The organism is Caballeronia sp. LZ029, assembly GCF_031451275.1.
Classification (GTDB): Bacteria; Pseudomonadota; Gammaproteobacteria; order Burkholderiales; family Burkholderiaceae; genus Caballeronia; species Caballeronia jiangsuensis.
This window is the reverse complement of record NZ_JARUXO010000001.1, coordinates 3,022,665-3,080,335: the sequence shown is the minus strand read 5'-3', so window position 1 is coordinate 3,080,335 and position 57,671 is coordinate 3,022,665. Positions and strand designations below refer to the sequence as shown.

General features: G+C 62.2%; 49 protein-coding genes and 1 pseudogene. 41 read left to right on the top strand and 9 right to left on the bottom strand.

The features are described 5' to 3' along the window. The first annotated feature begins 202 nt into the window (after nucleotides 1–202). The 7 genes from QCE73_RS14505 to QCE73_RS14475 all read left to right on the top strand — a co-directional run bounded on the left by QCE73_RS14505 (nucleotide 203) and on the right by QCE73_RS14475 (nucleotide 7,067). Nucleotides 203–457 carry a hypothetical protein gene (locus tag QCE73_RS14505; RefSeq protein ID WP_035499404.1) on the top strand — a complete coding sequence of 85 codons (255 nt, stop codon included), beginning with the start codon at nucleotides 203–205 and terminating at the stop codon, nucleotides 455–457. Nucleotides 458–608: 151 nt separating this feature from the next. After that, nucleotides 609–1,811, top strand: a complete 1,203-nt coding sequence (locus QCE73_RS14500) for a cation:proton antiporter (protein ID WP_035499403.1) — start codon at nucleotides 609–611, stop codon at nucleotides 1,809–1,811. Nucleotides 1,812–1,853: 42 nt separating this feature from the next. Continuing rightward, a complete protein-coding gene (locus QCE73_RS14495; RefSeq protein WP_035499402.1) occupies nucleotides 1,854–2,966 on the top strand; it encodes a YbdK family carboxylate-amine ligase in 1,113 nt (370 codons plus the stop codon). A gap of 730 nt (nucleotides 2,967–3,696) precedes the next feature. After that, on the top strand, nucleotides 3,697–4,341 hold the full coding sequence (locus QCE73_RS14490; protein ID WP_035499399.1) for a MarR family winged helix-turn-helix transcriptional regulator: 645 nt from the start codon (nucleotides 3,697–3,699) through the stop codon (nucleotides 4,339–4,341). A 132-nt stretch (nucleotides 4,342–4,473) separates the two neighbouring features. Beyond that, nucleotides 4,474–5,199: a glutamine amidotransferase gene (locus tag QCE73_RS14485; protein ID WP_035499559.1), complete on the top strand. Its 726-nt coding sequence runs from the start codon at nucleotides 4,474–4,476 to the stop codon at nucleotides 5,197–5,199. A 110-nt stretch (nucleotides 5,200–5,309) separates the two neighbouring features. Continuing rightward, complete coding sequence (locus QCE73_RS14480) at nucleotides 5,310–6,422, top strand: NADH:flavin oxidoreductase/NADH oxidase (protein WP_250482794.1); 1,113 nt, start codon at nucleotides 5,310–5,312, stop codon at nucleotides 6,420–6,422. A gap of 180 nt (nucleotides 6,423–6,602) precedes the next feature. Beyond that, complete coding sequence (locus tag QCE73_RS14475) at nucleotides 6,603–7,067, top strand: SET domain-containing protein (protein WP_035499394.1); 465 nt, start codon at nucleotides 6,603–6,605, stop codon at nucleotides 7,065–7,067. Nucleotides 7,068–7,121: 54 nt separating this feature from the next. Here the strand turns inward: QCE73_RS14475 and QCE73_RS14470 are convergent, their stop codons facing one another. Next, entirely contained in the window at nucleotides 7,122–8,576 is a 1,455-nt protein-coding gene (locus QCE73_RS14470) for a sensor histidine kinase N-terminal domain-containing protein (RefSeq protein WP_309882019.1), read from the bottom strand. Between the two features lie 80 nt (nucleotides 8,577–8,656). Continuing rightward, the gene (locus tag QCE73_RS14465) at nucleotides 8,657–9,343 is read right to left on the bottom strand and encodes a response regulator transcription factor (RefSeq protein WP_035499390.1); all 687 of its coding nucleotides are present in this window, start codon (nucleotides 9,341–9,343) and stop codon (nucleotides 8,657–8,659) included. A 179-nt stretch (nucleotides 9,344–9,522) separates the two neighbouring features. On the opposite strand from QCE73_RS14465, the gene QCE73_RS14460 reads away from it, so the two are divergent. Together QCE73_RS14460 and QCE73_RS14455 are read left to right on the top strand one after the other, a co-directional pair. After that, nucleotides 9,523–9,753, top strand: coding sequence for a DUF3717 domain-containing protein (locus tag QCE73_RS14460; RefSeq protein ID WP_187608229.1), 231 nt, complete (start codon nucleotides 9,523–9,525; stop codon nucleotides 9,751–9,753). 249 nt (nucleotides 9,754–10,002) lie between these two features. After that, nucleotides 10,003–10,506 (top strand): Lrp/AsnC family transcriptional regulator, encoded by a 504-nt coding sequence (locus QCE73_RS14455; protein ID WP_187608104.1) that lies wholly within the window; start codon nucleotides 10,003–10,005, stop codon nucleotides 10,504–10,506. On the opposite strand, the gene QCE73_RS14450 is transcribed toward QCE73_RS14455, so the two are convergent. Further along, a complete protein-coding gene (locus QCE73_RS14450) occupies nucleotides 10,464–10,994 on the bottom strand; it encodes a class IV adenylate cyclase (RefSeq protein ID WP_309881778.1) in 531 nt (176 codons plus the stop codon). The genes QCE73_RS14455 and QCE73_RS14450 overlap by 43 nt on opposite strands. 116 nt (nucleotides 10,995–11,110) lie before the next feature. Further along, the gene (locus tag QCE73_RS14445; RefSeq protein WP_309881777.1) at nucleotides 11,111–12,013 is read right to left on the bottom strand and encodes a LysR family transcriptional regulator; all 903 of its coding nucleotides are present in this window, start codon (nucleotides 12,011–12,013) and stop codon (nucleotides 11,111–11,113) included. Nucleotides 12,014–12,118: 105 nt separating this feature from the next. On the opposite strand from QCE73_RS14445, the gene QCE73_RS14440 reads away from it, so the two are divergent. The 7 genes from QCE73_RS14440 (at nucleotide 12,119) to QCE73_RS14410 (ending at nucleotide 20,521) form a co-directional block, all read left to right on the top strand. Beyond that, nucleotides 12,119–13,642: a CoA-acylating methylmalonate-semialdehyde dehydrogenase gene (locus tag QCE73_RS14440; RefSeq protein WP_309881775.1), complete on the top strand. Its 1,524-nt coding sequence runs from the start codon at nucleotides 12,119–12,121 to the stop codon at nucleotides 13,640–13,642. A gap of 46 nt (nucleotides 13,643–13,688) precedes the next feature. Next, entirely contained in the window at nucleotides 13,689–15,365 is a 1,677-nt protein-coding gene (locus tag QCE73_RS14435) for a GMC family oxidoreductase N-terminal domain-containing protein (protein WP_309881774.1), read from the top strand. A gap of 373 nt (nucleotides 15,366–15,738) precedes the next feature. Continuing rightward, nucleotides 15,739–16,518: an ABC transporter ATP-binding protein gene (locus tag QCE73_RS14430; protein WP_035499379.1), complete on the top strand. Its 780-nt coding sequence runs from the start codon at nucleotides 15,739–15,741 to the stop codon at nucleotides 16,516–16,518. Further along, nucleotides 16,515–17,276, top strand: coding sequence for an ABC transporter ATP-binding protein (locus QCE73_RS14425; RefSeq protein ID WP_035499377.1), 762 nt, complete (start codon nucleotides 16,515–16,517; stop codon nucleotides 17,274–17,276). The genes QCE73_RS14430 and QCE73_RS14425 overlap by 4 nt, the downstream gene beginning before the upstream one ends. A 75-nt stretch (nucleotides 17,277–17,351) precedes the next feature. Continuing rightward, nucleotides 17,352–18,572, top strand: coding sequence for an ABC transporter substrate-binding protein (locus tag QCE73_RS14420; RefSeq protein ID WP_035499375.1), 1,221 nt, complete (start codon nucleotides 17,352–17,354; stop codon nucleotides 18,570–18,572). Between the two features lie 93 nt (nucleotides 18,573–18,665). Continuing rightward, nucleotides 18,666–19,550 (top strand): branched-chain amino acid ABC transporter permease, encoded by an 885-nt coding sequence (locus QCE73_RS14415; RefSeq protein ID WP_035499373.1) that lies wholly within the window; start codon nucleotides 18,666–18,668, stop codon nucleotides 19,548–19,550. Then, nucleotides 19,550–20,521: a branched-chain amino acid ABC transporter permease gene (locus QCE73_RS14410; RefSeq protein ID WP_035499555.1), complete on the top strand. Its 972-nt coding sequence runs from the start codon at nucleotides 19,550–19,552 to the stop codon at nucleotides 20,519–20,521. Before QCE73_RS14415 ends, QCE73_RS14410 begins: the two co-directional genes overlap by 1 nt. Nucleotides 20,522–20,921: 400 nt before the next feature. Here the strand turns inward: QCE73_RS14410 and QCE73_RS14405 are convergent, their stop codons facing one another. Next, complete coding sequence (locus tag QCE73_RS14405; RefSeq protein WP_309882024.1) at nucleotides 20,922–21,209, bottom strand: hypothetical protein; 288 nt, start codon at nucleotides 21,207–21,209, stop codon at nucleotides 20,922–20,924. Here QCE73_RS14405 and QCE73_RS14400 point away from each other — a divergent pair. The 21 genes from QCE73_RS14400 (at nucleotide 21,094) to QCE73_RS14300 (ending at nucleotide 44,471) form a co-directional block, all read left to right on the top strand. Next, a complete protein-coding gene (locus QCE73_RS14400) occupies nucleotides 21,094–22,176 on the top strand; it encodes an ABC transporter substrate-binding protein (protein WP_309882017.1) in 1,083 nt (360 codons plus the stop codon). The two genes, QCE73_RS14405 and QCE73_RS14400, sit on opposite strands and share 116 nt — an antisense overlap. Before the next feature lie 278 nt (nucleotides 22,177–22,454). Next, nucleotides 22,455–23,627, top strand: a complete 1,173-nt coding sequence (locus tag QCE73_RS14395) for an ABC transporter substrate-binding protein (protein ID WP_309881772.1) — start codon at nucleotides 22,455–22,457, stop codon at nucleotides 23,625–23,627. Between the two features lie 146 nt (nucleotides 23,628–23,773). Next, nucleotides 23,774–24,829: a branched-chain amino acid ABC transporter permease gene (locus QCE73_RS14390; RefSeq protein WP_035499368.1), complete on the top strand. Its 1,056-nt coding sequence runs from the start codon at nucleotides 23,774–23,776 to the stop codon at nucleotides 24,827–24,829. A 4-nt stretch (nucleotides 24,830–24,833) separates the two neighbouring features. Beyond that, nucleotides 24,834–26,606: an ABC transporter permease subunit gene (locus tag QCE73_RS14385; RefSeq protein WP_404989753.1), complete on the top strand. Its 1,773-nt coding sequence runs from the start codon at nucleotides 24,834–24,836 to the stop codon at nucleotides 26,604–26,606. Beyond that, nucleotides 26,606–27,373 (top strand): ABC transporter ATP-binding protein, encoded by a 768-nt coding sequence (locus QCE73_RS14380; protein WP_309881770.1) that lies wholly within the window; start codon nucleotides 26,606–26,608, stop codon nucleotides 27,371–27,373. Before QCE73_RS14385 ends, QCE73_RS14380 begins: the two co-directional genes overlap by 1 nt. 157 nt (nucleotides 27,374–27,530) lie before the next feature. Then, entirely contained in the window at nucleotides 27,531–29,495 is a 1,965-nt protein-coding gene (gene mnmG / locus QCE73_RS14375) for a tRNA uridine-5-carboxymethylaminomethyl(34) synthesis enzyme MnmG (protein ID WP_309881769.1), read from the top strand. After that, on the top strand, nucleotides 29,492–30,157 hold the full coding sequence (gene rsmG / locus QCE73_RS14370; protein ID WP_309881768.1) for a 16S rRNA (guanine(527)-N(7))-methyltransferase RsmG: 666 nt from the start codon (nucleotides 29,492–29,494) through the stop codon (nucleotides 30,155–30,157). Before mnmG ends, rsmG begins: the two co-directional genes overlap by 4 nt. Before the next feature lie 80 nt (nucleotides 30,158–30,237). Next, on the top strand, nucleotides 30,238–31,017 hold the full coding sequence (locus tag QCE73_RS14365) for a ParA family protein (protein ID WP_238209372.1): 780 nt from the start codon (nucleotides 30,238–30,240) through the stop codon (nucleotides 31,015–31,017). Between the two features lie 46 nt (nucleotides 31,018–31,063). Beyond that, a complete protein-coding gene (locus QCE73_RS14360; protein ID WP_035499361.1) occupies nucleotides 31,064–31,966 on the top strand; it encodes a ParB/RepB/Spo0J family partition protein in 903 nt (300 codons plus the stop codon). 11 nt (nucleotides 31,967–31,977) lie between these two features. After that, the gene (locus tag QCE73_RS14355; RefSeq protein ID WP_309881765.1) at nucleotides 31,978–33,114 is read left to right on the top strand and encodes an SLC13 family permease; all 1,137 of its coding nucleotides are present in this window, start codon (nucleotides 31,978–31,980) and stop codon (nucleotides 33,112–33,114) included. Between the two features lie 210 nt (nucleotides 33,115–33,324). Then, nucleotides 33,325–33,870, top strand: a complete 546-nt coding sequence (locus QCE73_RS14350; RefSeq protein WP_029672587.1) for an ATP synthase subunit I — start codon at nucleotides 33,325–33,327, stop codon at nucleotides 33,868–33,870. 177 nt (nucleotides 33,871–34,047) lie between these two features. After that, on the top strand, nucleotides 34,048–34,899 hold the full coding sequence (gene atpB / locus QCE73_RS14345; RefSeq protein ID WP_035499356.1) for a F0F1 ATP synthase subunit A: 852 nt from the start codon (nucleotides 34,048–34,050) through the stop codon (nucleotides 34,897–34,899). A gap of 89 nt (nucleotides 34,900–34,988) precedes the next feature. Then, nucleotides 34,989–35,258, top strand: coding sequence for a F0F1 ATP synthase subunit C (gene atpE, locus QCE73_RS14340; RefSeq protein ID WP_007180033.1), 270 nt, complete (start codon nucleotides 34,989–34,991; stop codon nucleotides 35,256–35,258). Nucleotides 35,259–35,391: 133 nt separating this feature from the next. Further along, entirely contained in the window at nucleotides 35,392–35,862 is a 471-nt protein-coding gene (locus tag QCE73_RS14335; RefSeq protein ID WP_035499354.1) for a F0F1 ATP synthase subunit B, read from the top strand. Between the two features lie 2 nt (nucleotides 35,863–35,864). Further along, nucleotides 35,865–36,407 (top strand): F0F1 ATP synthase subunit delta, encoded by a 543-nt coding sequence (locus QCE73_RS14330; RefSeq protein WP_035499352.1) that lies wholly within the window; start codon nucleotides 35,865–35,867, stop codon nucleotides 36,405–36,407. A 57-nt stretch (nucleotides 36,408–36,464) separates the two neighbouring features. Beyond that, entirely contained in the window at nucleotides 36,465–38,006 is a 1,542-nt protein-coding gene (gene atpA, locus QCE73_RS14325) for a F0F1 ATP synthase subunit alpha (protein WP_035499351.1), read from the top strand. Nucleotides 38,007–38,070: 64 nt separating this feature from the next. After that, nucleotides 38,071–38,955, top strand: coding sequence for a F0F1 ATP synthase subunit gamma (gene atpG, locus QCE73_RS14320; RefSeq protein WP_309881763.1), 885 nt, complete (start codon nucleotides 38,071–38,073; stop codon nucleotides 38,953–38,955). 44 nt (nucleotides 38,956–38,999) lie between these two features. Next, nucleotides 39,000–40,394 (top strand): F0F1 ATP synthase subunit beta, encoded by a 1,395-nt coding sequence (gene atpD / locus QCE73_RS14315; protein WP_309881761.1) that lies wholly within the window; start codon nucleotides 39,000–39,002, stop codon nucleotides 40,392–40,394. Between the two features lie 75 nt (nucleotides 40,395–40,469). Then, nucleotides 40,470–40,895, top strand: a complete 426-nt coding sequence (locus tag QCE73_RS14310; RefSeq protein ID WP_029672474.1) for a F0F1 ATP synthase subunit epsilon — start codon at nucleotides 40,470–40,472, stop codon at nucleotides 40,893–40,895. Nucleotides 40,896–41,172: 277 nt separating this feature from the next. Beyond that, the gene (locus tag QCE73_RS14305) at nucleotides 41,173–42,903 is read left to right on the top strand and encodes an AMP-binding protein (RefSeq protein WP_309881759.1); all 1,731 of its coding nucleotides are present in this window, start codon (nucleotides 41,173–41,175) and stop codon (nucleotides 42,901–42,903) included. A 620-nt stretch (nucleotides 42,904–43,523) separates the two neighbouring features. Continuing rightward, the gene (locus QCE73_RS14300) at nucleotides 43,524–44,471 is read left to right on the top strand and encodes an alpha/beta hydrolase (protein WP_309881758.1); all 948 of its coding nucleotides are present in this window, start codon (nucleotides 43,524–43,526) and stop codon (nucleotides 44,469–44,471) included. Nucleotides 44,472–44,474: 3 nt separating this feature from the next. Here QCE73_RS14300 and QCE73_RS14295 read toward each other — a convergent pair whose 3' ends face one another. Then, nucleotides 44,475–45,314 carry a transporter substrate-binding domain-containing protein gene (locus tag QCE73_RS14295; protein ID WP_309881756.1) on the bottom strand — a complete coding sequence of 280 codons (840 nt, stop codon included), beginning with the start codon at nucleotides 45,312–45,314 and terminating at the stop codon, nucleotides 44,475–44,477. Nucleotides 45,315–45,497: 183 nt separating this feature from the next. Here QCE73_RS14295 and hemE point away from each other — a divergent pair, with 183 nt between their 5' ends. The 4 genes and pseudogenes from hemE to QCE73_RS14275 all read left to right on the top strand — a co-directional run bounded on the left by hemE (nucleotide 45,498) and on the right by QCE73_RS14275 (nucleotide 54,958). After that, the gene (gene hemE / locus QCE73_RS14290) at nucleotides 45,498–46,595 is read left to right on the top strand and encodes a uroporphyrinogen decarboxylase (protein ID WP_309881754.1); all 1,098 of its coding nucleotides are present in this window, start codon (nucleotides 45,498–45,500) and stop codon (nucleotides 46,593–46,595) included. Between the two features lie 461 nt (nucleotides 46,596–47,056). Next, nucleotides 47,057–49,303 carry a primosomal protein N' gene (locus tag QCE73_RS14285; protein ID WP_309881751.1) on the top strand — a complete coding sequence of 749 codons (2,247 nt, stop codon included), beginning with the start codon at nucleotides 47,057–47,059 and terminating at the stop codon, nucleotides 49,301–49,303. 473 nt (nucleotides 49,304–49,776) lie between these two features. Next, nucleotides 49,777–53,709 (top strand): annotated as a pseudogene (gene putA / locus QCE73_RS14280) (trifunctional transcriptional regulator/proline dehydrogenase/L-glutamate gamma-semialdehyde dehydrogenase). Between the two features lie 100 nt (nucleotides 53,710–53,809). Beyond that, nucleotides 53,810–54,958, top strand: a complete 1,149-nt coding sequence (locus QCE73_RS14275; RefSeq protein WP_035499331.1) for a branched-chain amino acid ABC transporter substrate-binding protein — start codon at nucleotides 53,810–53,812, stop codon at nucleotides 54,956–54,958. 39 nt (nucleotides 54,959–54,997) lie between these two features. Here QCE73_RS14275 and QCE73_RS14270 read toward each other — a convergent pair whose 3' ends face one another. The 3 genes from QCE73_RS14270 to QCE73_RS14260 form a co-directional block, all read right to left on the bottom strand. Continuing rightward, nucleotides 54,998–55,519, bottom strand: coding sequence for a cytochrome b/b6 domain-containing protein (locus tag QCE73_RS14270; protein WP_309882015.1), 522 nt, complete (start codon nucleotides 55,517–55,519; stop codon nucleotides 54,998–55,000). A 20-nt stretch (nucleotides 55,520–55,539) separates the two neighbouring features. Further along, nucleotides 55,540–55,803 (bottom strand): PepSY domain-containing protein, encoded by a 264-nt coding sequence (locus QCE73_RS14265; RefSeq protein ID WP_035499328.1) that lies wholly within the window; start codon nucleotides 55,801–55,803, stop codon nucleotides 55,540–55,542. 78 nt (nucleotides 55,804–55,881) lie between these two features. Then, nucleotides 55,882–57,588, bottom strand: coding sequence for a thiamine pyrophosphate-binding protein (locus QCE73_RS14260; RefSeq protein WP_309881750.1), 1,707 nt, complete (start codon nucleotides 57,586–57,588; stop codon nucleotides 55,882–55,884). Nucleotides 57,589–57,671: the final 83 nt, after the last annotated feature.

Here is a 57,671-nt window from a genome sequence, read left to right as displayed (position 1 = left end):
AGCCTCTTGTTAACTACTACTACGTTTATATACAGTAAACCTGTAAACACCTGACGGCGAGGCCATCGGTCGGGCGTAAACGAAAAGCCCGAACGTCATGACAGCAGCAACCGGTCAGCCTTTCCAGCCGGGACGAGAACAGGCAGTCGCTTTTACTTCATAAGAATCATGAGCTTGGACTTTCTGTCAGGGGAACCGAGGTATGGCACAATCGCGCTTCTTCCTGCGTCGCGCCGTTCGGACGGCGACCGCTTCAATGGAACGATGGTTGCGCGCCAAGAATCTGATCAACGAAGCCGCGCCGTCGTTTGCTGTGTTCGGCCCGGCATTCGAGCAGGCGCCGCATGTGTTGCCCGTGTCACACGGATCCGAGATCTCCGGTGCGACATTGGGAGCGTGCAAGGCGCATCGCAGCCAGCCGAACGCGTCGTCTAATCCGTGCACGGCCCGACCGTGACGCCGTGTTCGTTCGCATTTCGTTTCGCCTGAATGAACCAACGCTCGCATAGCCGGGCGGATGCGCCTCGCCCGCGAGCGCGCGCCGTCGATGCGAGTCACGCAACGGAACGTGCACGCTCTGCTGCAGCTACGAAGGAGAAGCCAATACGATGAATTCGGCATTTTCATTTTTGCCCGTCTGGCCGCTCGAACCCGATGCCATTTTCTGGGCCGGTCTCGCGCTCATTACGGCGGGACTCGCCGGAGAGCTTTTATGGCGTGCGTGGCGCCTGCCGCGCATCACCGGTTTCGCGGTGATCGGGCTGATCGCCGGCAACGCGGGCCTCGGCGTGATCGACTCGAGCGCGGGCGGCCTGTCGCGGCCGCTGCTCGATGTCGCGCTCGGGCTGCTGCTCTTCGAACTGGGCGGCCGGCTTGATCTGCGCTGGATCCGCCGCAATCCGTATCTGATTCTGTCGAGCATCGCCGAGTCGACGCTCACGTTCGGCCTCGTGCTGATCGCGCTGACGCTCCTCAACGTGCCGACGATGCCATCGGTCGTGGTCGCGGCCATCGCGATGGCCACGTCGCCCGCGATGGTCATTCAGCTCAAAACCGAACTGCGCGCCGAAGGCCAGGTCACGCAACGTCTCTTGACGCTGACCGCGCTGAACAGCATGTACGCGGTGATCGTGGAAAAGCTCGCGGCCGGCGTGCTGCATCAGGAGATCTACGGCAATGCGCTCGCGACGATCCTGCAGCCGCTCTATCTTCTGATCGGCTCGCTGGTGCTCGCGTTCCTGCTCGCGCGTGCCTGCAATATGCTGGTGCGGCGTCTGCCCGCGAACGACGAGCATTCGTTCGTTGCGCTCTTCGGGCTCGTGCTGCTGGCGATCGCGGTCGCGCACATCTTCAAGCTATCGACGATTCTCGCGCTGCTCGCCGCAGGCATCATCGTGAAGAATGCCGACGAGCGGCCGCAACTCTGGCCGTCGCATTTCGGCTCCGCCGGATGGCTGCTGACCGTCATTCTTTTTGCGCTGACGCTGACGTCGTTTCACTGGCGCGATATCGCGCTCGGCGGTGTCGCGGCGCTCGGGCTGATCGTCGCGCGTTTCGTCGGCAAGCTCGTCGGCGTGCTGATTTTCGCGAAGCCGAGCGGACTCGACTGGAAGCAAGGCGCGGCGCTCGGCGTCGCGCTGACGCCGATGTCGGCGCTCGCGTACGTGCTCGTCGACGACATGTACGTGCTCTATCCGGACTACGATCCGACGCTGCGGGCGATCATCATGTGCTCGATCGTCGTGCTGCAGATCGTCTCGCCTTTCGTGGTGTACCGTAGCCTGTCGGCAGTCGGCGAGCGGCGCGAGTGATCGCGCCCGCCCTGCCCAGGCATTGATCATTCAAGAGGCGTCATGGCACTCGAACCTTTCATCAACTCCGAGCCGTTCACGTTCGGCGTCGAGCTGGAAATCCAGGTCGTCAACACGCACGACTATGATCTGACGCGCGCCGCGTCGGACCTCATGCGTCTCATCAAGGACGAAAAGATTCCGGGCAACATCACGCCGGAAATCACCGAAAGCATGATCGAGCTTTCGACCGGCATCTGCACGACGCACGAGCAGGCCGTCACGGACCTCCGCAAGATCCGCGATACGCTCGTCGCCGCAGCGGATCAACTGAACGTCGGGCTCGCGGGCGGCGGCACGCACGCATTCCAGCAATGGAGCGATCGCCAGATCTACGACGCGCCGCGCTTCCAGTACATCTCCGAACTGTACGGATACCTCGCCAAGCAGTTCACGGTGTTCGGTCAGCACGTGCACATCGGTTGTCCCGATCCGAACAGCGCCCTCTTCCTGCTGCATTCGATGTCGCGCTATATCCCGCATTTCATCGCGCTTTCAGCGTCGTCGCCGTACATTCAGGGCGTCGATACGGGGTTCCATTCGGCGCGACTGAATTCGGTATTCGCTTTTCCGCTGTCGGGGCGCGCGCCCTTCGTGCTGACCTGGGACGGCTTCGAGGAATACTTCTCGAAGATGGTCAATACGGGCGTCGTCAACAGCATGAAGGATTTCTACTGGGATATCCGGCCGAAGCCCGGCTTCGGAACGATCGAAGTACGCGTGATGGACACGCCGCTTTCCGTCGACAAAGCCGCCGCGATCGCCTGCTACATCCAGACGCTGTCGCGTTATCTGCTGCTCGACAAGCCGCTCACGCCGCGCGAGGACGATTATCTCGTCTACACGTTCAACCGCTTCGAGGCGTGCCGCTTCGGGCTGGAAGGCACGTGCATCCATCCGCAGACGGGCGAACGGCGGACCATCGGCGAAGACATTCTCGCGACGCTCGATGTGCTCGCGCCGCATGCGGAAGCGCTCGGTTCGCAAGCCGCGCTCGCGGAGGTGGCCGATATCGCGCGCGGCGTCAATGACGCGACCTGGCTGCGAGGCGTGTTCGACAAGGAAAAATCTCTACACGAGGCCGTCAGGCAGCAATGTTTGCAATGGCGTCGATAACACCACGCTTACGCTGACACCTGCCAGCGAATGATCACGAAAGGCCGCTTCGCGAAACACCGCGAGGCGGCCTTTAACTTTGGTCCGTATGAAACATGTGCTTGACGAGCAAGGGGAATAAAGCGCTCGCGGCAACGTTTGAAGAAGAACCGATTCGACGTCCCTAAGGATTTCTTCGAGAAATCCGTATACAGACGTAATAGAAGTTAACAAGTCTTGCGCGACGCTGTGGAAAACGTCAAAAAGAGGTGCAGAGTCAACGCGCTAGCGCGATGATAACCACGCGGTATGCGCAGACGTCGCGACAGGGAATTCCGGACAACGGAAAGGTGCTCGACTTGACGCGCAGTGTTATCAAGAATACGCACACATAAAAGAAGACGCTTTTCCACGGGTTATCCACAGTTCTGCGTGGATAATTAAGGTGTACGTTTGTTCTATGTCGCTTAGAATGGCGACTTTGCTGGCATAGCGTTATAGTCGGCAGGAAAACAGCGCCACGAGCAGGACCATAAGACGGCGCATAGGAAGAGGGTTGCAAATGTCCCCATTCAGGCACCGCTAATTGGCTTGGCACGCCTGAATTTTGAGACGGCGGGGACCGAGAACGAAGCGTAGTTCGCAAGGTGTTCGGAGTATTTTCTGCGGGCGGCGTTTCGAACGAGGTGTTCGCGGCGGTTGGCGCGAACGTGCCGTCAGAACACATAAGCGGAACAACAAGCGAAAGACTATGAGTGAAGGCGTTTACGGAGAGCAGGCGACGGGGCGGGTGACCCACGGCCTGCTGAGGCTGAGCACCGCGATGCGCAGCCAGGCATGGGAATGGGCGGAAGGCGCGGGGCTGACGCCGACCCAGGGTGAAATTCTCGTTCTGCTGATGCAGCGCAAGGGGCCGATGCGCCTCGGCGAGATCGCGCGTGAAACGGCGTTGACCGCCGCCACGACGAGCGATGCGGTGAGCACGCTCGAAGGCAAGGGTCTCGTCGAGAAGCGACGCGCGATCGACGACGGCCGCGCGCTCGCGGTCCGGCTGACCGCGCGTGGCCGCACGGCTGCGAAGAAGGCGCTGCAATGGCCGGACTTCCTCGCGAAGGCGGTCGGCACGCTGCGCGAGGACGAGCAGGTGGCGTTCTATCGCACGTTGCTCAAGACCATCCGTCAGCTCGAATCGCAGCAGCAGATTCCGGCGCACCGCATGTGTCTCTCCTGCTCGCATTTCGAGGCGAGCAAAAATCCGAAGAAGGCGCCGCATCACTGCGCGCTTCTGCAGATCGACATGGCGGACACGGATCTGCGTCTCGACTGTTCGGTATACGAAGAAGCCGACGTCGCTACGCAGAAGAAAAGCTGGAAGGTCTTCGCCCAGATCGCCTGATTCGGGCCGACCGGGTAAAAGCCATCTGGCGTCATCCTGCGCTGTGAGGCCGCGGCGAGTCGGTTAGACTGTGCCCGTCGCGCCTCGCCGCGAGGCGCGGCTCGTCACTACTCCGTCCCGAGAATGCCGCCGATGAAACATGAAGTCCTGGCGATTCGCCACGTCTATTTCGAAGATCTGGGCAGCCTCGAACACGTGCTCGGCGATCGCGGCCATCTCGTGCGCTATCTGGACGTCGGGCGCGGCCGCATCGACGCGCCCAATCCGCTCGATCCTTCCTTGCTCGTCGTGCTCGGCGGCCCGATCGGCGCCTATGAGGACGCGCATTATCCGCATCTCGCGCCGCTGCTCTCGATGCTCGAAAAACGCATCGCCGCGGGCTTGCCGACAATCGGCATCTGTCTCGGCTCGCAACTGATCGCGCGGGCGCTCGGTGCGCGCGTGTATTCGTCGGGCACGCTCGAACTCGGCTGGTCGCCGCTCGAACTGACCGACGCGGGACGCGCGTCCGCGCTGCGGCATCTCGAAGCCGATGGCGCGCCTGTGCCGGTCTTCCACTGGCACGGCGATACCTTCGATCTCCCCACGGACGCGACCCTGCTCGCATCCACCGATTCCTGCGCGCATCAGGCATTCTCCTGGGGCGAGCACGTCCTCGCGCTGCAATGTCATCCGGAAGTGCTGGTCGAGCGCTTCGAGAGCTGGCTCGTCACGTATCCGGGCGATATCGCGAGGAGCGGCACGACGGTCGCCGCGCTGCGCGAGGACACGGCGCGTCATGGCGCGACACTCGAACGCGCTGCCCGCGCGATGTTCGGCGAATGGCTCGATCGCTTCGCCGTGGTGGACGCGCGCTGAACGTGTGATGGTATGAACCATCGCGTCGCATCCGGCGCGGTGCGCGTCCCTGCACGAAAGAAATCGCGGTGCTATTCTCGATCGCTCCTTTCTAGCGACGAGTCACCGCCATGAGCGCGCTGTTCACTCCCACGACCCTCCGCAGCCTCCAGCTCCCCAACCGCATCTTCGTGTCGCCGATGTGCCAGTACTCCGCCGAGCGCGGCGAGGCGACGGCATGGCACATGATCCATCTAGGCCATCTCGCGCTGTCGGGCGCGGCCATGCTGTTCATCGAGGCGACCTCCGTCGAGCCGGACGGCCGCATCACGCCGGGCGATCTCGGTCTCTGGGACGACGCCACCGAAGCCGCGCTGCGTCCGGTGCTCGCCGCGATACGCCAGTATTCGAAGATCGCGGTGACGATGCAGTTGTCGCACGCGGGCCGCAAGGCATCGAGCCGCAAGCCGTGGGAAGGCGGGCAGTTGATCTCCGTCGCCGACGGCGGCTGGATGACCTACGCGCCATCGGCCATCCCGCATAAGCCGGAAGAAACGCCGCCGCTCGCGCTCGACGCCGCCGGTCTGATCCGCGTGAAGGAAGCGTTCGTCGCATCGGCGAAACGTGCGGCGCGGCTCGGTATCGATGGCATCGAAGTGCACTGCGCGCATGGCTATCTGCTGCATCAGTTCCTGTCGCCGATCGCCAATCAGCGCACCGACGAATACGGCGGCTCGCGCGAGAATCGCATGCGTTATCCGCTCGAAATCTTCGATGCCGTGCGCGCCGCGTTTCCCGCCGACAAGCCGGTCGGCGTGCGCGTTTCCGCCACCGATTGGGTCGAAGGCGGATGGGGCATCGAGGATACGATCGCGTTCGCGGCGGAGCTGAAGAAGCGCGGCGTCGACTGGATCGATGTGTCGTCGGGCGGCGTCTCGCCGTTGCAGAAGATTCCGTTGTCGTCGGGCTATCAGGTGCCGTTCGCGAAAGCCGTGAAGGAAGCGACGGGCGTGAACACCGTCGCTGTCGGGCTGATCACCGAGGCGAAGGAAGCGGAAGAGATCGTGGCGAGCGGCCAGGCCGATTACGTCGCGATGGCGCGCGCGATGCTCTACGATCCGCGCTGGCCGTGGCACGCCGCCGCCGAGCTCGGCGCGACCGTCGATGCGCCTCCCCAGTACTGGCGCTCGCAGCCGCGCGAACAGAAGAATCTCTTCGGCGAGATCACCATCGGGCAACGTTGAAAACGCTCGAACATCATCCGGACGGTTGAGCATTCGCGCGCCGGGAGTGTAGGATACCGGTGTGTTGAGCGCGTGCGTTCAACCGAGTGAACGCGGCGCCTTCGAGGCCACCGCGTTTTTTTTCATCCCGATGTTCATCCCGATCGCGCGGGAGCGAAGCGTTATTTAAGGATTCGTTCGATGAGTTCACGCAGGGTCACCGTTCGCCGCTCCGGCGTACATGGCAAGGGCGTGTTTGCCGTGAAGCGGATTGCCGCGGGCGAGCAGGTGATGGAATACAAAGGCGAGCGCATTTCATGGAAGGAAGCGCTGCGCCGCCATCCGCACAACCCCGAAGAGCCGAACCACACGTTCTACTTCGCACTCGACGACGGCCGCGTGATCGACGGCAAGATCGAAGGGAACAGCGCGAAGTACATCAACCATTCGTGCGCGCCGAATTGCGAGGCCGAGGAAGTCGAAGGGCGCGTGTTCATTCACGCGTTGCGCGATATCGAGCCGGAAGAGGAGCTGAATTACGACTACGGGCTCGTTATCGAAGGCCGCATTACGAAGAAGCTCAAGAAGGAATACGAGTGCCGATGCGGCGCGAGGAAATGCCGTGGCACGATGCTCGCGGTGAAGAAGGAGAAGAAGAAAAAGTAGGCCGCGCCTGCTTCGTCGATTCGAAAGAGCCACGCGAGCGAGCGTGGCTCTTTTTCATTCCGCGACGGGTTTCTCTTCCTTGAGCGGCATCCGCACGATGAAGCGCGCGCCGCCTTCGGGCGCGTCCTCGTAGTGCACGGTGCCGCCGTGCAGCACCATGATGTCGTGAACGATCGCGAGCCCGAGTCCCGCGCCGCCTTCGACGCTCTGCCCGTCGCCGCGGAAGAAGCGCTTGAAGAGATCGGGCTGCTGATCCGGCGGCACGCCCGGGCCGTTGTCCTCCACGACGACTTCGCCGAAGCGGCGGCCGCTCGCGTCGCTCCATTCCGTGACCGTCATCGTGATGCGCGCGCCCTCGACGCGGAACGGCGGAATGTACTTGAGCGCGTTGTCGATCAGATTCGCGAGCACTTCGCGGCAAAGCACGACATTGCCGCGCACGATCAGCGGATGCTCGTTCTCGGGATCGTCGAGACGCTGGAAGCCGAGATCGACCTGGGCGGCGAGTGCACGCGGCACCCATTCCGCGCCGGTTTCGAAGGCGAGCGCGGCGAGGTCGAAATCGGCGAAACGCGCCGCCTGTTCGCCCGGCTCGGCGCGCGCGAGCGAAAGGAGCTGATTCGAAAGACGCACCGCGCGATCCGCCGACGCGCGCAACTCCTTCACCGCCTCGATGGCTTTGTTCGGATCACGCGAACTGAGCGCCTGCTCCGCGTGAAGCTTGACCGCGGTCAGCGGCGTGCGCAGTTGATGCGCGGCATCGGCGATGAACTTGCGTTGCGCATCGAGCGCGGTCTGCAGGCGCACGAGCAACGCGTTCATCGCGCTCGTGAGCGGACGGATTTCGCCGGGAACGAAAGTCTCGTCGACGGGTTCGAGCGAGATGTGCGTTTGCTGGTTGAGCGCGTCGGCGAGATCGGTGAGCGGATTCAATTGCTGATTCACGACGCGCCACACGATCACCCAGCCGGCGAGCAGCAGCAGCGCGAGCGGCATCATGATCGCGATCAGAAACTCCACCGCGATCCGATACCGCGATCCGACGCGCTGCGCCACTTCGACGACGATCGGATTGCCGGTAGGCTGCGGCACGCGCACCTGCGCCGCGCGCACGGAGACGCCCTGAAAGTGCGTCTCGAACACATACGCATAGTGGATGCGCCGCACGTTGGTGCCGGTGAGCGGCAGATCGGGTTCGCCGGCGATTTCGTCGTCGCCCGTGCTGATACGGTAGATGAGTTGCTCGACGGGGTCCGAGAACATCGCCTGCGCGAGCGGCGGAACGGTGACGGGCGCATCGACGCCCGCGAGCTGAATCTGCTTGGAGATGGCGGTGGCGAGATCCGCGAGAGAGCGATCGACGACGTGCTGCGTGTACTGCCAGGCGAGCCAGTACGCCATGAGGCCGCTCATCAGCGCGAGCAGGGACAGCGGCGCGGCGAGTCGGCGCAGCAGGGTGCGCCGCAGACTCGGGGGCGCCGGCGTCTCGGTGGCTTTCGATCGCGCCAGATCGAGCCAGTCTTCGCGGGCGAAACGCTGATCGCCCGCGCGGCGGGTGGGAAGTCGCAAGGCGGTCTACGGCAGGAGCGTCAAGCCGCTTGCCGGATCTCCTGAAGCAGATAGCCGAAGCCCCGCACCGTCACGATCTCGACGCGCGTGTTTTCGAGTTTCTTGCGCACCCGATGCACATACACTTCGATGGCCGTATCGCCGAGATCGCCGCCGAAGTGCGTCAGGTGATCCTGCAACTGCGCCTTGCTCACGACGCGGCCGTGTCGCAGCAGCAGCATTTCGAGCACGGCGAATTCACGCGGCGAGAGTTCGAGCGGACGTTCGTCGTTGAAGATGCGGCGATCGACGCCCGACAGACGCAGGCCGCCCAGCGTCACTTCGGGGCGCGGCACGTCGCCGTGCGGGCCGCTGCGGCGCATCACCGCACGGATGCGCGCTTCGAGTTCCTGCGGCTCGAAGGGCTTCAGCATGTAGTCGTCGGCGCCGCTGTTCAGGCCTTGCACGCGGTCGTGCAGCTCGTCGCGCGCGGTGAGGATGATCACCGGCGTATGGCGGTTGCTCTGGCGAAAACGCGAGAGCAGCGTCATGCCGTCGATGCCGGGCAAGCCCAGATCGAGAATGACGAGTTCATGGCGGTTCTGCGCGAGCGCCTGCTCGGCGAAGATGCCGTCGTGCACCATGTCGACCGTGAAGCCGGATTGTTCGAGGCTGCTTTGAATGCCGCGCGCGATGGGGCGGTCGTCTTCGATCAGAAGGATTCGCATGGAGTCGCTCAAGTACAATGGGTTGAGCTCAAGCGGGCGGGGCGGTCGGTGACATGCTCACATGCACGACGGGGCTGCGCGGGCTCGAGCCGGTTCAAAACTCATATCTCATGCGGCGTTGCGCGACCGTATCCCGGAAGCCGCGAGCAGCCGTACACCGAATGTATTTCCGCCCGGACATGGCTGTCATCTCGATCAACGAACTCGAAGCCGCGATCAACTACTGGCGCGGCCGCTCCCCGTCTAGCGGCGACGAGCTCAGCCTCTGCAAGGAGGCGAGCGCGCTGTCCAGGCCCTATGCGCTGCTGATTGTACAGCGTCAGTCCAGCGTGCTACCCGAGCAACTGGACGTCGACGCGCGCGCCGCGTGGGAAGCTTACGAGCGCTTCAGGAATGGTAGCCGAGACTGAAAGCTACCTGACATTCAAGCTTTCTTTTTCCTGTTCGAATGCTTCCATTTATCCCGTTTTCGCGGAATGACGCGCAGTTTTCGCCTTTCGCGGTGTCATGATTGGTAACACGCGCGTTACCTTGTTTGCTGCCGTAAGCAATTCGTCATAATGCGCGTGAAACGGCCTTTTTGCGCAAGGGGTTTGTGAGCAACGCGGCGTCGATGCGATAAAGTCGCATTTATCATCGCTCCCGCGCACATCCGCCTCATGCTCGAACTCGACCATTTCGATCTCGCCCTGCTCGACGTGCTGCAACGGTTCGGGCGCGCCACGCATCAGCAACTGGGCGAGCAGGTGCCGCTGTCGCCGTCGCAGATCGGGCGGCGTCTGCAGCGGCTGGAAGCGACGGGCGTAATCGAAGGGTATCGCGTGGTCTTGCGGCCGGAGAAGCTCGGCCTGGGGGTGACGGCGTTCACGAGCCTGAAGTTGAAGCATCACGGCGATTCGATCATCGAGCAGTTTCAGCAGCAGATCGAGATGCTGCCCGAAGTGCTCGAATGCCACGCGACCGTGGGCGACGCCGATTATTTGCTGCGTATCGTCGCGCCGGATTTGAACGCGCTGTCAGGTTTCGTGATGAAAAAGCTGATGCGCGTGCCGGGCGTCGATAGCGTGCGCTCGAACATCGTGCTCACGACGTTCAAGCGCAACGGCCCGCTGCCGCTCGCTCATCTGGCCGACGACGACTCGGGGCTCAGCAAGTCCACGTAAGCCAGCGGCACGAGATCCGCTTCGCCGACACCCAGCCGCGCGAACATCGCGTGCGCTTCCTGTTCGCCGCCGGCTTCGTCGTCATCCTGGCCGAGCACCACTTCCAGTTCGATGAAATCGCCCAGCCCGTCCACGCGATCCAGATGGATGCGCGTGCGTCCGACGAGATACACATGCCGCTCCTTCGAGACGATGCCGCGTGTCGTCAGCGCCTGGGCTAGCAGCGCGTGCATCGCTTCCGGATTCGTCACCGGGCTGCGCGAGTAATACGACACTTTCGGACCGTCGCGGTCGTCGCGCTGATAGAAGATCAGTTCGGACGGCGTGCCGTCGTCGAACTGACGCAGCTTGAGGCGTCCGGTCGGCACGTCGTAGAAGAAGTCCTGCTGGCGGAAAACCAGCGGCGCGTCGGTGGCGAGCGAGGCCGCCCGCTCGCGCAGCTGGTCGAACTGATGCGCGCGCGCCTTGATTTCGATGTTGCGTGCCATGAAGGCTCCTCGAACACGGTTGGATGGATCAGCGAGGGCTCAGACTAGCAAAGAATCGATGAAGCTCGCTTGAATGCACTTACGGGCGGACTCGGTATTTGCACTGAGATGTCTATTCAAACCGCCCATTGCGCGTCGATCAGCCGCAGCGCCGCGGCGATCGCCGATTCCTCGCGGCGTTCCGCAAGCGCGACGAAAGACAACTGCGTCGGCACGGTCACGCCTTCGACGATCGTCAGCGCGTGCGCATGCGCCTGCGCCAGCGCGATCGAATCCCGCGCGAGAGACAGACCGACGCCCGATTTCACGAGATCGAGCATCGACGGCTCCTGATCCACTTCCGCGACGATCACCGGCATCGCGCCCGCGTCGCGGAAGATGCGCGACAAAAGCCGGTTGTGCGCGGACTCGGGCGGCGTCCAGATCCACGGCAGCTTGGCGAGCGCCGCCCAGCTACGTTTGCCCTTGTTCACGCGGTTGTGCCAGCCCGCCGGCGCGAGCACGCGATACAGAAACGGCGTGAGCCTGACGACGTGAAAGCGTTCGCCGTCGCGCGTGCCGTCGATGGCCGGATCGCCTATGTAGTAGCCGACATCCAGATCGCGCGCCCTCACGCGGTCCAGAACCCAGCCCGACATGCCGTGCCGCAACGATGTTTCGATGCGCGGATGCGTCTCCACCAGTTGTCGCAGGAAGCCGCCGAGCCGCAGGAACTCGGGATCGAGAATCGTGCCGATGCGCAGCGTGCCGCTCACCTCGTGACGCAGCGCGGCAGCGGCGCGCTGCACATCGGCGGCGGCGGCGAGTGCGCGTTCGGCGTGCGGCAGGAGCGCTTCGCCGTCGCGCGTCAGCAGAAGTCCGTGCGACGTCCGCGAGAACAGCACGACGCCCAGCATCTCCTGCAGATTCTTGATCTGAAGGCTGACGGCCGGCTGCGTGAGATGCAGGTGCGCCGCGGCGCGCGTGAGATTGCCTTCACGAGCGACGGTGATAAAGGCGCGCAAGAGGATGTAGTCCATCGGCTGATATTAAAGCTTCTTATATCCCAGTTGAACATATCTCATTGGATTCGGGGATGCATCCGGCAGTACGCTCGGCCTATCCGCATATATAAGAGAGACATCATGGGCGAGACACATCGAAGCGAAGCGCAGGTCGCGGCGTTGACGCATTTCATCGGCGGCAAGCGGGTCGAAGGCGCGAGCGGGCGCTTCGGCGACGTGTTCAATCCGGCGACGGGCGTCGTCGCCTCGCGCGTGCCGCTCGCGAGCGCATCCGAGGTCGATGCAGCCGTGGCCGCAGCGAAAGCCGCTTTCCCCGAATGGAGCGAGACCGCGCCGATCAAGCGTGCGCGCGTGCTCTTCAAGTTCAAGCAACTGCTCGACGAGCATCACGACGAGCTTGCCGAAATCATCACGCGCGAGCACGGCAAGGTGTTCAGCGACGCCAAGGGCGAAGTGATGCGCGGCATCGAGATCGTCGAGTTCGCGTGCGGCATTCCCAATCTGCTCAAGACCGACTTCACGGATCAGATCGGCGGCGGCATCGACAACTGGAACCTGCGTCAGCCGCTCGGCGTGGTCGCGGGCATCACGCCCTTCAACTTCCCGATGATGGTGCCGTGCTGGATGTTTCCCATCGCGATCGCGACGGGCAATACGTTCGTGTTGAAGCCATCGGAGCGCGATCCGTCGGCATCGGTTCGGCTCGCGGAATTGCTGACGGAAGCGGGCTTGCCCGATGGCGTGTTCAACGTCGTGCATGGCGATAAAACCGCCGTCGATGCGTTGCTCGCGCATCGGGATATCGAAGCGTTGTCGTTCGTCGGCTCGACGCCGATCGCCGAATACATCTACACCGAAGGCACGAAGCACGGCAAGCGCGTGCAGGCGCTGGGCGGCGCCAAGAATCATCTCGTCGTGATGCCCGATGCCGATCTCGATCAGGCCGTCGATGCGCTGATCGGCGCGGCGTACGGTTCGGCGGGCGAGCGCTGCATGGCGATTTCGGTTGCGGTCGCGGTGGGTCACATCGCCGATGAGCTGATCGAACGCCTCACGCCGCGCGTGCAATCGCTCGTCATCAAGAACGGCATGGAAAGCGATGCCGAAATGGGTCCGCTCGTCACGGGCGCGCATCGCGCGAAGGTGGAAGGCTATATCGACGCGGGCGTGAAGTCGGGCGCGACGCTCGTCGTCGATGGACGCGGACATCAGGTCGAAGGCCACGAGAACGGCTTCTTCCTCGGCGGCACGCTGTTCGACAACGTGAAAACCGACAGCACCATCTACAAGGAAGAGATTTTCGGGCCGGTGCTGTCCGTGGTGCGCGTGCCGGATTTCGCGAGCGCGGTCGAGCTCATCAACGAGCATGAATTCGCCAACGGCGTGTCGTGCTACACGACGGACGGCGGCGTCGCGCGCGCGTTCTCGCGTCAGATCAAGGTGGGCATGGTCGGCATCAACGTGCCGATTCCGGTGCCGATGGCGTGGCATTCGTTCGGCGGCTGGAAGCGTTCGCTGTTCGGCGATCACCACGCATACGGCGAAGAAGGCGTGCGCTTCTATACGCGCTACAAGAGCGTGATGCAGCGCTGGCCCGACAGCATCGCGAAGGGCGCCGAATTCACGATGCCGGTGGCGAAGTAATCGAATCATCGAAGCCGCGCAAGACGGCATCGACAGGAGACATGTCATGAAGCAGAACGCGCGCAAGCTGGAAGGCGAATTCGACTACATCATCGTCGGGGCGGGCACGGCCGGATGCGTGCTTGCGAATCGCCTCACCGAAGATCCGAACGTGAACGTGCTGCTGCTCGAAGCCGGCGGCAAGGACGACTATCACTGGATTCATATTCCGGTCGGGTATCTGTATTGCATCGGCAATCCGCGCACGGACTGGCTCTACAAGACGCAGGCCGAACCGGGCCTCGACGGCCGCAAGCTCGCTTATCCGCGCGGTCGCGTGCTCGGCGGATGCTCGTCGATCAACGGCATGATCTATATGCGCGGCCAGCGCGAGGACTACGACGACTGGGCGCACATCAGCGGCGATCCGGGCTGGTCCTGGGATTCGGTGCTGCCCGTCTTCATGCGCAGCGAGGATCATCACGGCGGCGGCAATTCATGGCATGGCGCGGGCGGCGAGTGGCGCGTCGAGAAGCAGCGCCTGAAGTGGAAAGTTCTCGAGACGTTCGCGCAAGCCGCGCAGCAAAGCGGCATTCCCGCGACGGATGACTTCAATCGCGGCGACAACACCGGCGTCGGATATTTCGAAGTGAATCAGCGCGGCGGCATACGCTGGAACGCGGCGAAAGCATTCCTGCGCGAAGCGATGAAGCGTCCCAATCTCACGACGATCACCGGCGCGCATACGCAACGTCTCGTGTTCGAAGGCTCGCGCTGCGTCGGCGTGGAATATCGCGGTGGCGATGTCGATTACATCGCGCGTGCGCGTTTCGAAGTGATTCTCAGCGCGGGCGCGGTGAATTCGCCGCAGATTCTCGAACTGTCCGGCATCGGCAACGGCGCACGTCTGCAACGTCTCGGTATCGATGTCGTGAAGAGCCTGCGCGGTGTCGGCGAAAATCTGCAGGACCACTTGCAATTGCGCATGGCGTACAAGGTCAACGGCGTGCGCACGCTCAATACGTTGTCGGCGCATTGGTGGGGCAAGCTTTTCATCGGCATGCAATACGCGCTGATGCGAAGCGGACCGATGTCGATGGCGCCGTCGCAACTCGGCGCGTTCGCCAAGTCCAATCCCGACGATGCATCGATCAAGCGGGCCGATGTCGAATATCACGTGCAGCCTTTGTCGCTCGAACGCTTCGGCGAGCCGCTGCATGCGTTCAATGCATTCACCGCGTCCGTGTGCAACTTGCGGCCGACATCGCGCGGCAGCGTGCATATCGAATCGCCGGATGCGCACGCAGCGCCGCTGATCGCGCCGAATTATCTGTCGACCGATCACGATCGCGAAGTGGCCGCGAATTCGGTGCGTCTCACGCGGCGCATCGTCAGCGCGCCCGCGCTGGCGCAATATCGGCCCGAGGAAATTCTTCCGGGCATCCAGTATCAGACGCAGGAGGAACTCATCGAAGCGGCAGGCAAGGTCGGCACGACGATCTTCCATCCGGTCGGCACCTGCCGCATGGGCACGGACAACGATCCGGCCGCGGTCGTCGACAGCCGTTTGCGCGTGATCGGCGTGCGCGGCCTGCGCGTGGTCGATGCATCGGTGATGCCGACGATCACATCGGGCAACACGAACTCGCCGACCCTGATGATCGCCGAGCGTGCAAGCCAGATGATCCGCGAGGACAGGCGCGGCATAGAAGCGGAAGAAGTGATCGCGACGGCGCTTGCATGACAGATCGGTGACGCGCGCGCTTCACATGTCGGGATGACGCGTGAATGGCGCGCGCATGACGTTGCACAAACGATTGCTTATATGCGCAGGGAATAAGCACTCTCCGTGCCCCTATTGCGTGCACGTGCCGAAACTCCAAGCAATTCGTTAGTAAGTGCAAATCCCAATGATTGCGCTGCATCATTGGCGCGACAATGGCCCCGGAATTAGTGATGCTCGGCATACCTCGTGCACACTTTGTGCGGGCGCAACAGCGATGCATGAAGCAAAGCAGTACCGGGATGGAGACAACGTTCGGGTGCGCGCGGAAAGAAAAAATAAGGCGCAGGCGAATACGGATTTGCCCAGCGCTTCACTTCGCATGGAAGGGGACATGATTCTCGGCGACACCATTCTTGAAACGCGAGGACTCACGAAGGAATTCAAAGGCTTCACGGCCGTGAATGGCGTGAACCTGCGCGTTCGCCGCGGTTCGATCCATGCGCTGATCGGACCGAACGGTGCAGGCAAGACGACCTGCTTCAACCTTCTCACCAAGTTCCTCGAACCCACCGCGGGACAGATCGTTTTCAACGGCGTGGACATCACGCGCGAGCGTCCGGCGCACATCGCGCGACGCGGGATCATCCGCTCGTTCCAGATTTCCGCCGTGTTTCCGCACCTGACGGTGCTGCAGAACGTGCGCATCGGCTTGCAACGGCAACTGGGCACGTCGTTTCATTTCTGGCGCAGCGAGCGTTCCCTCGACGCACTCAATGACCGCGCGATGGACCTGCTCACGCAAGTCGGCCTCACCGATTTCGCCGATACGAAAACCGTCGAACTCTCATACGGCCGCAAGCGCGCGCTGGAGATCGCGACCACGTTGTCGATGGAACCCGAACTCATGCTCCTCGACGAACCGACGCAAGGCATGGGTCACGAGGACGTCGATCGCGTGACGGCGCTGATCAAGAAGGTGTCGGCGGGGCGCACCATCCTGATGGTCGAGCACAACATGAACGTGATCGCGGGCATCTCCGACACCATCACCGTGCTTCAGCGCGGCGAAGTGCTCGCCGAAGGCAGCTACGCGGAAGTGTCGAGGAATCCGCTCGTGATGGAAGCCTACATGGGCAGCGCCGATGCGGCGCTCACCGGAGCGCATGCATGAGTACGATCGTGGAGGAGCGCCGCTCGCGCGAGGCGAACGGCGCGGCGGGCAATGTGCCCGCGCTGGAAATCTCGGGTCTGCAGGCGTGGTACGGGGAATCGCACATCCTGCACGGCGTGGACCTCAAGGTGAATCGCGGCGAAGTGGTCACGCTGCTCGGCCGCAACGGCGCGGGCCGCACGACCACGTTGCGCGCCATCATGGGTTTGACCGGGCGCAGGACGGGTTCGATCCGCGTGAGCGGCAATGAAACCATCGGCCTCGCCACACACAAGATCGCGCATTACGGGGTCGGCTATTGTCCGGAGGAGCGCGGCATTTTTTCGAGCTTGTCGTGCGAGGAAAACCTTCTTTTGCCGCCGATGATCGGCAACGCGAAAGACGCAATGCCGCTCGACGAGATCTACTCGATGTTCCCGAACCTGAAAGAGCGCCGCGCGAGCCAGGGCACGCGTCTTTCGGGCGGCGAGCAGCAGATGCTGGCCGTCGCGCGCATTCTGCGCACGGGCGCGAATCTGCTTCTGCTCGATGAAATCTCGGAAGGGCTCGCGCCGGTCATCGTGCAGACACTCGCGCGCATGATCCTCATGCTGAAGTCGCGCGGCTACACGATCGTCATGGTCGAACAGAATTTTCGTTTCGCGGCGCCGCTTGCGGATCGCTTTTACGTGATGGAACACGGGAACATCGTCGAGCATTTCGGCGCGGGGGAACTCGAAGCGAAGATGCCGGTGCTGCACGAATTGCTCGGGGTGTAATCGATCCCGGGCGCGGCACATCGGAAAGGGCAACACCAGTAACACCGCATCAAATCAAAACTCATGGAGACTGGAATGAAAAAGAAGACCCTCGCGCGCCTCTCTACTCTGTGCTTTGCGGCTGCGGCGGCGAGTGTGGCGGTGATGAGCACGAGCGCCAATGCCGCCGACGGCAACACGGTGAAGATCGGCTTCGTCACCGACATGTCGGGCCTCTACGCCGACATCGACGGACAAGGCGGACTCGAAGCGATTCGCATGGCGATCGCGGACTTCGGCGGCAAGGTGAACGGCAAGCCGATCGAGCTGGTGTACGCGGATCACCAGAACAAGGCGGACATCGCGGCGTCGCGTGCGCGCGAGTGGATCGACCGCGACGGCGTGAACGTGATCATCGGCGGCACGAACTCGGCGACGGCGCTTTCGAGCGCGCAGGTGGCGGCGGAGAAGAAGACGCCGTACATCAACATCGGCGCGGGCGCGGACAACCTGACCAACGAGCAATGCTCGCCCTACACGGTCCACTACGCCTACGACACGATGGCGCTCGCGAAGGGCACCGGTTCCGCGGTGACGAAGCAGGGCGGCAAGTCGTGGTACTTCCTGACGGCCGACTACGCGTTCGGCAAGGCGCTGGAAAAGAACACGGCTGATGTCGTGAAGGCGAATGGCGGCCAGGTGCTCGGCGAAGTGCGCCATCCGCTGTCGGCGTCGGACTTCTCGTCGTTCCTGTTGCAGGCGCAGGGCTCGAAGGCGCAGGTGCTCGGCCTCGCGAACGCGGGCGGCGACACGATCAACTCGATCAAGGCCGCGAAGGAATTCGGCATCACCAAGTCGATGAAGATCGCTGCGCTACTGGTCTTTATCGCCGACATCCACAGCCTCGGCCTCGAAACCACGCAAGGTCTCGTTGCGACGGATAGCTGGTACTGGAACAAGGACGACAAGACGCGCGCCTGGGCGAAGCGCTACTTCGACAAGATGAAGAAGATGCCGGGCAGCCTGCAGGCGGCGGATTACTCGGCCGTCACGACGTACCTGAATGCGGTGAAGGCAGCCGGCACGACCGACAGCGACAAGGTCATGGCGCAGCTCAAGAAGGCGAAGATCGACGACTTCTACGCGAAGGGCTACATCCGCGAAGACGGCTCGATGATCCACGACATGTACCTGATGGAAGTGAAGAAGCCGTCGGAATCGAAGGAGCCGTGGGATTACTACAAGATCACCGCGACGATTCCGGGCGATCAGGCGTTCGGCACCAAGGCCGAATCGCGCTGCAAGCTCTGGAAGTAAGCGTTCGGTAGCGCGCAAGCGTTCGCGCGGCGGGCGGCCAAAAGGTCGCCTCGCCGTCGCAACCGCGTCAACACGTTTCTGACGGCAGGTTCAATGGAAATTTTCGGCATTCCGCTCGCCGCAATGATGAGCCAGCTGCTGCTCGGGCTGGTGAACGGCTCGTTCTACGCGATCCTGAGCCTCGGGCTCGCGGTGATCTTCGGCCTGCTCAACGTCATCAATTTCGCGCACGGCGCCCTCTTCATGCTGGGCGCGATGCTCGCGTGGATGGGCTATTCCTACTTCAACATCCCGTACTGGGCGATGCTGCTGCTCGCGCCCATCGTGGTCGGACTGTTCGGCGTGGTCATCGAGCGCTCGATGCTGCGCTGGCTCTACAAGCTCGATCATCTCTACGGGCTTTTGCTCACGTTCGGCCTCACGCTCGTGATCGAAGGCGTGTTCCGCTCGGTTTACGGCTCGTCGGGGCAGCCGTACGACGTGCCTTCGCTGCTTCAGGGCGCGACCAATCTCGGCTTCATGTTCCTGCCGAACTATCGCGCGTGGGTGGTGGTCGCGTCGCTCGTCGTGTGTTTCGCGACGTGGTTCGTGATCGAAAAGACGCGCATCGGCGCTTATCTGCGCGCGGGCACGGAGAATCCGAAGCTCGTCGAGGCGTTCGGCGTCAACGTGCCGATGATGATCACGCTCACCTACGGTTTCGGTGTCGCGCTCGCGGCGTTCGCGGGCGTGCTGGCGGCTCCCGTGATCCAGGTGTCGCCGCTGATGGGCCAGTCGATGATCATCACCGTGTTCGCGGTCGTCGTGATCGGCGGGATGGGTTCGATCATGGGCTCGATCCTGACCGGCCTGCTGCTCGGCGTGATCGAGGGCTTCACGCGCGTGTTCTATCCGGAAGCGTCCGCGACGGTCGTCTTCGTCATCATGGCGATCGTGTTGATGATTCGCCCGGCAGGACTCTTCGGCAAGGAAAAATGATGCAGAGAAAAGCGCTCTATGGCCTGTTGCTGATCGGCCTGATTGCGGCGCCGTTCGTCGGCGTGTATCCGCTGTTCATGATGAAGGTGCTCTGCTTCGCGCTGTTCGCGGCGGCGTTCAATCTGCTGATCGGCTATACCGGGCTGCTGTCGTTCGGGCACGCGATGTTCCTCGCGACCGCCGGCTACGTCGCCGGCTATGCGATCCAGTCGCTGAACTTCACGCCGGAGCTCGGCGTGATCGCGGGCACGGCGGCGGCGACGCTGCTCGGGCTCGTCGCCGGACTGCTCGCGATCCGGCGCCAGGGCATCTACTTCGCGATGGTCACGCTCGCGCTCGCGCAGATGGTGTACTTCGTGTTCCTGCAGGCGCCCTTCACGCATGGCGAAGACGGTCTGCAAGGCGTGCCGCGCGGCAAGCTCTTCAACGTGCTCGATCTGGGCAACGACATCACGCTCTACTACGTCGTGCTCGTCGTGATGCTGCTCGCGTTCGCGCTGATCGTGCGCATCGTGCATTCGCCGTTCGGGCAAGTGCTGATCGCGATCAAGGAGAACGAGCCGCGTGCAATTTCGCTCGGCTACGACACGTCGCGCTACAAGCTGCTCGCGTTCGTGCTGTCGGCGGGTCTCGCGGGCTTCGCGGGCGCGATGAAGACGGTCGTGCTCGGCTTCGAAACGCTCGGCGACGCCTACTGGACGATGTCCGGTCTCGTCGTGCTGATGACGCTCGTCGGCGGCATGAGCACGATGTTCGGGCCGTTGCTCGGTGCGGCGATCATCGTCGCGCTGGAGGACAAGCTCGGCGACATCGGCAGCGGCATGGCGCGGATCACAGGCGTGTCGTGGTTCAATTCGCTCGGCGAATCGGTGACGATCGTGACGGGCCTGATCTTCATCGCGTGCGTGCTGGCGTTCCGTCGCGGGATCGTCGGGGAGATCATCGCGCGGGTTCGGCCGCTGCAAGGCTGACACGATTTAGTTGGAAATACGAACGAATCGGGCACTTGCGAGAAGACCGCTGTATTGCAAGAAATACGCCCTTTTGAGGTGCTTTTATGCACCACTAGGGTAAATGCTAGGTTGTCGCATACTGTTGCGTTCTTTAATATGCGTCCTAGTTCTGTTGCACCCAGATTTTTTGAGGTGGAGAACGAGGAGACATGAGGCACAAAGTGCCCGACCGAAAAGCGCTGTTGGATGATTCCAACAGCGCTTTTTTTATTCCCCATCGATAATACGAATAAAATCCCGCGATTGATTTTAACGCGGGTTTTCCCGGGGTTTCCAGCGCACGCTAAACCCTTCAAAACGCTTGCTGCGCGGTGGTTTCGTCCGCTAAACTGCATTTCCCGACCCGATGGTCGGTGATTCACGGCGGACGCGAATCAGCGGCATATTCGCAGGCAATTCTCCACGCAGAAAACTGATTTACGGGGCGCAAATCAATGAAGTTGGCTTTACGCGGCAAGGCGGTCGCAATGGCCGTCGCGGCAATTTCCATTAGTTTCTCGGCGGCATTCAGCAATCCCGTTTTGGCGGACGTGAAAATCGGCGTGACGGTCTCGGCGACGGGCCCGGCGGCTTCGCTCGGCATTCCGGAAAAGAACACCGTCGCATTGTTGCCGAAGGAAATCGCCGGGCAGAAGGTGGAATACATCGTTCTCGACGACGCCACCGATTCCACCCAGGCCGTGAAGAACGCGCGCAAGCTGACGAGCGAAGATCACGTCGATGCGCTCGTCGGTTCGACGGTCGTCCCGAATTCGCTCGCGATGATCGACATCGCCTCCGAAACGCACACGCCGATGATTTCGATGGCCGCGGCCGCGAGCATCGTCGAACCGATGGACAGCAAGCGCGCGTGGGTCTTCAAGACGCCGCAGAACGACATTCTGATGGCCACCGCGATTGCGCAACACATGTCGAATCACGGCGTGAAGACGGTCGCGTTCATCGGCTTTTCCGACGCTTACGGCGAGAGCTGGTTCAAGGAATTCTCGAAGGCGGCCGATCTGGCGAAGCTGAAGATCGTCGCGAACGAGCGCTTTGCGCGCAACGATGCGTCGGTGACGGGCCAGGTGCTCAAGATGATGTCGCAGAACGCGGACGCGGTGCTCATCGCGGGCGCGGGCACGCCGGCCGCGCTGCCGCAGAAAACGCTCAAGGAGCGCGGCTACAAGGGCAAGATCTATCAGACGCACGGCGTCGCCAATAACGACTTTCTGCGCGTGTGCGGCAAGGACTGCGAAGGCACGTTCCTGCCCGCGGGCCCGTTGCTCGTCGCGGAGCAGTTGCCCGACAGCAATCCCGTGAAGCAGGCCGCGCTCACGTACAAGAAGGCCTATGAAGGCGCATACGGTGCGGGTTCCGTGTCGACGTTCGGCGGTCACGCGTGGGACGCAGGCCTCATTCTGCAGCGCGCGATTCCCGTCGCATTGAAGAAGGGCCAGCCGGGCACGCCGGCGTTCCGCGAAGCGCTGCGCACGGCTATCGAAGAGACGAAGAATCTGCCTGCATCGCACGGCATCTTCAACATGAGCCCCAACGATCACTCCGGACTGGACCAGCGCGCGCGCGTGATGGTGGAGATCGTCGGCGGCAAATGGAAGCTCTCGGGCAACTGACGCATTCGCATGTGAAACGATTCGGAGAACAAAGGCGCGTTAGCAATACAACGCGCCTTTTTTTCTGTGCCGTGCAGTAGGAACCCGAAGCGAAGAAGAGGGCGCGAAGCCTCGATCGCAACGGCGCAACGGTCAGGGAAAACCAGCCTTGGCACGCAGTAACGCGGTAAATAGATTGGGGCGGCTCTTTGGTTAGCCTAGGGAAGCAGCATCGATAACAACTCGCAGCAGCGCACCGCAGGGGTGCGTGAACCGCAAGTCGCGTTTGGAGACAAGCAATGAAAACGAAGAAGGCATGGATCAGGACGGGCATCGCGCTCGCCATCGCGGGCAGCGTGCTCGCAGCATCGGGCGCGGCGTTGGCTCAGGTGAAGATCGGCGTGACGCTCTCGGCAACGGGACCGGCCGCATCGCTCGGGATTCCCGAGAAAAATACCGTCGCGCTGCTGCCGAAGGAAATCGGCGGGAAATCGGTCGAATACATCGTGCTCGATGACGGTTCCGACACGAGCCGCGCCGTGCAGAACACGCGCAAGCTGATCGATGAAGATCACGTCGATGCGATCGTCGGCTCGACGGTGACGCCGAACTCGCTCGCGATGATCGATGCGGCCGCCGCCGGCAAGACGCCGATGATCTCGATGGCCGCGTCCGCAGCGATCATCGCGCCGATGGATGCGAAGAAGTCGTGGGTCTTCAAGACGCCGCAAAACGACGCGCTGATGGCGGATGCAATCGCGAGCTACATGGAGAAGCACGGCGTGAAGACGGTGGGTTTCATCGGCTTCGCGGATGCCTACGGCGACGGCTGGTACAACGTGTTCAATACGGCGGCGGCGGCGCACAAGCTGAAGATCGTCACGAACGAGCGCTATAACCGCACGGACACGTCCGTGACCGGCCAGGTCCTGAAAACGATGGGCGCGAACCCGGACGCGGTGCTGATCGCGGGCGCGGGCACGCCGTCGGCGCTGCCGGCGAAGGCGCTCAAGGAGCGCGGCTACAAGGGCAAGGTCTATCAGACGCACGGTGTCGCCAACAACGACTTCCTGCGCGTCTGCGGCAAGGACTGCGAGGGCGAGATTCTGCCCGCGGGTCCGGTGCTCGTGACCGAGCAGTTGCCGGACAACAATCCGGTGAAGAAGTCGTCGGCCGCCTACAAGGAAGCGTATGAGAAGGCGTACGGCGCGGGTTCGCTGTCGACCTTCGGCGGTCATGCATGGGATGCGGGCCAGATGCTCCAGCGCGCGATTCCCGAGGCGCTGAAGAAGGGCCAGCCGGGCACGCCGGAATTCCGCGAAGCGCTGCGTGCGGCGCTGGAAAACCTGAAGGATCTGCCGGTGTCGCACGGCATCATGAACATGACGCCGACCGATCACAACGGCTTCGACAATCGCGCGCGCGTGATGGTGCAGATCGTCGACGGCAAGTGGAAATTGCTGAACGACTGAGCGTCAGAGGACGCGCTTCATCGCGCGTTCTTGTTTCTTGATTTCGAGATGAACGAGCGGCGCACCGGCAACGGCGCGCCGCTTTGACCATGTCCCGGCGGCTGTTATTGAGGCGCCTGTTTCAAAAGAAGCTTTGAAGAGGAAGTATGGACTTATCGATTGCGGCGATCCTCGCGCAGGACGGGATCACCACGGGCGCGATCTACGCCTTGCTCGCGCTCGCTCTGGTGCTCGTGTTCTCAGTGACACGCGTCATTTTCATTCCGCAGGGCGAGTTCGTCGCGTATGGCGCGCTCACGCTGGCCGCGCTGCAAACGCAGAAGCTGCCCGCGACCTGCTATTTGCTCATCGCGATGGGCGTCGGCTGCTTCGTCGCGGAACTCGCTGGTATCGTTCGGCATCCTGCACGATATCACCAGATCGGACGCTTGCTCGCCGTGCTGGCGGGCAAGTATCTGCTGTTTCCCGTCGCGGTTTGGGGAATCACGCAGGCGGCCTTCGCACAGCCTCTGCCGATGATCGTGCAGATCGCGCTGACACTTCTGATCGTCGTGCCGATGGGACCGTTCGTCTATCGCCTTGCGTATGAGCCGATCGCGGAGGCGAGCACCTTGCTGCTGCTGATCGTGGCGGTGGCGGTGCACTTCGCGATGGTCGGCCTCGGGCTCGTGATGTTCGGCGCGGAAGGCTCGCGCACGACGGCGTTTTCGGACGCCACGTTCAATCTCGGCAGCGTGTCGATTTCCGGACAGAGCCTGTGGGTCGTCGGCACGGCGGTGGTGTTGATCGCTGCGTTGTACTTCTACTTCGATCGGTCGATTTCCGGGAAGGCCTTGCGCGCGACGTCGGTGAACCGGCTGGGTGCGCGGCTCGTGGGCATCGGCACGACGCAGGCAGGCCGCCTCGCGTTCACGCTCGCGGCAGGCCTGGGCGCGCTGTGCGGCGTGCTCGTGGCGCCGATCACGACCATCTACTACGACTCCGGCTTTCTGATCGGCCTGAAGGGCTTCGTCGGCGCCATCGTCGGCGGTCTGGTGAGCTATCCGCTCGCGGCTGCGGGCTCGTTGCTGGTGGGTCTGCTCGAATCGTATTCGTCGTTCTGGGCGAGCGCGTACAAGGAGGTGATCGTCTTCACGTTGATTATTCCGGTTTTGCTGTGGCGCAGCCTGGCAAGCCCGCATTCGGATGAGGACGAGGAGTAAGCCGATGAAATTCCGTTCTTTTTGGATCTTTTTGTTGATCGTCTTCGCTCTGCCGATCCTGCCTCGGCCGGTCGCCGTGCCCGAGTACTGGATCACGCTGCTGAACTACATCGGCCTGTATTCGATCGTCGCGATCGGACTCGTGCTGCTGACCGGCATCGGCGGGATGACGAGCTTCGGGCAGGCTGCGTTCGTCGGCGTAGGCGCGTATGCGACGGCCTTCCTGACGACGCGATACGGTGTCTCGCCGTGGCTCGCGCTGATCGCGGGCGTCGTGCTGACGGCGTTTATCGCGCTGTTGCTCGGCCTCATCACGATGCGCCTCTCCGGGCACTTCCTGCCGCTCGGGACGATCGCGTGGGGGCTGTCGTTGTTTTATCTGTTCGGCAACATGGAACTGCTGGGCAAATACGACGGTATCAACGGCATTCCCGTGCTCAACGTGTTCGGCTGGGAGCTCGAATCGGGCCGCAGCATCTATTACCTGATCTGGGTCGTGGTATTGCTCGCGGTGATTTCTGTTCAGAATCTGCTTAATAGCCGTCCGGGGCGTGCGATCCGCGCGCTGCGAGGCGGCGGCACGATGGCCGAAGCGATGGGCATCAACACCGCCTGGATGCGGGTCGTCATCTTCGTCTATGCAGCGGTTCTCGCGGCCATTTCCGGCTTCCTGTACGCCCATTTGCAGCGCGCGGTGAATCCGACGCCGTTCGGACTGAATCACGGCATCGAGTTCCTGTTCATGGCGGTGGTCGGCGGCGTCTCGCATGTCTGGGGTGCGATTCTCGGCGCGACGATCCTTACCGTTCTGCAGGACTATCTTCAGACGCTTCTGCCCAAGCTGCTCGGCGCGAACGGCAATTTTGAGATTATCGTTTTCGGCGTCTTGATGGTGCTGCTGCTGCAATACGCGCGACAGGGCGTCTGGCCGTTCGTGGCTCGCCTTTTCCCGCGCGGGCCGCGTGCGCATGTCCCGGATCATGGCGATGTTTTGCCGCAGCGCAGCAAGCCAAACGCGGGTGAGCCCTTGCTCGTTGTCGAAAAAGCGCGCAAGCAGTTCGGCGGACTGGTCGCGGTCAACGATGTGAGCTTCGAGGTAAAGGCGGGCGAGATCATCGGTCTGATTGGCCCAAATGGTGCGGGGAAATCCACGACCTTCAATCTCGTGACGGGCGTGCTTCAGGCCACGAGCGGAGCGATCAGTTTTCACGGGGAGCGAATCGAAAAGCTCACTTCACGTGAAATTGTCAAACGGGGGATTGGGCGGACGTTCCAGCACGTCAAGATGCTTACGGGGATGACGGTGCTGGAGAACGTCGCAATCGGTGCGCATTTGCGCGGCAACACCGGAGTCTGGCGCAGTGTCGTGCGATTGAATGCGGCCGAAGAAGCTCGCTTGATGTCCGAAGCTGCGAAGCAGATCAAGCGCGTGGGTCTGGAGAAGCATATCTACAGTGAGGCCGGCAGTCTGGCACTCGGTCAGCAGCGGATTCTCGAAATCGCCCGGGCGCTGTGCTGCGATCCGACTCTTCTGTTGCTCGACGAACCCGCGGCGGGTCTGCGTTATCAAGAAAAGTTGCAATTGGCCGAGTTGCTGCGAAAGCTGCGTGCCGAGGGAATGAGCATTCTTCTGGTCGAACACGACATGGACTTCGTGATGAATTTGACCGATCGGCTTGTCGTGATGGAATTTGGAACGAAGATCGCGGAAGGCTTGCCGACGGAAGTCCAAAAAGATCCGGCGGTTCTCGAAGCGTATCTGGGCGGGGTGGAGTGATGGCGAAGGAATCGAATGCGGTCGGAAATCCGATTTTGCAGGTCGACGGCTTGTCGGTGCGTTATGGCAAGGTCGAGGCGTTGCACGATGGCAAGCTTACCGTCGGTCCGGGGCAGATCGTTTCCGTGATCGGGCCGAACGGCGCAGGTAAGTCGACGCTTCTTAACGCGATCATGGGCGCGTTACCGCAAACGGGGCATGCCAAGGGCGTCGTGCGATATCTCGCCGAAGATGTCTCAGCCTTGGCGATTGAACGTCGTGTTTCACGTGGAATGTGTCTGGTGCCGGAAAAGCGCGAGTTGTTCGCGACGATGACGGTTGAGGACAATCTGGTGCTTGGTGCATATCGGCGCAAGCGGGCCGGCGAGCGTAACTTTCTCGATCAGCTCGATCACGTATTCGAGCTTTTTCCGCGACTGAAAGAACGCAGGAAACAGGCGGCCGGAACGTTGTCGGGCGGGGAGAGGCAAATGTTGGCGGTGGGCCGTGCGTTGATGGGCAAGCCGCAGCTTCTCATGCTCGACGAGCCGAGCCTTGGACTTGCCCCGCTGATCGTAAAAGAGATTTTTCACATCATCAGCGCCCTTCGTCAAACGGGCGTCGCGACGCTGTTGATCGAGCAAAACGCACGCGCTGCCTTGCAGATTTCCGACTATGGCTATGTGCTTGAGACGGGTGAGTTCGCGCTCGAAGGAAACGCAGACGCGCTCCAACACAATCCGCAAGTCATCGAAACCTATCTCGGTTTGACGAAAAAAGTCGCGTAAGCGCGACGCTCGCGGTGCCATCAGAAGGCGTGTTTCACGTGAAACACGCCTTTTTTTCGTCTTCGGCCGATCGGTCGAATTCGAGGCAGAGAAGAAGCCGTTATAATTCAAAGTTATTCTCTCTCCCAGGTTCGTGTCGTTCGCACACGAGATCCCAATGCTTTATCCCACAGAATTTGATGTGATCGTCGTTGGCGGCGGTCACGCAGGCACAGAGGCGGCGCTCGCCTCTGCACGTATGGGCTGTAAGGCGCTACTTTTGACCCACAACATCGAGACGTTGGGTCAGATGAGCTGCAATCCGTCGATCGGCGGGATTGGCAAGGGCCATCTCGTCAAAGAAGTCGACGCGCTCGGCGGGGCAATGGCCGCGGCGACGGACGAATCGGGGATTCAGTTCCGGATTCTCAACTCGTCGAAGGGGCCGGCCGTGCGGGCCACGCGGGCACAGGCGGATCGTTTGCTGTACAAGCAGGCGATCCGACATCGGCTCGAAAATCAGGCCAACTTGTGGCTATTTCAGCAAGCGGTCGACGATTTGATGGTCGAAGGCGATCGCGTCGTCGGCGCCGTGACGCAAGTTGGGCTCCGTTTTCGAGGCCGCGCTGTCGTGCTTACTGCTGGCACCTTCCTCGACGGCAAGATTCATGTCGGGCTGAATAACTACGTCGGTGGACGGGCAGGCGATCCTGCTGCGGTGTCGCTTTCGGCGCGGCTCAAGGAGTTGAAGCTCCCCCAAGGCCGTCTCAAGACGGGCACGCCTCCGCGAATCGATGGCCGGACGATTGATTTTTCCAAGCTCGAAGAGCAGCCGGGCGATCTCGATCCGATTCCTGTGTTCTCGTTCCTTGGGCGCGTGGAGCAGCATCCGCGTCAGTTGCCTTGCTGGGTCACGCATACGAACGCTCAAACGCACGACATCATCCGCTCCGGACTCGATCGTTCGCCGATGTACACAGGCGTGATCGAAGGCGTCGGGCCGCGGTATTGCCCATCTATCGAGGACAAGATTCACCGTTTCGCCTCCAAAGACGCGCACCAGATCTTCCTGGAGCCCGAGGGGTTGACCACAAATGAGTTCTATCCGAACGGCATTTCCACGAGTCTCCCCTTTGACGTTCAGCTCGAACTCGTTCGCTCGATGCGCGGCCTTGAACATGCGCACATCCTTCGACCTGGCTACGCGATCGAATACGACTACTTCGATCCGCGCGCGCTGAAGGCTTCGCTCGAAACGAAGGCCATCAACGGGCTGTTCTTCGCAGGTCAGATCAACGGTACGACCGGCTACGAAGAAGCCGCCGCGCAGGGCCTGCTGGCGGGTATCAACGCTGGGCTTCAAGTTCAAGGGAAAGAAGCGTGGTCGCCGCGTCGCGATCAGGCGTATCTGGGCGTTCTCGTCGATGATCTCGTCACGCGTGGCGTATCAGAGCCGTATCGGATGTTCACGAGTCGCGCCGAGTACCGCCTGTCATTGCGCGAAGATAACGCGGATATGCGATTGACAGAGATCGGACGCGAATTGGGCGTCGTCGATGACGCCCGCTGGGACGCTTTCAGCCGCAAGCGCGATGCTGTTTCACGTGAAACACAACGCCTTCGTTCTACGTGGGTCAATCCGAAGACTCTCCCGGCGGAAGAGGCGACCGTGTTGCTTGGTAAGCCGATCGATCACGAATACAGTCTTGCCGATCTCCTGCGACGGCCCGGAGTTTCATACGACGGAATTTGCTCTATCCGTGATGGCGCCTGCGGTCCCGAAACATCGCTCTCAGATGATCCGGTCCTGCTCGCGCAGATCAAGGAGCAGATCGAAATCGGTGTGAAGTATCAGGGCTACATCGATCGTCAGGCGGACGAGATCGTGCGAAATGGCGCGCAGGAAAATACGCGCCTGCCGGAAGCGCTCGACTATAACGAAGTCCGAGGTTTGTCCTTTGAGGCCCGCCAGAAGCTGATTCAGCATCGCCCGGAGACGATCGGACAGGCTTCGCGTATCTCGGGCATCACGCCGGCTGCGATCTCGCTTCTCATGGTTCATCTGAAGCGCGGCGCTGGCCGCCGCGGTCGCAATGCGGCTGGCGACGATTCAATCACCGATAAGCCGACGGCGGTTCAATGACGGAGCGCAATCCATCCTTGGCGACGACGCTCGAGAAGGGCGTCGCCGAACTCGATCTTGCGCTATCGCCCTCGCAAATTCAGAAGCTCCTCGATTACGTCGCGCTGCTCGGCAAGTGGAATTCCGTCTACAACCTGACGGCGATCCGCGATCCGCAGCAGATGCTGATTCAGCACATCCTGGATTCGCTCGCGATCGTTCGGGCGGTGTCCGCGCGCAAGCCGGCGACTGCGCTGGACGTCGGGTCGGGCGGCGGTTTACCTGGCATCGTACTGGCGATCACGCTGCCGGAATTGCGCGTCACGCTCAACGACATCGTTCATAAGAAAACCGCGTTTCAGTCGCAGGCTAAAGTGCAATTGGGTCTGAACAATCTATCGGTTGTGACTGGTCGCGTCGAAAGTTTACGTCCGGGAGTCGAAGTCCCGGGAAAATTCGATTTAATCGTGTCGCGTGCATTCGCAGAGCTCTCCGATTTCGTTACACTTGCGCGTCACCTGGTTGCCGACAATGGGCGAATTCTGGCGATGAAGGGCGTCAGGCCCGAAGCCGAGGCCGCGCGTGTGCCGGAGGGCGCGAAAGTGCTCGGCATCGAGCGATTGAAGGTTCCTATGCTCGACGCGGAGCGACACCTCGTCGAGATTGCCGTCGAGCCAGCTTGACGGTCCGTCGTACAGGTTCCATCCAGCATTCCAGCCAGGCACGCTGATCTTCTGACAGCGAAAAACGAGGACACTAAACGATGGCAAAAATCTTCTGCGTCGCAAATCAGAAGGGCGGCGTTGGAAAGACCACGACAGCGGTCAATCTCGCGGCCAGCCTCGCAGGGCTCGACCAGCGCGTGCTGTTGATCGACCTCGACCCGCAAGGCAACGCGACCATGGGCAGCGGCATCAACAAGGCAGCGTGCGAGAACACTGTCTATGAGGTGCTTGTCGATGGCGTCACGCTGCGCGAGGCGCGCACACGTCCGGAGGCCGTCGGCTATGACGTATTGCCCGCAAATCGCGAACTGGCGGGCGCCGAAGTAGAACTCGTGCAGATGGAGAATCGCGAGGGCATCCTTCGGGCCGCGATCGCCGAGGTAGTCGATGACTATGACTTTGTGCTGATCGATTGCCCCCCGGCACTCTCGCTGTTGACCCTCAACGCGCTGTGCGCAGCGCACGGCGTCGTGATCCCCATGCAATGTGAATATTTCGCACTGGAGGGGCTGTCGGACCTCGTGAACACCATCAAGCAGGTGCACGCGAATCTGAATCGCGATCTGAAGGTTATCGGCCTGCTGCGCGTGATGTTCGATCCCCGAATTACGTTGCAGCAACAAGTGTCGGACCAATTGAAGGAACACTTTGGCAGCAAGTTGTTCGACGTTGTGATCCCGCGCAATGTGCGCCTTGCCGAAGCGCCGAGCTACGGGCTGCCCGGCGTCGTCTTCGACAAGTCGTCGCGCGGTGCGCAGGCGTATATCCAGTTCGGCACGGAAATGATCGAGCGTGTGCGTGCGCTCAACGTCAACTAAGCAAAACCCATTCGATGCGACAGAGAACGCTGACGGAGGAACCGAAATGAGCGCTGTGATGAAGAAAAAAGGTCTAGGCCGAGGCCTGGATGCATTGCTCGGCGGCAGCGTCGACATTACGGAAGCCGTGCGCGGCGAGGGCGCACCCTCGGTGCTGTCGCTCGATAAGATGCAGGCCGGCAAGTATCAGCCGCGCACGCGGATGGACGAGGGCGCGCTCCAGGAACTCGCGGCGAGCATTCGCGCGCAGGGACTGATGCAGCCGATTCTCGTGCGCTCCATCGGCGACGATCGCTATGAAATCATCGCGGGCGAGCGACGTTTCCGTGCCGCGCGCCTTGCGGGACTCGACGAAGTTCCAGTGCTCGTGAAAAACGTGCCAGATCAAGCCGCCGCCGCGATGGCGTTGATCGAGAACATTCAGCGCGAGGATCTGAATCCGCTGGAAGAGGCGCAGGGCATCCAGCGTCTGCTCGACGAGTTCCGCTTTACTCACGAACAGGCGGCCGAAGCGGTCGGGCGCTCGCGCAGCGCGGTGTCGAATCTGCTGCGTCTGCTGAACCTGGCGTCGCCCGTTCAGACCATGCTCCTCGCCGGCGATCTCGACATGGGCCACGCGCGCGCGCTGCTCGCAGTCGATGCGGCGACGCAGATCCAGCTTGCCAATCACGTCGTCAATCGCCGTTTGTCGGTTCGCGAAACCGAACGTCTGGTGGCGGCGACCACAAAGGAAGCGCCTGCGACAAAAGCACGCGCCGCAAACGACGGCGGACGTGATACGCGTCGTCTCGAAGAAGAGTTGTCCGATCTGCTTTCCGCGAACGTGAAGATCAAATTGGGCGGAAGAGGGCGCGGCAAAGTCACGATCGATTTCGGCAATCTGGACTCGCTCGAAGGCATCCTCACCAAGTTGCGCGGCAGTATCGAAGCGCCGACTCCCGCCAACTGATCGCGCGGATCTTGTCCGAATTCAACGCGAAGCGCACGCGTTCCGACTTTCTCGCGCTTATCTGGAGGACCGTCTCGAAAGAGCCGGTTCTCGCGATTCTCATCTTCGCGCTCGTCGCGCTGCAGATCGCGCATCCGCGTTCGTGGATGTCGCTGCCCGGTCTCGTCGACTGGCAGACGGTGCTCACGCTCGCCGGCCTCCTGATCCTGACGAAGGCGATCGAATTATCAGGATTCCTGATGTGGGCGGCGCATCGACTCGTGCATCATATTCATGGCGAGCGGACCCTGGCGCTGCTGCTCGTGGCGCTTGCTGCGGGACTTTCGACCGTGCTGACCAACGACGTCGCGCTCTTTGCCGTCGTGCCGCTCACATTGTCGCTGCACAAGCTCGCACCGCTGCCGATCAAGCGGCTCGTCATCGTGATCGCGCTCTCGGTCAACGCAGGTTCGATTCTCACGCCCCTCGGCAACCCGCAGAACCTCTTTCTATGGCAGGCGGGCGGCGTCGGCTTCCCCGCGTTCGTGTGGGCGATGCTGCCGCTGTGCGCCGCATTGATGGCGCTGCTAGGCGTCGTCACGTTCATGATGTTCCGCGCGAAACCGCTCGATCTATCCGGCGATGTCGAAGAGCATCGTGTCGATCGCGTGTTGTGCGGTGTGGGTGTGCTTGCATTCGCTGTGTTCGTCGCGCTCGCCGATGCGCATCATGTCGGTCCGGCGCTTGCCGCGCTCGCGATCGTCTTTCTGCTATGGCGTCGCGAGATCGTGTTCAGGATCGACTGGCTGTTGCTGCTCATCTTCGTGATGATGTTCATCGTGCTGCGCAGCGCGGCCGCGTTGCCGTCGATTCACGCGGCCATCGCCCAGGTTGGAATAGCCACGCCAGCGCGCGCGTATGCGGCCGGCGCCGTACTCTCGCAAGCGATCAGCAACGTGCCCGCGGCCATCGTGCTAGCGGAATTCACGAAGGACTGGCGCGCGCTCGCATTCGGTGTCAGCGTCGGGGGATTCGGCGTGGCGATCGGCTCGCTGGCCAATCTCATTGCCATGCGATTGTCGGGTGAAAAAGGCATGTGGATGCCATTTCACATGGTGTCGATACCATTCTGGATCGTGGCAATGGTCATCGGTTGGGCGCTCGTTTGACGCTCACTGAAGGCTCTGCCATCGAATGAGAATCTCCTTGCAATTGCAAGAAAAGTCTCGCTTTTGAGATTGATTTTTAAGCTTCGTCCGCTTGGCTTTTGACACACCTAAACTATTGAATCCGCGACAACAATCGCTTACAATCGCCCGGATTTATCAGCTAGGCCACCTCGAAAGCGCAGCGAAAGCGCAAGGTGATTTTCCGGACTCTTGGTTGAAGGTTTGAAGACGGTGCGAGAGGAAAATCGAGCGCCGAACGCTCACGCAACCGGCGATGCGAACGCCTCCGGAAATCAGCCGCGCAGTTCGTCTGCCGACGCGTGGGATGCCGAAGCGCAAGATAACAATATCGTTCCGCTCACGCGGGATCAGGCACAGAAGCTGTTTGGGCCCGAGGTGAGTCGTCCATCGCGTGTCACGCCGTTTAAGGTGGTGGCAGCGCAAATGGTTTTGTCCCTGGGTGCGACGCTGCTTTGGTGGCTGTTCTACAAGCCGCCGGGTGATGCTGCGCTGTCCGCATTTCTGGGGGGAGCAATCTGCTGGGTGCCGAGCGCTTTGTTCGCCGCGCGCCTGAGAGCGAAGAGCGGCGCGGAGACGATCATGAGCTGGATGATCGGCGAGGCGCTCAAGATGGGAGCGACGATCGCCATGTTCGTGGCGGTCGCGTACTGGTACAAGAGCGCGTTGTGGTTGCCGCTGCTCGTCACGTACATCGTCGCTCTGAAGACTTACTGGGTTGCAATGGCGCTACGGTGACGAATCTTGACGTCCCAGGTAAGTGCCTGCAGCACAGGATGTAAGTAGCATCACATATGAAGACGTGCGGACCCTGTTCCGCACTCAGGCCTCTCGACCCGGAGCCGCTCAGCGAAGCGGAGGCTCGGAAGCGACAGGCGGCGAAAGATTTTTGACAATTTGGGTGGCTTTAACGATATGGCAGCTAGCGAAGGAACGCACGCTCTGGATCCGTCCGAGTACATTGCGCACCACTTGCAGAATCTTTCCACGCACGCACAGACGTCGATTTTCGACATCCACGTCTGGAATCTCGACACGCTTTTCTGGTCGATCGTGTGCGGTCTCGCAACCATCCTCATCCTCGGTCTTGCCGCACGCAAGGCGACCTCCGGTGTTCCCGGGCGGTTCCAGTGCGCTATCGAGATGCTGGTCGAAATGGTCGAAGATCAGTCGAAGTCGATGATTCACGGCAGCCGCCGCTTCATCGCTCCGCTCGCGCTGACCGTGTTCGTCTGGGTCGCCCTGATGAACTCGCTCGACTTCATCCCCGTTGATTTGCCGGGCCGCGTCATCGGCTGGCTGGGTCTGTCGGAAGCGCTGCCGCATCATCGCATCGTGCCGACGGCCGATCTGAACGGCACCATCGGCATCGCGCTCGGCGTGTTCGTGCTGATGATCTACTACAACTTCAAGATCAAGGGCGCCGGCGGCTTCGTGCATGAACTGCTGTCCGCTCCGTTCGGCGCGCATCCGCTGCTGTGGATTCCGAACCTCGCGCTGAACATCATCGAGTTCGTCGCCAAGACGGTTTCGCTCGGCATGCGGCTTTTCGGCAACATGTACGCCGGCGAACTGCTGTTCCTGCTGATCGCCCTTTTGGGCAGCATGTGGACGTTCGGTGCGGACGCTTCTGTGCTCGGCTTCATCGGCCACGTGGTCGCGGGCACGGTTTGGGCGATCTTCCACATTCTGATCGTGCTGTTGCAGGCGTTCATTTTCATGATGCTGACGCTGGTGTATATCGGCCAGGCGCATGACTCACACTGACGCGTTGCGGCACGTTCCGGAATCGTTCAGGTTTTAGGTTTTCGTTTTTTATAAATCCAGTTCCAAAGTCTTTAATCAAAGGAGTGATCATGCAAGCTTTCATCGCCAACATCCAGGGTCTGACCGCCATCGGTATCGGCATCATCATCGGCCTGGGTGCAATCGGCGCCTGTATCGGTATCGGTCTGATGGGCGGCAAGTACATTGAAGCGTGCGCTCGCCAGCCGGAACTGATGAACCCGCTGCAGACCAAGATGTTCCTGCTGGCTGGTCTGATCGACGCGGCGTTCCTGATCGGCGTTGGTGTGGCAATGCTGTTTGCGTTCGCGAACCCGCTGCTCTCGAAGCTCGCAGGCTGAGGTTCCTCGGAACTGTGCGTCTGACTTTTAAAGACGCCTGAACGGAACGGATGAGGCGCTGATCGAGCTCAACAAGCCGATGAGCGCCTTTTAACCGTTTCACCTCCGATCAAGCAACGTTTAAGGAAACACCGTGAATCTCAACGCAACCCTGTTTGCGCAAATGGTCGTGTTTCTGATCCTCGCGTGGTTCACGATGAAGTTCGTGTGGCCGCCGTTGATCAACGCCCTCGACGAGCGCTCGAAAAAGATTGCCGACGGCCTCGCCGCCGCCGACAAGGGCAAAGCGGAACTCGAAGCGGCGCACAAGCGCGTCGACCAGGAACTCGCGCAAGCGCGTAACGACGGCCAGCAGCGCATCGCCGATGCCGAAAAGCGCGCCGCCGCAGTCGCAGAAGAAATCAAGGCCAACGCTCAGGCCGAAGCCGCGCGCATCGTCGCGCAAGCCAAGGCTGACGCAGACCAGCAAGTCGTGAAGGCGCGCGAAACGCTGCGTGCCGAAGTCGCGGCTCTGGCCGTCAAGGGCGCCGAGCAAATTCTGAAGCGCGAAGTCGATCAGAAAGCTCACGCCGATCTGCTGAATCAACTCAAAACCGAGCTCTGATCATGGCCGAACTTGCAACCATCGCTCGTCCTTACGCAGAAGCGCTGTTCCGCGTAGCCGAAACCGGCGATCTCGCGGGCTGGTCCACCTTCGTCGAGGAGCTGGCACAGGTTGCGCGTCTGCCCGAAGTGGAATCGGTCGCTTCGAGCCCGAAGGTAAACCGGCAACAGATCGCCGATCTCCTGCTCGCCGCAGTGAAGTCGCCGCTGGCACAAGGCAATGCTCAGGCGAAGAACTTCGTCGGCATGCTGGTCGAGAACCATCGCCTGTCGCTGCTGCCGGAAATCGCCGTCCAGTTCGACGAGCTGAAGAACGCCCGTGAAGGTGCTGCCGATGCTCACATCGTGAGCGCGTTCCCCCTCGAAGGCGAACAGTTGAACGACCTCGTTGCAAGCCTCGAACGCAAGTTCCAGCGCAAGCTGAAGCCGATCGTCGAAATCGATCAGTCGCTGATCGGCGGCGTTCGCGTGACGGTTGGCGACGAAGTGCTCGATACCTCGGTCCGCGCGCGCCTCGCCAGCATGCAGACGGCTCTGACCGCTTAAGCGATCGACCGTGTCTGAAAGCTGGCACGCAACAGAATTGACTATCAGGAGCGAATAATGCAACTCAATCCCTCTGAGATCAGCGAGCTGATCAAGAGCCGGATCCAGGGCCTTGAAGCGAGCGCGGATGTTCGCAACCAGGGCACCGTGATCTCCGTGACCGACGGTATCGTGCGTATCCACGGCCTGTCGGACGTGATGCAGGGCGAAATGCTCGAATTCCCGGGCAACACCTTCGGCCTCGCGCTGAACCTCGAACGTGACTCGGTCGGCGCCGTTATTCTCGGTGAATACGAGCACATCTCGGAAGGCGACATCGTCAAGACGACGGGCCGCATTCTCGAAGTGCCGGTCGGTCCGGAACTCATCGGCCGCGTGGTCGATGCGCTCGGCAACCCGATCGACGGCAAGGGCCCGATCAACGCGAAAGCTACGGACGCAATCGAAAAGATCGCTCCGGGCGTGATCTGGCGTAAGTCGGTGTCGCAGCCGGTGCAAACGGGTCTGAAGTCGATCGACTCGATGGTGCCGATCGGCCGTGGCCAGCGCGAGCTGATCATCGGCGACCGTCAGTGCGGCAAGACCGCGGTGGCCGTCGACGCGATCATCAACCAGAAGGGCAAGGACCTCATCTGTATCTACGTCGCGATCGGCCAGAAGGCTTCGTCGATCATGAACGTGGTGCGCAAGCTCGAAGAAACCGGCGCGATGGCTTACACCATCGTCGTGGCGGCTTCGGCTTCGGAATCGGCCGCGATGCAATACCTCGCGCCGTACGCCGGCTGCACGATGGGCGAATACTTCCGCGATCGCGGTCAAGATGCGCTGATCGTCTATGACGATTTGACCAAGCAAGCCTGGGCGTATCGCCAGATTTCGCTGCTGCTGCGCCGTCCGCCGGGCCGTGAAGCGTATCCGGGTGACGTGTTCTATCTGCACTCGCGTCTGCTCGAGCGTGCTGCGCGCGTCTCGGAAGAGTACGTCGAGAAGTTCACCAACGGCGAAGTCAAGGGCAAGAGCGGCTCGCTGACGGCATTGCCCGTCATCGAAACGCAAGCCGGCGACGTGACCGCGTTCGTTCCGACGAACGTGATCTCGATTACCGACGGCCAGATCTTCCTGGAAACCGACCTGTTCAACGCCGGTATCCGCCCCGCAATCAACGCGGGCGTGTCGGTGTCGCGCGTCGGTGGTGCGGCTCAGACCAAGGTCATCAAGAAGCTGTCGGGCGGTATCCGTACCGACCTCGCGCAGTATCGTGAGCTGGCTGCGTTCGCGCAGTTCGCATCGGACCTCGACGAAGCCACCCGCAAGCAGCTCGAACGCGGCCGCCGCGTGACGGAACTGCTGAAGCAGCCGCAGTATCAGCCGCTGCAGGTGTGGGAACTGGCTGTCGCGCTGTTCGCTGCCAACAATGGCTATCTGGACGATCTCGAAGTCTCGCAAGTTCTGCCGTTCGAAAAGGGCATGCGCGAATTCCTGAAGACCAGCCACGCCGATCTGATTAAGCGCATCGAAGACAACAAAGACTTGTCGAAGGACGACGAAGGCGCACTGCATGCCGCGCTGAAGGACTTCAAGAAGTCGGGCGCTTATTGATCGGGACTGAGGAGCAACGCGCGATGTCTTTGAACGTCGCGCGGCTTCGATCAAGGAGTAAGCAATGGCTGGAATGAAGGAAATTCGCGGCAAGATCAAGAGCGTGCAAAACACGCGCAAGATCACGAAAGCGATGGAAATGGTCGCCGCATCCAAGATGCGCCGCGCCCAGGAGCGTATGCGTTCCGCCCGTCCGTATGCCGACAAGGTCCGCGCAATCGCATCGCACATGAGCAAGGCGAACCCTGAGTATCGCCACCCGTTCATGGTCGAGAACAAGGGCGTGAAGACGGCCGGCCTGATCCTCGTCACGACCGACAAGGGTCTGTGCGGCGGCATGAACACGAACGTCCTGCGTGCGTCGCTGAACAAGATCAAGGAACTCGATCAGAGCGGTGTCAAGATCGAGGCGTCGGCGATCGGCAGCAAGGGTCTCGGGTTCCTGAATCGCCTGAAGGCCAGTGTCGTGTCGCAAGTCACGCAACTGGGCGACACGCCGCATCTGGAAAAGCTGATCGGCGCGATCAAGGTGCAGCTCGACCTGTATTCGGAAGGCAAGATCAACGCGGTGTACCTGGCGTACACGCGCTTCATCAACACGATGAAGCAGGAAGCGGTGATCGAGCAGCTGCTGCCGTTGTCGGTGGACGATCTCGACGCGAAAAACGAAGACGGCGACACGCCGAAGACCTCGTGGGATTACATCTACGAGCCGGACGCGCAAACCGTGGTGGACGAGTTGCTCGTGCGCTACGTCGAAGCGCTCGTGTATCAGGCAGTCGCGGAAAACATGGCGTCGGAGCAATCGGCGCGCATGGTCGCGATGAAAGCCGCGTCGGACAACGCGAAGACCGTGATCAACGAACTGCAGCTCGTCTACAACAAGAGCCGCCAGGCCGCGATTACGAAAGAATTGTCGGAAATCGTCGGCGGCGCCGCAGCGGTCTGATTTTGCTGACCGCGTGAAAGAACACAGTATCTAAAGGAAATGCGATGAGTACTACTGCTTTGGTAGAAGGCAAGATCGTACAGTGCATCGGCGCCGTTATCGACGTGGAATTCCCGCGTGAGCACATGCCGAAGATCTACGACGCGCTCATTCTGGAAGGCACCGAACTGACGCTCGAAGTCCAGCAGCAACTGGGCGACGGCGTGGTGCGCACCATCTGTCTGGGCGCCTCCGACGGTCTGCGCCGCGGCACGGTGGTCAAGAATACGGGCAAGCCCATCAGCGTGCCGGTCGGCAAGCCGACGCTCGGCCGCATCATGGACGTGCTTGGCCGTCCTATCGACGAAGCCGGTCCGATCGAATCGGCAACGATGCGCTCGATCCACCAGAAGGCGCCGGCGTTCGAAGACCTGTCGCCGTCGACCGAACTGCTCGAAACGGGCATCAAGGTTATCGACCTGATCTGCCCGTTCGCGAAGGGCGGCAAGGTGGGTCTGTTCGGCGGTGCAGGCGTGGGCAAGACCGTGAACATGATGGAACTCATCAACAACATCGCGAAGGAACACGGCGGTTATTCCGTGTTCGCCGGCGTGGGTGAGCGTACCCGTGAAGGGAACGACTTCTATCACGAAATGAAGGACTCGAACGTTCTCGACAAGGTCGCGCTGGTGTACGGCCAGATGAACGAGCCGCCGGGCAACCGTCTGCGCGTCGCGCTGACCGGTCTGACGATGGCCGAGCACTTCCGTGACGAAGGCCTCGACGTGCTGTTCTTCGTCGACAACATCTACCGTTTCACGCTGGCGGGTACGGAAGTGTCCGCTCTGCTCGGCCGTATGCCTTCGGCAGTGGGCTATCAGCCGACGCTGGCTGAAGAAATGGGCAAGCTGCAAGAGCGCATCACGTCGACCAAGACCGGCTCGATTACGTCGGTTCAGGCCGTGTACGTCCCTGCGGATGACTTGACCGACCCGTCGCCGGCTACGACCTTCGGCCACTTGGACGCAACCGTCGTGTTGTCGCGTGACATCGCTTCGCTGGGTATTTATCCGGCAGTGGACCCGCTCGATTCGACCTCGCGTCAGATCGACCCGCACGTTATCGGCGAAGAGCACTACTCGATCACGCGCGGCGTGCAGCAAACGCTGCAGCGCTACAAGGAGTTGCGCGACATCATCGCGATTCTGGGCATGGACGAACTGTCGCCGGAAGACAAGCTGTCGGTCTCGCGCGCGCGTAAGATCCAGCGTTTCCTGTCGCAGCCGTTCCACGTTGCGGAAGTATTCACGGGCTCGCCGGGCAAGTACGTGCCGCTGAAGGAAACCATCCGCGGCTTCAAGATGATCGTCGAAGGTGAATGCGATCATCTGCCGGAGCAAGCGTTCTACATGGTCGGCACGATCGACGAAGCCTTCGAAAAGGCCAAGAAGATCCAGTAAAGATTGGGTGTCTACAAGGGCGTCGGTCTGACGGCTGACGTCCGCGAACTACACTCAATCCAGGAGTCGACATAAATGGCAACCATCAAGGTAGACGTCGTCAGCGCGGAAGAGCAGATCTTCTCGGGCCAGGCGAAGTTCGTCGCGCTGCCGGGCGAAGCAGGTGAACTGGGCATTCTGCCCGGCCACACGCCGCTCATCACGCGCATTCGTCCGGGCGCGGTGCGCATCGAGGCGGAAGACGGCTCGGAAGAGTTCGTGTTCGTTGCAGGCGGGATTCTCGAAATCCAGCCGGGCATCGTGACCGTACTCGCCGATACCGCCATCCGTGGCGCCGATCTCGACGAAGCGAAGGCAGAGCAGGCGAAGAAGCGTGCCGAGGAAGCGATTCAAAACAACACCTCGGAACTCGAGTACGCGACCGCGCAAGCGGAACTCGCGTACGCGACGGCTCAGCTCGCGGCGATCCAGCGTCTGCGCAAGGCGCACGCGAAGCACTAAGCGTGACGCGCCAAGCGGCGTTCAGCAGTTCAAAGAAAGCAGCCTTCGGGCTGCTTTTTTTATGCTCCAAATCGGCAAATCGCGCAGGCATTAGTGCATATCGGTTATGTGTATCGATGGCAGAGTCTGCGTAACGCATTGATTTGGTTGCGTTTTAGTCGACTGCCTCAGAACACCGTTGCGGGGAAACACTCAATGCCCGCGCGCCTCTTTGCGATGCACAATAGCCTCCAATTAGCCTTCATCGGGCGGCGACACATATTGGCGGAGACCATCGATGGCAACTGAACAGACGCAGACCGGCGCGCAGATCAAACCGCGCGACGGCATTTCCCATGTTCGCGGCGCGACCGACATCGCTTTGAGCGACGCAACCGTCTCGCGTTTTCTTCTCGAAACCGTGAACCGCTTTCCTGAACGACCTGCCGTGGTCTTCCGCGAGCAGAACGTTCGATGGACCTGGCGCGAGTTCGCGAACCAGGTCGATGTGCTCGCGAGCGGACTGCTCGCGCTTGGCGTTCAGGCGGGCGATCGCGTCGGCATCTGGTCGCCGAATCGCGCCGAATGGCTGCTCACGCAATTCGCCACCGCGCGCATGGGCGCGGTGCTGGTCAACATCAATCCGGCGTACCGGCTGGCCGAACTCGAATATGCGCTGAACAAGGTCGGCTGCAAGGCGATCATCGCGGCGGAGCAGTTCAAGTCATCGAAGTATTTGGAGATGTTGCAGTCGCTCGCGCCTGAACTCGCTCACGCCGCGCCGAACGCGCTCGACGCCGCGAAGCTGCCGGAACTGCGCGCGGTCATCCGCATGGGCGACGGCAAGACGCCCGGCATGCTCAACTTCGACGATGTGATGCGCACGGGCGCCGGCCAACTCGACGCAGCGAAGCTCGACGCGCTCGAAGCGACGCTGGGTCCGGACGACGCGATCAACATCCAGTTCACGAGCGGCACGACGGGCAACCCGAAGGGCGCGACGCTCACGCATCGGAACATCGTCAACAACGCGCGCTATATTGCGATGGCGATGCGCCTCACCGAGCAGGATTCGCTCTGCATTCCGGTACCGCTCTATCACTGCTTCGGCATGGTTCTGGCGGTGCTCGCGTGCGTGTCGACCGGCTGCACGATGGTATTCCCGGGCGAAGCGTTCGACCCCGCCGCGACGCTCGCCGCGGTCCACGACGAAAAATGCACCGCGCTGCACGGCGTACCGACGATGTTCATCGCGGAACTCGATCACCCCGATTTCGCGAAGTACGACTTGAGCCGTCTGCGCACGGGCATCATGGCAGGGTCGCCGTGCCCGATCGAAACGATGAAACGCGTGGTTTCGACGATGCATCTGAGCGAGATCACGATCGCGTACGGCATGACCGAGACGAGCCCGGTGTCGTTCCAGAGTTCGACCACCGATCCGCTCGACAAGCGCACGACGACCGTCGGACGCATTCAGCCGCATCTCGAGGTGAAGATCGTCGATCCATCGGGCAACATCGTGCCCGTCGGCGAAACGGGCGAGCTCTGCACGCGCGGCTACTCGGTGATGAAGGGCTACTGGGGCGACGAATCCAAGACGCGCGAAGCGATCGTCGACGGCTGGATGCACACCGGCGACCTCGCGACGCTCGACGACGAAGGCTATTGCAACATCGTCGGACGCCTCAAGGACATGCTGATTCGCGGCGGCGAGAACGTCTATCCGCGCGAGATCGAGGAATTTCTGTTCCGCCATCCGAAGGTCCAGTCGGTGCAGGTGTTCGGCGTGCCGGATCAGAAGTACGGCGAGGAAGTGTGCGCGTGGATCGTCGTGCGTCCCGGCGAACAAGCGAGCGAGGACGAGATTCGCGACTTCTGCAAAGGGCAGATCGCGCATTACAAGATTCCGCGCTATATCCGCTTCGTCGACGAATTGCCGATGACCGTCACCGGCAAGGCGCAAAAGTTCGTGATGCGCGCGCGCATGATCGACGAACTGAAGCTCGCCGAAACCAGGACGGCCTGAGCCTCACGGCATTCGAAATCACGAAACGACGAAGGGAGCGCTGCGGCGCTCCCTTCTGTCATTGGATGAAACGTTCGAGCCCTGAAACTCTCAAAGAACGCAAACGTTTGTCCAGGCGAAAAAAAAGCGGGCCTGGAGCCCGCTAAAAACCACACGCTACGGGGTTAGCGCGAGGAGACCACACGTGGGATATTTCGAACGGATTACATTCGAATAACGATCCCAGCACCGATGCCCCAAAATCTGAGCGCTTAGGCCACAGCCAGCTATCGGACCACGCGACTTTCGCACAGCGCAGCCCAATACATCCGTGTTGAAACCGTTTCACAGATTGTGGGCGAATTGATTCCGAGTCGCCGTAACAAAGTGTTTCAGGTTGTAACCCGCGTCCGGTAAGGCGGAGGGGAAATTTTGTCGCGCGAATCACCCGATTTTCATGGATATATTGTCTGTTATTCGGATCATTTATTCGATCGGCCCGACGTCGCCAGCAAATGCCGATTTTCGGACCAGAGCGATAATTTTGATTTTCCGCGAAAATCGAACGTGCGGACGCATGAAATCGATGCGCAAGTTGCCCGCAAATGATCATTTAACGAGAAAACGCTATGGAGACACGCATGACGATCGACGCAGCCTTGCTCCGGTACTACCGCGCCGTCGACGAGGCCTTCCCGGCTTTGGCGCCCAATGCGGATGCGCGGACGGTGCGAGACCGCTTCAGTAACATTGCAAAAGCTTACGCCCGAAAGCGTGACGATGCCGTGATCGCGGAAGACATCGAGATCGCTCTCGAAGGGCGCACGCTCGTCGCGCGGGTCTACAAACCGACGGCCGCGCAGGGTCCGTTGCCGCTCATCGTGTACTTTCACGGCGGCGGTTGGGTGGTCGGTGACCTGGACACGCACGATGGACTCGTCGCACGGCTCGCGTTGGATTCGCAGTGCGCCGTGGCGAGCGTCGATTACCGGCTCGCGCCGGAGCATCCGTTTCCCGCGCCGTGCGAGGACGCGCTCGACGCGCTGATCTGGCTCGCGGAGCATCGCTCGCGGCTCGGTTTCGCGGTCGACCGGCTGGCCGTCGGCGGTGACAGTGCGGGCGCGCATCTGGCGGTCGTCGCGGCGCGCGCAGCGAACGAGCGCGTGGCTGGCCTCGTCGGCTTGCAATTGCTGCTCTATCCGGTGATGCGCCGACAGTTCGAGAGCCCCAGTTGCATCGCGAATGCAAACGGTCCGGGACTCACGAACGATGAAATGAAGTGGTACTGGACGCAATTTCTATCCGGCGATGCACCGGAAGAGCACGACGTGCGCGCGTTCCCGCTGTCCGAGCCGTTCGAGCGCACGCCGGCGCCTGCGCTCGTCGTCGCGGCGGCCTACGATCCGCTCTACGACGACGCCTTCGAACTCAAGCGCTTCCTGCAAGCCAACGGCGGCCGCGTCGAGATGATCGAAGCGCACGACATGACACACGGATTCGGGCGCATGCATTCGCAGTCGGAAGCGGCGCTCGGCTGGCTGCGCAAGATCGGCACGCGCGCAGGCGAGCTCATGCGCGCCGGGCGTTGAGCGTTACTTCAACCATTTGTCATAGACGGCCTGAAACTCGCCCGACGACCGGGCGAGATGCAGCCACTGATCGACATACTGCTGAAACGGCACGTCGCCGCGCGGCAGCAGATACGCCTTTTCGCCGAACTGGAACGGCTTGTCCGGATGCACCGAGCACAGTCCGGGATTGAGCTTCTGCTGAAGCAGCGTTTCGGAGGCGTCCGTGACCATCACGTCGGCTTTGCCTTCGAGGATCTGCTTGAAGATCGTCACGTTGTCCGGGTATTCGATCAACTGCGAGTGCGGGAAAAACTGCTTCGCGAAGCGCTCGTTCGTGCCGCCCGGATTGACGATCGTGCGCACGTTCGGCTGATCGATCTGCGCGACGGTCTGGAACTTGTCGACATCGTCGCAACGGACGATCGGCGTTTTGCCGTCTTCCATGTACGGCGCCGTGAAGAAGGCGCGCTTTTGCCGCTCTAACGTGGTCGAGACGCCGCCCACGGCGATATCGCACTTGGCGACGAAATCGTTCATCAGGTTCGACCACGACGTCTTCACGTACTCCGCCTTCGCGCCGAGCGACTTCGCGAGACTCTCCGCGAGATCGATGTCGATCCCCTCGAACTGGCCGTCCGGACGCAGGAAGGAGTACGGCTTGTAGTCGCCCGTCGTGCAGACGCGCAGCGTGTGGCGCGCGAGGATATCGTCGAGCCTCGAAGGTGCTGCGACTGGCGCGGGCGCGGCGGGTTTCGCGCCGGCTACGGTGCCCGCCTGAACCGTTTGAGCGTGCGCGACGCCATTGAGCGCGAGCGACATGACAAGGGCCGAGGCGGCGAGACTGACAGACGTGCGTTGCATCTATTCTCCTATTTCTAGTTGTAGGGTTCCGTCGATGATACCGAGGCGTTCGCGTCCCCGGACAGTCGTCCGAAACGCATAGGCCGCGCTGCATGAGACTTCCCGAATTGCCGGGCTCAGTCAACGAAAACACCCGGCCGGTCCGGTAGAATGAATGATTCTTTGCCTTCAGCATCGAGCGACGTGGCACACACTCTTCTGAACGACACCTTCCTGCGCGCGCTCCTGCGCCAGCCGACCGACTACACGCCGATCTGGCTGATGCGCCAGGCGGGACGCTATCTCCCGGAATACAACGCGACGCGCACCCGCGCGGGCAGTTTTCTCGGGCTCGCGAAGAATCCCGACTACGCGACCGAAGTGACGCTTCAGCCGCTCGAACGCTTTCCGCTCGACGCCGCGATTCTTTTCTCCGACATTCTCACCGTCCCCGACGCGATGGGCCTCGGCCTGAACTTCGTGCAGGGCGAAGGTCCGCGTTTCGAGCGCACCGTGCGCACCGAGGACGACGTTAAGCGCCTTGCCGTGCCGGACATCGGCGCGACGCTCTCCTATGTCACCGACGCCGTGCGCCAGATCCGTCGCGCGCTCACCGACGCGCAGGGCCGTCAAAAGGTGCCGCTGATCGGTTTCTCCGGCAGCCCGTGGACGCTCGCGTGCTACATGGTCGAAGGCGGCGGCTCGGACGATCACCGCACGGTCAAATCGATGGCCTATGCGCGTCCGGACCTGATGCACCGCATCCTCGATGTGAACGCGCAAGCCGTCACGGCGTATCTAAATGCGCAGATCGAAGCCGGCGCGCAGGCCGTGATGATCTTCGACACGTGGGGCGGTGCGCTCGCCGATGGCGCGTATCAACGCTTCTCACTCGAATACATCGCGAAGGTCGTCGCGGGTCTGAAGCGCGAGCACGACGGCGCGCGCGTGCCCGTCATCACCTTTACGAAGGGCGGCGGATTGTGGATCGAGGAAATTGCCGCGACGGGTGTCGATGCCGTCGGTCTCGACTGGACCATGAATCTGGGCAAGGCGCGGGAAAAAGTGGGCGCGCGCGTGGCCCTGCAGGGGAACATCGATCCGAACGTGCTCTTCGCGCCGCCCGCGGCGATCCGCACAGAAGCGCGCGCCGTGCTCGAGAGTTTCGGGAATTTTCCGGGCCACGTCTTCAATCTGGGCCACGGAATCTCGCAGTTCACGCCGCCGGAGAGCGTCGCGGAGCTCGTCGATGAAGTCCATCGTCACAGCCGTGCGATGCGCGCGAAACAAGCCACGCGATAGCTCATATACAAAAGCCGGCGTTGCGAATGCATGTTGCAGCGCAACGTCGATGCTTTGGAGCAGACAATCAGGGGCTGGAACATTTCGTCCGCATCGCCCACCTCAGGCGGCGTTCCTCGATGTCAAGACTGAACTTATGCACATTTTGTTCGCTGCGGCGCGCCATCAGACGTATGGCCTCCAGCAACCCATAACGTGTCTCTATGTATGCTTTAACCCTATGATTTTTAAGAAATTTCGAGAGCTTTGCCCGAAATGTGGGCCAGCGCACATAAGGGTTTCGTGACATTGTTTGCGGCGACGTCGAACGCACTTCTCAACAAAGTTATCCACAGGCCTGTGGAAAGCATCGGAAATCCAAAAATAATCGGCGGTTTACAGACGATTCTGATGTTTCACTTTAACTTCGCCCCGTTCAAGCAGATTCCAGTGTCGGACCGTTGTACGCGGGGTCGTGCGCGGTGACTGGCCTTTTCGTGCGCGTCGCCGTCGATCAGCCGATGCCCGTGCTATTCGACTACCGCTATGCGCTGCCGGACGCGCCTGCCGTCGGCATGCTGGTGCAGGTGCCGTTCGGGCGACGCGAGGTCGTCGGGCTGATCTGCGAAATCGCCCATTCAAGCGACGTGCCCGCCGAAAAACTGCGCGCCGTTACCGCAGTCTGCGATGGCTGCGCGCCGCTGTCCGACGCCTGGATCGCGCTTGCCGCTTTCGCCGCCGATTACTACCAGCGTGGTCTCGGCGAAGTCGCGCTGCCGGCGCTGCCTCAGGCGTTGCGCGACGCCTCGCGCTGGAATCGACTTTTCGCCGTGGAGCCGCGCTACCGGCTTTTGCCGGAGGGACGCGCGCAACTTCCCGACGCGTTGCCCGCGCGCGCCAGCGCCCTGCGCCGCCTGGCCGAAGCGCTCGCGGAGCAGCCGTCGCTCGCTCTTTCCGATGCCCGCGGGCTGCATCCCAAAGCGAGCGTGACTTTCGACGACTGGCTCGCGCGCGGCTGGATCGAGACGGCGACGACGCAAACCGTCGAGCCCGATGCGAATGCGCACGTGCTTCCGACCGGCGCCGCGCCGCTGCCGATTCTGACGGACGAACAACGCGATGCCGTCGATGCGATTTCCGGCGCGCGAGGGTTCGCGCCGTTCCTGCTCCACGGCGTGACGGGCAGCGGCAAGACCGAGGTCTATCTGCATGCGCTCGCCGCTTTGCTCGCCGCCCGGCCGGACGCGCAAGCGCTCGTTCTCGTTCCCGAAATCAACCTGACGCCGCAGTTCGAAGCCGCGTTCCGCGCGCGTTTTTCGGCGCTAGCCGACGGTTCCATCGTCACGATGCACAGCGGTCTCGCCGAAGGCGAGCGCGCGCGCAACTGGCTGGCGGCGCACACGGGCAGCGCGCGCATCGTGCTCGGCACGCGTCTCGCGATACTCGCGTCGATGCCGCAACTCGCGATGATCGTCGTCGATGAAGAGCACGATCCTGCCTACAAGCAGCAGGAAGGTCTGCGCTACTCGGCGCGCGATCTGGCGATCTATCGTGCGAAACAGCTCGATATTCCCGTCGTCCTCGGCTCGGCGACGCCGTCGCTCGAAACGTGGTGGCAAGCGGAGCAGGGCCGCTACACGCGATTGACGCTTACGCGCCGGGCCGTCGCCGAAGCGGCATTGCCGGCCGTGAAGCTCATCGATCTGGAAGAGGAGAGACGGCGCGGCCGCGCGTCGGTCGAAGGGCTCGCGGGTCCGCTCATCGCCGCGCTGAAGACGCGCGTCGAGCGTGGCGAGCAGAGTCTCGTGTTTCTGAATCGACGCGGCTATGCGCCGATCCTGTCGTGCGACGCCTGCGGATGGGTCGCGGGCTGTCCGCGCTGCAGCGCCTACGCCGTGCTGCATAAGCCGGAGCGGGCGCTGCGATGCCATCACTGCGGCTGGGAATCGCGCATTCCGAAGTCGTGCCCGGACTGCGGCAACATCGATATCGCGCCGATGGGCCGCGGCACGCAGCGTGTCGAGGAGACGCTCGCGAGCGTGGTCCCGAACGCTCGGGTGCTGCGCATCGACGCCGACAGCACGCGCCGCAAGGGCAGTGCGCAGGCGCTTTTCTCCGACGTGCACGCGGGCGAGGTCGATATTCTCGTCGGCACGCAGATGATCGCGAAGGGCCACGACTTCCGGCGCGTGACGCTCGTCGGCGTGCTCAATGCCGACACCGCGCTCTTCTCGCACGACTTTCGCGCGAGCGAGCGGCTCTTCGCGCAACTGACGCAGGTGAGCGGCCGCGCGGGACGGGCGGGCTTGCCCGGCGAAGTGATGATTCAGACGCGTTATCCGCGTCACGCGTTGTATCAGGCGCTGTCGCGGCAAGACTATGTGGGTTTCGCCAACTCGACGCTCGCCGAGCGGCGCGACGCGCGCCTGCCGCCGTTCGTCTATCAGGCGATGTTGCGTGCCGAAGGCCGCACGCTCGAAGCGGCGCTCAAGTTTCTGGAGGATGCGGCGGCGGCGTTCGCACCTTTACCCGGCGCGGATCGCGTGACCGTCTACGATGCGGTGCCGCTCACCATCGTCAAAGTATTCAATGTCCATCGGGCGCAACTGCTGCTCGAAAGTGCGTCGCGGGCGGCGTTGCAGGCGTCGTTGCGCGCCTGGCAGCCGGCGCTGCGCTCGCTCAAGGGCGTATTGCGATGGAACGTCGAAGTCGATCCGCTGGACGTTTGAGTCGATAAAAAAGCGACTCAGACTACATCGCGCGCGGCCCGGCCACCGCGGTCGGAAGCGTCATCGGATCGGCGAACGTGCGGCGACGCGCCCCGAACGAACAGCACGACGCAGACCGCGACCATCGCCCAAACGCCGGTTACCACCATCCAAGTGCTCATGCTCGTGCTCTCCCCGAAGTCGCCGTGCGCTGACGGCGAAGGCAGCGCCGTGGGCGGCGCATTGCGTTTATATCGGCGGCGTTAAAGGATTTACGTAGGGCGCGTCCCGAAAATTCCCGACTAGGGAAACTACTAGGCGACAGGCGCCAACCGATAGCCGGCGGTGCGCTGCTCAAAGCCTTGTTCCATAAGGGTTTCATTGTGGTGCAACCCTAGCGAAAATCTCGGTTGCACCTTTTAAATCAGCGGAGTACGATTCGCCAACTTTTTAGTCATGAGCCGGGTTGGGCACGACCGGCAAACGAAGGAAATATGGCGAGCACAACCCTAGGCGTCAAAGTCGACGATCTGCTGCGTTCCCGGCTCAAAGATGCCGCGACGCGCCTCGAGCGCACTCCACACTGGCTGATCAAGCAGGCGATCTTCGCTTATCTGGAGCGTATCGAGCACGGTCAGCTCCCGCCCGAGCTGTCGGGCGCGAACGGTTCGTCCGAATTGGCCGATACCACGCCCGTCGATGGCGACGAAGACGGCGCGCCGCATCCGTTCCTCGATTTCGCGCAGAACGTGCAGCCGCAATCCGTGCTGCGCGCGGCGATCACGGCCGCGTATCGCCGGCCCGAGCCGGAGTGCGTGCCGTTCCTGATCGGTCAGGCGCGCCTGCCTGCAACCGTCGCCGCCGAAACGGAAAAGCTCGCGACGAAGCTCGTCGAAGCGCTGCGGGCGAAAAGCTCGGGCGGCGGCGTCGAAGGGTTGATCCACGAGTTCTCGCTGTCGAGCCAGGAAGGCGTCGCGCTGATGTGCCTCGCCGAAGCGCTTCTGCGCATTCCCGACCGCGCCACGCGCGACGCGCTGATCCGCGACAAGATCAGCAAGGGCGACTGGAAATCGCACATGGGCCAGGCGCCGTCGCTGTTCGTGAACGCGGCGACGTGGGGCCTGATGATCACCGGCAAGCTCGTGACGACGAACAGCGAAGCGGGCCTGTCCTCCGCGCTCACGCGTCTGATCGGCCGCGGCGGCGAACCGCTGATCCGCAAGGGCGTCGACATGGCGATGCGCCTGATGGGCGAGCAGTTCGTCACCGGCGAGACCATCTCCGAAGCGCTCGCGAACAGCCGCAAGTACGAGGCGCGCGGTTTCCGCTATTCCTACGACATGCTCGGCGAAGCCGCGACGACGGAAGAAGACGCACAGCGCTATTACGCGTCCTACGAGCAGGCGATCCACGCGATCGGCAAGGCGGCGGGCGGGCGCGGCATCTACGAAGGTCCGGGCATTTCGATCAAGCTTTCCGCGCTGCATCCGCGTTACTCGCGCTCGCAACAGGAACGCACGATGACCGAACTGCTGCCGCGCGTGCGCTCGCTCGCGCAACTGGCGCGGCGCTATGACATCGGTTTGAACATCGACGCCGAGGAAGCCGATCGCCTCGAAATCTCGCTCGACCTGCTCGAAGCGCTGTGCTTCGACCCGGAACTGGCGGGCTGGAACGGCATCGGTTTCGTGGTGCAGGGTTATCAGAAGCGCTGCCCGTTCGTGATCGACTATCTGATCGATCTCGCGCGCCGCAGCCGTCATCGTTTGATGATTCGCCTCGTGAAGGGCGCGTACTGGGATACGGAAATCAAGCGTGCGCAAGTCGATGGTCTCGAAGGCTATCCGGTCTACACGCGCTAGATCTACACGGACATTTCGTATCTCGCGTGCGCGAAGAAGCTGCTCGGCGCGCCGGATGCGGTCTATCCGCAATTCGCGACGCACAACGCGTTCACGCTGTCGGCGATCTATCACCTCGCGGGACAGAACTACTATCCCGGCCAGTACGAATTCCAGTGCCTGCACGGCATGGGCGAGCCGCTCTACGAAGAAGTGACCGGCCGCGACAAGCTGAACCGTCCGTGCCGCGTGTATGCGCCGGTCGGCACGCACGAAACGCTGCTCGCGTATCTCGTGCGCCGCCTGCTGGAGAATGGCGCGAACACGTCGTTCGTGAACCGCATCGCCGATGAATCCATTCCGGTGAAGGAGCTCGTGCGCGATCCGATCGACGAAGCGCAGGAGATCACGCCGCTCGGCGCGCCGCACGCGAAGATTCCGCTGCCGCGTCAGTTGTACGGCAACGAGCGCTTCAACTCGATGGGCCTCGATCTCTCGAACGAGCATCGGCTGGCGTCGCTGTCGTCGGCGTTGCTGGCGAGCGCGCATCATCCGTGGCGTGCCGAACCGATGCTGGAAGGCGGCACGATTATCGAGAACGGCATGCCGGCGCGCGACGTGCGCAATCCGTCGGACTTGCGCGATATCGTCGGCACGGTCGTGGAAGCGTCGCCGGAACAGGTGAGCGCGGCGATCGCGAACGCAGTGGCCGCCGCGCCGATCTGGCAGGCGACGCCCGTCGAAGATCGCGCCGATTGCCTCGCGCGCGCCGCCGATCTGCTCGAAGCGCAGATGCACACGCTGATGGGCCTCGTCGTGCGCGAAGCGGGCAAGTCCTTGCCGAACGCGATCGCCGAGATTCGCGAGGCCATCGATTTTCTGCGTTACTACGCGTCGCAGATTCGCGCCGAGTTTTCGAACGATACGCATCGTCCGCTCGGTCCGGTCGTGTGTATCAGCCCGTGGAACTTCCCGCTCGCGATCTTCATGGGGCAGGTCGCCGCCGCGCTCGCGGCCGGCAATCCGGTGCTCGCGAAGCCCGCCGAACAGACGCCGCTGATCGCCGCGCAAGCCGTGCGCATTCTGCGCGAGTCGGGCGTGCCCGCGGGCGCGGTGCAGCTGCTGCCGGGCAATGGCGAAACGGTCGGCGCGGCTTTGGTCGCCGATCCGCGCACGCGCGCCGTCATGTTCACCGGCTCGACGGAAGTCGCCCGCCTCATCAACAAGACGCTGTCCGAGCGCCTCGACCCGGACGGCCGTCCGATTCCGCTGATCGCGGAAACCGGCGGCCAGAACGCGATGATCGTCGATTCGTCGGCGCTCGCGGAGCAGGTGGTCGCGGACGTGCTGCAGTCGTCGTTCGATTCGGCCGGCCAGCGCTGCTCGGCGCTGCGCGTGCTGTGCCTGCAGGACGATGTCGCCGATCGCACGCTCGAAATGCTGACGGGCGCGATGAAGCAGCTCGCGGTCGGCAATCCGGATCGTCTGTCGGCGGATGTCGGCCCGGTGATCGATGCGGACGCGAAGCGCGGCATCGACGCGCATATCGCCGGGATGCGCGACAAGGGCCGCAACGTCACGCAACTGCCGCTGCCGGACGCGTGTGCGCAAGGCACGTTCGTGCCGCCGACGCTCATCGAGCTCGACAGCATCGACGAGTTGAAGCGCGAAGTGTTCGGCCCGGTGCTGCATGTGGTGCGTTACCGCCGTTCGAACCTTGATAAACTCCTCGACCAAATTCGCTCGACGGGTTATGGCCTTACGCTCGGCATCCATACGCGTATCGACGAAACCATCGCGCATGTGATCGCGCGGGCGCATGTGGGCAACATCTATGTGAACCGTAACGTGATCGGCGCGGTGGTCGGCGTGCAGCCGTTCGGCGGCGAAGGTTTGTCGGGCACGGGTCCGAAGGCGGGCGGCGCGCTGTACTTGCAGCGTCTGCTGGCGAAACGCCCGACCGGTTTGCCGAAGTCGCTCGCGAGCACGCTCGTCGTCGATCAGACCGCGTCGAAGGACACGCCCACGGCGGCGCTCACCGCGTTGCGCGACTGGGCGATCGGCGAACGCGATCCGCAGACGGCCGCGCGCTGCGATGGCTATCTGCAGCATGTGATGGCCGGCGCGACGGCGGTGCTGAACGGCCCGACGGGCGAGCGCAACACGTACACGCTCGGCGCGCGCGGCACGGTGCTGTGCGTGGCGGCGACATCGAGCGGCGCGCGCGCGCAACTGGCCGCCGCGCTCGCGACGGGCAACCGCGCGTTGTTCAGCGGATCGGCGGGCGAGCAACTGGCGGCGTCGCTGCCGGCATCGCTGAAGCCGTATGTCCAGGTGCGCCGAGCGGCGGAGGACTTCGACGCCGTGCTGTTCGAAGGCGACAGCGATGAACTGCTGTCGCTCGTGAAGGAAGTCGCGAAGCGCACGGGACCGATCGTATCGGTGCAGGGCGTGGCTGCGGGAGCGTTCGCCGACGCTGGCCACGATGGCGAAGACTACGCGCTCGAACGTCTGCTGACGGAACGCTCGGTGAGCGTGAACACGGCGGCGGCGGGCGGCAATGCGAATTTGATGACGATCGGTTGAGACACCCCTCGAGCGCTCGATTCAAACGAATTCAAACAAGCGGCAGCAGGCACGGCGATCCCGGCACAAGCTGCCATCCACACTGGAACCAGGAGAAGCTATGAAGCACACGATGACCAAGCTGGCAGCAGCCATGACGCTCGCCGGCCTGTCGCTCGCGGGGACCGCATTCGCACAGCAAGCCGAGGACGTGAAGGTCGGTTACGCCGGACCGCTGACCGGTGCGCAGGCGCACTACGGCAAGGACATGCAGAACGGCATCACGCTCGCTGTCGAAGATTTCAACGCCACGAAGCCGACGATCGGCGGCAAGCCGGTTCGCATCGTGCTGAACTCGGCCGACGACCAGGCCGACCCGCGCACGGGCACGACCGTCGCGCAGCGCCTCGTCGATGACGGCATCAAGGGCATGCTCGGCCACTTCAATTCGGGCACGACGATCCCGGCATCGCGCATCTACGCGAACGCGGGCATCCCCGAAATCGCGATGGCGACGGCGCCCGAATACACGACGCAAGGCTTCAAGACGGCCTTCCGCATGATGACCTCCGACACGCAGCAAGGCTCGGTCGCGGGCGAGTTCGCGGTGAAGAACCTGAAGGTCAAGAAGATCGCGATCGTCGATGACCGCACGGCATACGGCCAGGGTCTCGCCGATCAGTTCGAGAAGGCGGCGAAGGCAGCGGGCGGCACGATCGTCGACCGTGAATTCACGAACGACAAGGCTGTCGACTTCAAGGCGATTCTGACCAAGATCAAGTCGACGAACCCGGACCTCGTGTACTACGGCGGAGCTGATTCGCAAGCCGGCCCGATGGTCAAGCAGATGAAGACGCTCGGCTTCCGCGCGCCGCTGATGGCAGGCGAAATGGTGAAGACGGACACGTTCCTGAAGATCGCGGGCGACGCCTCGGACGGTACGGTGGCATCGCTCGCCGGCCTGCCGATGGACGAAATGCCGGGCGGCGCGGACTATTCGGCGAAATACAAAAAGCGCTTCAACGAAGACGTGCAGACCTACTCGCCGTACGCCTACGACGGCGCGATGGCGATGTTCAACGCGATGAAGGCGGCCAACTCGACGGACCCGGCGAAGTACCTGCCGTTCCTCGCGAAGACCGACATGCAGGGCGTGACGGCTAAGCACCTGTCGTATGACTCGAAGGGCGATCTGAAGAACGGCGGCATCACGCTGTACAAGGTTGTCGGCGGCAAGTGGACGACGTTGCAGAGCGTGGGCGGGAAGTAAGGCTGCGGGTTGAGCTAAAAGAGAGCCTCGTGATTCAGGTCACGAGGCTTTTTTGTTTTCGGCGTCGCGTTTGTGGCCCGTCACCATCGCCCCGATCAAATTCTCCCGCGTCCACACGCTCATCAACACCGCGGCCGCGACATGCACGCACACGCAAACCTCGACCGCGACCGACAGCCACGTATGAACCTCCTGCGGCCAGTCCTCGCCCCAGAACGCGTCGAGCCTCATGATCCAACCGGACACCGCGAGCGCGAGAATCAGAAGCCAGAGAAACAACGCCATCAATCCGCCGAGCGGATTATGCGAAACGTGATGCATCGGCTTGCCGTTCGCAATCGATTTCAGATAATCCGAGAGATGCGAACGCGTCGGCCACCACGCGGCAAATCGCGCGTGACGCGAGCCGATGAAACCCCAAACGATACGCGCGGTAACAAGCCCGGCCGCCACATATCCAAGCAAACGATGCGTGGAATCCGTCGGCCCGAACAGATTCCACAAGACGATGCCCGCCACGGCCCAGTGCGTGAGCCGCACCCACGCGTCCCAGACTTTCACGCGGGCAAAGTCCGTCACGCTTACTCGACTTCCGACTTCACGACAGCCAGCGTCTTCGTGTCGTAATAGATCTCGACTTTCTTGCCGTTCTTGTCGTGGCCGTAGATCTCATAGCAGTTGCCATCGACCTTGAACTTGCGAATCTTGTAGCCTTGCGACTCGAGTTGAGCCTTGGCATCCGATTCCTTCATCCATTCGCTCTTCGGATGCGCGGTGCAGTCTGCCTTCGCGAAAGCCGCGCCCGAAAAGCCCAACGCCAATGACAACGCCAGAATCTTAAGCATCGCTAACTCCCTGTGTTTTTGAACTGGCTACTCTACTGCCACCGGGAGCGGTCTGCAAGAAGATTGAAAGTTTGTCCCTTAGCGCGTGCCTTGCCGGCGAATTTGTTCGAGTGTCGCGCCCGGTGTGCTCTGATCCTGCGGAATGCGGATCTCGATCAACGCGGGCAGGCCGGATTTCCGGGCGCGTTCGAATGCAGGCATGAACTGATCCGTCGTTTCGACGAGTTCGCCGTGCGCGCCGAACGCGCGCGCAAACGCGACGAAATCCGGATTCGTCAGCCCCGTCCCATGCACGCGATTCGGGTAATGCCGCTCCTGGTGCATGCGGATCGTTCCGTACTGCGCGTTGTTCACGACGATGAAAATCACCGGCAATTCATATTGCATCGCCGTGGCGAGTTCCTGACTCGACATCATGAAGCAGCCGTCGCCCGCAAACGCGATCACCGTGCGGTCCGGATAAAGCGACTTCGCGGCGATCGCGGCGGGCACGCCGTAACCCATCGCCCCGCTCGTCGGCGCGCACTGCGATCGGAAGTGCCGATACGAATAGTGCCGATGCAGCCAGGTCGCGTAATTGCCCGCGCCGTTCGTGAGGATCGAATCGGCGGGAATCGTTTCCGCGAGCTGGCGCATGATGTCGCCGAGCTGGACATCGCCGAGCATCGGACGCGGCGTGCGCCATTCGAGATACGCGGCGTGCGCGGCTTCGGCCTCGCCATGCCACGCGATATTCGCGGGCGGCGTCAGCGCCGCGAGCATCGACGCGATTTCCGGCATGCCCGAGACGATCGGCAGATCGGCGCTGTACACGCGGCCGAGTTCTTCCGCGCCCTGATGCACGTGGATGAGCGTCTGCTTCGTCTTCGGGATGTCGAGCAGCGTGTAGCCGCCCGTCGTCGATTCGCCCATGCGCGGGCCGAGCACGAAGAGCACGTCGGCATCGCGCACGCGTGCGGCGAGCGCCGGATTGATGCCGAGCCCGACATCGCCCGCATAGTTCGGATGCTCGTTCGACAGCGTGTCCTGATAGCGGAATGCGCAGCCCACCGGCAAGCGCCATTGCTCGACGAAGCGCGCGAAATCCTGCGTCGCATCAAGCGTCCAGCCGCTGCCGCCCGCGATCACGAACGGCTTCTTCGCGTTGGCGAGCAGTTCGCGCAAGCGATCGATTTGCGCCGCCGCCGGCGATGCCGCCACGCGCTGATAACGCGGCGCGGGCAACGCGGCGGCGACGGCTTCGGTCAGCATGTCTTCCGGCAGCGCGAGCACGACCGGACCCGGACGTCCCGAGGTCGCCGTGTGAAACGCGTGGCTCATGTATTCCGGCACGCGGCGCGGATCGTCGATCTGCGCGACCCATTTCGCCATCTGCCCGAACATGCGCCGATAGTCGATTTCCTGAAACGCCTCGCGGTCCATGTGATCCCGCGCGCATTGGCCGATGAGCAGGATCATCGGCGTCGAATCCTGAAACGCGGTGTGCACGCCGATCGACGCGTGCGTCGCGCCCGGCCCGCGCGTGACGATCGCGACGCCCGGTTTGCCCGTCAGCTTGCCGACCGCTTCGGCCATGTTCGCCGCGCCCGCCTCGTGGCGGCAGACGATCGTCTGAATCTGCGAGGTTTCGTCGTGCAGGGAATCGAGCACGGCGAGAAAGCTCTCGCCGGGCACGCAGAACACGCGCTCGACGCCGTGATGCACGAGCGCATCGACGAGAAGACGCGCGCCGGTAGTTTGATTGTCGGGAGAAGCGGATTGCGCGGAGGGGACAGCGGACGCCATGCGAAGAACTCTCCTGTGAGTGTCCGGATCGTCGCGGATGCGGGCCGGACAGTGAGCGAATTGCCCTAAAGCTTACGCCGTCG

Bases quoted from the DNA above. Each gene is read 5' to 3' on its own strand.
- QCE73_RS14505 (WP_035499404.1), top strand. From the start codon at position 203: ATGGCACAATCGCGCTTCTTCCTGCGTCGCGCCGTTCGGACGGCGACC.
- QCE73_RS14445 (WP_309881777.1), bottom strand. From the start codon at position 12,013: ATGGACTACATCCTCTTGCGCGCCTTTATCACCGTCGCTCGTGAAGGC.
- QCE73_RS14455 (WP_187608104.1), top strand. From the start codon at position 10,003: ATGCTCGAACTCGACCATTTCGATCTCGCCCTGCTCGACGTGCTGCAA.
- QCE73_RS14435 (WP_309881774.1), top strand. From the start codon at position 13,689: ATGAAGCAGAACGCGCGCAAGCTGGAAGGCGAATTCGACTACATCATC.
- QCE73_RS14425 (WP_035499377.1), top strand. From the start codon at position 16,515: ATGAGTACGATCGTGGAGGAGCGCCGCTCGCGCGAGGCGAACGGCGCG.
- atpB (WP_035499356.1), top strand. From the start codon at position 34,048: ATGGCAGCTAGCGAAGGAACGCACGCTCTGGATCCGTCCGAGTACATT.
- mnmG (WP_309881769.1), top strand. From the start codon at position 27,531: ATGCTTTATCCCACAGAATTTGATGTGATCGTCGTTGGCGGCGGTCAC.
- QCE73_RS14295 (WP_309881756.1), bottom strand. From the start codon at position 45,314: ATGCAACGCACGTCTGTCAGTCTCGCCGCCTCGGCCCTTGTCATGTCG.
- QCE73_RS14405 (WP_309882024.1), bottom strand. From the start codon at position 21,209: ATGTATTCCACCTTCTGCCCGGCGATTTCCTTCGGCAACAATGCGACG.
- QCE73_RS14265 (WP_035499328.1), bottom strand. From the start codon at position 55,803: ATGCTTAAGATTCTGGCGTTGTCATTGGCGTTGGGCTTTTCGGGCGCG.
- atpA (WP_035499351.1), top strand. From the start codon at position 36,465: ATGCAACTCAATCCCTCTGAGATCAGCGAGCTGATCAAGAGCCGGATC.
- atpG (WP_309881763.1), top strand. From the start codon at position 38,071: ATGGCTGGAATGAAGGAAATTCGCGGCAAGATCAAGAGCGTGCAAAAC.
- QCE73_RS14475 (WP_035499394.1), top strand. From the start codon at position 6,603: ATGAGTTCACGCAGGGTCACCGTTCGCCGCTCCGGCGTACATGGCAAG.
- QCE73_RS14465 (WP_035499390.1), bottom strand. From the start codon at position 9,343: ATGCGAATCCTTCTGATCGAAGACGACCGCCCCATCGCGCGCGGCATT.
- QCE73_RS14365 (WP_238209372.1), top strand. From the start codon at position 30,238: ATGGCAAAAATCTTCTGCGTCGCAAATCAGAAGGGCGGCGTTGGAAAG.
- QCE73_RS14300 (WP_309881758.1), top strand. From the start codon at position 43,524: ATGACGATCGACGCAGCCTTGCTCCGGTACTACCGCGCCGTCGACGAG.
- QCE73_RS14485 (WP_035499559.1), top strand. From the start codon at position 4,474: ATGAAACATGAAGTCCTGGCGATTCGCCACGTCTATTTCGAAGATCTG.
- QCE73_RS14415 (WP_035499373.1), top strand. From the start codon at position 18,666: ATGGAAATTTTCGGCATTCCGCTCGCCGCAATGATGAGCCAGCTGCTG.
- QCE73_RS14395 (WP_309881772.1), top strand. From the start codon at position 22,455: ATGAAAACGAAGAAGGCATGGATCAGGACGGGCATCGCGCTCGCCATC.
- QCE73_RS14330 (WP_035499352.1), top strand. From the start codon at position 35,865: ATGGCCGAACTTGCAACCATCGCTCGTCCTTACGCAGAAGCGCTGTTC.
- atpE (WP_007180033.1), top strand. From the start codon at position 34,989: ATGCAAGCTTTCATCGCCAACATCCAGGGTCTGACCGCCATCGGTATC.
- rsmG (WP_309881768.1), top strand. From the start codon at position 29,492: ATGACGGAGCGCAATCCATCCTTGGCGACGACGCTCGAGAAGGGCGTC.
- QCE73_RS14500 (WP_035499403.1), top strand. From the start codon at position 609: ATGAATTCGGCATTTTCATTTTTGCCCGTCTGGCCGCTCGAACCCGAT.
- QCE73_RS14305 (WP_309881759.1), top strand. From the start codon at position 41,173: ATGGCAACTGAACAGACGCAGACCGGCGCGCAGATCAAACCGCGCGAC.
- QCE73_RS14380 (WP_309881770.1), top strand. From the start codon at position 26,606: ATGGCGAAGGAATCGAATGCGGTCGGAAATCCGATTTTGCAGGTCGAC.
- QCE73_RS14390 (WP_035499368.1), top strand. From the start codon at position 23,774: ATGGACTTATCGATTGCGGCGATCCTCGCGCAGGACGGGATCACCACG.
- QCE73_RS14385 (WP_404989753.1), top strand. From the start codon at position 24,834: ATGAAATTCCGTTCTTTTTGGATCTTTTTGTTGATCGTCTTCGCTCTG.
- QCE73_RS14420 (WP_035499375.1), top strand. From the start codon at position 17,352: ATGAAAAAGAAGACCCTCGCGCGCCTCTCTACTCTGTGCTTTGCGGCT.
- QCE73_RS14450 (WP_309881778.1), bottom strand. From the start codon at position 10,994: ATGGCACGCAACATCGAAATCAAGGCGCGCGCGCATCAGTTCGACCAG.
- QCE73_RS14260 (WP_309881750.1), bottom strand. From the start codon at position 57,588: ATGGCGTCCGCTGTCCCCTCCGCGCAATCCGCTTCTCCCGACAATCAA.
- QCE73_RS14430 (WP_035499379.1), top strand. From the start codon at position 15,739: ATGATTCTCGGCGACACCATTCTTGAAACGCGAGGACTCACGAAGGAA.
- QCE73_RS14460 (WP_187608229.1), top strand. From the start codon at position 9,523: ATGGCTGTCATCTCGATCAACGAACTCGAAGCCGCGATCAACTACTGG.
- QCE73_RS14360 (WP_035499361.1), top strand. From the start codon at position 31,064: ATGAGCGCTGTGATGAAGAAAAAAGGTCTAGGCCGAGGCCTGGATGCA.
- QCE73_RS14310 (WP_029672474.1), top strand. From the start codon at position 40,470: ATGGCAACCATCAAGGTAGACGTCGTCAGCGCGGAAGAGCAGATCTTC.
- QCE73_RS14495 (WP_035499402.1), top strand. From the start codon at position 1,854: ATGGCACTCGAACCTTTCATCAACTCCGAGCCGTTCACGTTCGGCGTC.
- QCE73_RS14410 (WP_035499555.1), top strand. From the start codon at position 19,550: ATGCAGAGAAAAGCGCTCTATGGCCTGTTGCTGATCGGCCTGATTGCG.
- QCE73_RS14480 (WP_250482794.1), top strand. From the start codon at position 5,310: ATGAGCGCGCTGTTCACTCCCACGACCCTCCGCAGCCTCCAGCTCCCC.
- QCE73_RS14275 (WP_035499331.1), top strand. From the start codon at position 53,810: ATGAAGCACACGATGACCAAGCTGGCAGCAGCCATGACGCTCGCCGGC.
- atpD (WP_309881761.1), top strand. From the start codon at position 39,000: ATGAGTACTACTGCTTTGGTAGAAGGCAAGATCGTACAGTGCATCGGC.
- QCE73_RS14440 (WP_309881775.1), top strand. From the start codon at position 12,119: ATGGGCGAGACACATCGAAGCGAAGCGCAGGTCGCGGCGTTGACGCAT.
- QCE73_RS14490 (WP_035499399.1), top strand. From the start codon at position 3,697: ATGAGTGAAGGCGTTTACGGAGAGCAGGCGACGGGGCGGGTGACCCAC.